Source organism: Curtobacterium sp. Csp2 (assembly GCF_013347165.1).
In genome coordinates, this window is the sequence record NZ_CP054593.1 from 1,253,063 (window position 1) to 1,307,995 (window position 54,933).

Below are 54,933 nucleotides of genomic sequence, written 5' to 3' on the forward strand. Positions count from 1 at the left end.
GTGGGGGAGTGCGCCCGCGACCATCGGGTGGTCGGTGCCGGGGTCCGCGAGCCGGGGGAGGACCGGACGGTGGTGTGGAGCCCGTCCGTCCGCCGCTGGGCGACCGGGGCGGCCGCCTGCTCGGGCGAAGCCGTCACGATGACGTGTCTCCCTGGACACCCCGTCCAGGAAGACTGGCAGAACGGTCCGTCCACCGTTGTGTAACGGTTCGGTAACGGCCCGCTCGGAGCCGGCTCAGCGGCCGGAGGTGTGCACTTCCTGGGAGCGGTCGCCCTGGGCCACGCGCTCGAGGGCGTCGAGTGCGCCGGCGATGGCCTGGACGTCAGCGGTGGGCAGGTCGGCGATGAGCTCGGCGACGATCCCGGTGCGATCGGAGCGGGCGCGTTCGACGGCGTCGACGCCCGCCGGGGTGATGCTCACCATGAAGGCGCGACCGTCGCTCGGGTCGGCCTCGCGCTCGATCAGGCCGCGCTGTTCGAGCTCGGTCAGGATGCGGGTCATCGTCGGCTTCGTGACGACCTCGATCCGCGACAGGTCGCCGGGGCGCAGGGGTCCCTCGCGTTGCACGGTGGCCAGGGCGGAGACGATCCCGTAGCCGAGCGAGGCGGCGTCCGAGCGGGCTCGGCGGTTGATCCGACCGACGGCGGCGGCCAAGCGCGCGGCGATCTCGGTGCGGTCCGGCGTGCGGTCGGTCATGCTGCGCTCTCGGTCGACGGGTCGGGCGGGGCTGCTCGGTCGGAGCGATGCTACCGGGGTCCGCAGGCGTGTGACCGCGAGCCACCCGTGCGCGTCCGTCGCGGCGCTCCGGACGCAGGACGCCCGCCCCGCGACGGCAGGACGGGCGTGTTCCTGTGCGGAAGTACAGGTTGACTCAGGACTTCTCGCCCGGCAGCAGGTGGATGGCCTCGGTCGCGAGCTCGGCGGCGATGTTGTCGCCGGACTCGGTGGCGGCCCGGAGGCGTCGGAAGTCCTCGGTCATCCGGTCCCAGTCGATCAGCTCGTCGAGGTTCGGCAGGCGGAGTCGGAAGGCCAGGCCGTCCATCGTGTCACGGCAGACGCGCTGCAGGTCGGGGTTGCCGCACGCGTCGACGTACAGGCCGAACACGTCGAGGGCGTCCCGGTTGACCGATGCGACGTCGTGGGACTCCAGCTCGGCGATCGTGCGGTCGAGCTGCGCCACGATCCGGCGCCGGGCCGCCGCCGTGAGCCGCGGGACCGCGAGCCGGACGACACCGCCGAACAGCACGCCGAGGGTCTGCATCGCCTCGACCACCTCGTCCGGCTTCGGCGTCGTGACCCGGGTGTACCGGTTCGGGGCCATCTCGATCAGGCCGGCGCGGGTGAGCTGGCTCAGGGCTTCGCGGATGGGGGTGCGGGAGACGCCGAGCCACGCGATGAGTTCGTCGTCGTTGAGCCGCTCACCGGGCTCGAGCGTGCCGTCCATGATCGCGGCGTGGATCTTGTGGCGGACGGTGTCGCGGAGGAGCTGGTGCTCCGTGGGGGCGGTGCGGGGGACCGGCATGCGGTGTCCTCGGTTCTCGGGAAGGACGGATCGGGCTCGTGCCGCACGGGCACGTCGTCCACGGTACCTGATGTACCACCGGACGACGGCCGGACGCGGCGGCTCCGGTCAGTCGTCCTCGAGCAACCGCACCGTGAGCGGGTCCTCGGTCCCGTGGAACCAGCGGTCGAGGACGGCGCGGAACGGGGTCGGGTCGTCGGCCGCGCGGGCGAACAGGGTCGCCGACGAACGGGCCTTCATCGCGTCGACTCCGCCGAACAGGGCGTCGGCGCTCTGGGCGGGTGCTGCTGCGGCCACCGCGGCGGCCTCGACGATCCGCGGGCCGAGCACCGGGTGCGCGAGGTACGCGCGGGCCTCGGCGAGTCCCGCGATCCCGTACCGCTGCGCGGTCGCACTCCGGCCGAGGCCGACGAGCTGCGGGAACACGAACCACATCCAGTGCGAGCGCTTCGCACCGGCCCGGAGCTCGGCGAGCGCCTGCTCGTGCACCCCCTCCTGCGCCCGCACGAAGCGCTCGAGGTCGAACCGGTCGTCGCTCACCGGACCACGTCCCCCCACGCGTAGCGGACCGTCGTGCCGTCCACGACGAGGAGCGAGTCCGGCGCACGGTCGAACAGCCCGGGGAGGCCGACCGCGGCCGGCAGGTCCCCGTCGAGCCGCTCGAGCCGGGCGGACCGGATCGCCAACGGCGGGTGCTGCCGCTGCCAGAAGAGCGTCTGCGCGAGGTGCCGGGCGTGGATGCCGGCGCGCGTGGTGAGCTCGGCGGCCAGCGGGTCCTGCACCGGCTCACCGGCCACGACGCGGACGGTGGCGTCGAGGCGGGGGCGGGGTGTGCCTCCCGGCCGTCCGCCACCCGCGGTTCGGAGCTGCCGCACCCACCGGACCGGGTGCCGGGCGCGCGAGGGGTGCCGGACCGAGTGGTGCGCGATCGTGTCGCCCCGCCGTCGGGCCCTGGCGTGCGCGAACGTGTACGGCACGCCGAGCAGGGCGTGGGCGGCGACGATCGCCGGGACGTTCGCGGTGTCGACCGTGCGGTAGGCGGCCCCGCGGCGGCCGTGGTCGTCGACGGTCAGGACCTCGATCGTGACCTCGGTCATCGAGCCGAGCCGACCGGAGGGCGGGAACGGCGGCACGCTCGTCTCGCGGAAGACGTACGCGGTCAGCCCCACCCAGGCGCTGCCGTCGACGACGTCCGGGCGGGTGCCCCGCGGGACGAGCCCGGCGAGCTCGTCGGGGTCGCGTCGCCAGTGGGCGAAGACGATGTCCTCCCAGGCGTGCACCGTCACCGGCCGGTGCAGCAGGGGCACCGCCGCGCGGGCACGCGGGGTGTCCGTCACCGGCGCGTGGCGTGCCGACCGACGCGGGCCGCCCACGCGACGAGGGGTGCCTGCAGGGGGAGCCGCAGGACCGAGACGAGCCGCACGGCGCGGGACGCCCGCGGGCTGTCGAGGGCGTCGCGCGCCATGGTGACGTTCGCGGGGAAGACCGCGAGGAACAGGGCTGCTGCTGCCCAGCCGGCCGAGCGGCGGGTGGCCGGGACGGCGAGTCCGACGGCCACGGCGAGTTCGGCGAGGCCGGAGCCCAGGGTCGTCAGGCGGGGCGGCAGGCCGTCCGGGACGATCCGGTCGTAGGTGCGCGGGCGGAGGAAGTGGGTCACGCCGGCGCCGGCCAGCAGGACGGCCAGGGCGCGGGCGGTCCGGTCGGCGCGCCGGGTGCGTTCACGTCGTCGCATGCGTCCATCGTGCTCGCCCGGGCCTGCGTGTGCACGGGACGTGCGTCGGTCAGGTGAGAGCGGTCGCCACGAGGTCGAGCACCGCCGCGGCCACCTCGGCCTTCGTCCCTGAGGTCTCCCGCACCACGTGGCCGCCCGGCACGAGCACCTCGATGGCGTTCTCCTCGCGCTCGAAGCCCGACGACCACCCGACGTGGTTCACGACGAGCAGGTCCGCGGGCTTCCTGGCGATCTTCGCGCGGCCCAGGGCGAGCCGGGCCTCGCGGTCGGGCTCGGTCTCGGCCGCGAACCCGACGATGATCTGGCCGGTCCGCCGCGCGGCCACCAGATCGGCCAACACGTCCGGGTTCCGCACCAGCTCGAGCGTCATCCGGTCGCCCTGGTCGTCCTTCTTGAGCTTCGCCTCGAGGACCTCGGCCGGCCGGTAGTCCGCCACAGCGGCCGTCATCACGACGACGTCCGCCTCGGCCGCCGCCGCGTGCACGGCGTCGGCGAGCTCCTGCGCGGAGCCGACCGGCACCACGGTCGCGTCCAGTCCGGCGGTGAGTCCGCCGTCCACGTTCGCGGCGACGAGGGTCACGACGGCGCCGCGGCGGGCCGCGTCCGCCGCGATCGCGACGCCCTGGCGGCCGCTCGACCGGTTCCCGACGAAGCGGACGGGGTCGAAGGGCTCGCGCGTGCCGCCGGCGCTCACGACCACGCGGACGCCGGCGAGGTCGCCCTGCTCGCCGCGGGCGCCGGGACCGGCCTGGAGGCTCGCCCCACGCCCGGCGGGACGGGGTGCGTCGGTCGTGTGGCCGGTCCCGGTGCTCGTTCCGGTCCTGCTCCCGCCCTCGTTGCTGGTTCCGGTGCTGGTTCCGGTCGTGCTCCCGGTTCCGGGCTCGGCGACGACCGCGAGGGCCGCGCGGACGATCTCCTCGGGCTCCGCCATCCGGCCGATGCCGGCGTCGTCGCCGGTGAGGGCCCCGACGACCGGTCCGACCAGGTGCACGCCGCGACCCTCGAGGGTCCGGACGTTCGCCACGGTCGCCGGGTGCTCCCACATCTGCGGGTGCATCGCGGGGGCGAGGACCACGGGGGCCTCGGTCGCGAGCAGGGTCGTGCCGAGCAGGTCCCCGGCGAGCCCGGCGGCCATCCGGGCGATCGAGTCCGCCGTGGCCGGTGCGACCACGACGAGGTCCGCGCGCCGGCCGAGGGCCACGTGCCGCACCTCGGACACGTCGTCCCACACGCTCGTGGTCACGGGGTTGCGGCTCAGGGCCTCGAGCGTGGGCAGGCCGACGAAGCGGAGCGCGCCCTCGGTCGGGACGACGTGCACGTCGTGCCCGCGCTTGACGAGGTCCCGCACGACCCCAACGGCCTTGTAGGCGGCGATCCCGCCCGTGATCCCGACGACGACGGTCAGACGGCGAGCTGCTGCAGCATCCACGCCGGTCACGCTACCCGGACGGTCGTGCGAGGATCGACCCCATGTGCACCGTCGTCGTCCGCGTCGACCCCGCGGGCGAGTGGCCCGTCACCGTGCTCGCCCTGCGGGACGAGTCCCCCGACCGGCCGTGGGACCCGCCGGCCGCGTGGTGGCCGGAGCGCGACCCCTCGGTGCGCGGCGTCCGCGACCGGTCCGCCGGAGGCGCGTGGCTCGCGGCGTCCGACACCGCCGGACTCGCGGTCGTGCTCAACCGCGCGGAGCCCGTGCCGAGCACCGACGGCACGTGGACGACCCGGGGCGTCGTCCCGCTCGACGCCGTCGACGGGGTGCTGCCCGGCGCCGACGGGCAGCTGCCGACCACCCGGGCGTTCAACCTCGTCCGTGCCACGGCCGACGGGGTGACGGTGTCGACCTGGGACGGCGAGGCGGTCCGGACGACCGACCTCGGCCCCGGCGTGCACATGGTCACCCACGGAGCACCGGACGACCCCGCCGCGCCCCGGATCGGCCGGTGGCTCGACGCCTTCCGCGCCGCACCCGCACCCACCGCGCCGCCGGTGCTCGGCCCGTTCGACGAACTCCGCACCGCGGACGCTGGGACGGACGCCGGCGACGGGTGGAGCGGGTGGTTCGGGCTCCTCGCCGAGTCGGCCGCGCTGCCGTCGGACGACCCGGACGCGATCCTCCGCGACGCCGTCGAGCCGGACGGGCACGTCGCGACGCTGTCCATCGTGGCCGCTGCCGTCGGGCGGGACCGGACCGTGCTGCAGCACGCGCGGCTCGAACGGCCGGGGCGGCTCGACGGCTCGGTGGAGCTGCACCGCGCCTGACCCGGGCCAGCCTGCCCCGCGCGTTCCTGCCCATCGCGCGTGCCATGGGAAGCCGATCCGCGCGTGGGGTGGCGGAAGGGACGGTCTCCCATGCGCGGAACGGCCTTCGACGCGCGGAACGGCATCCCACGCGCGGAACGGGCACCCGGCGAGGACGCGGACCCTGTGGAGACCGGCAGCGACCGGGGCGGTCCCGCCGCCCGGGGACGGCGTACGGTCACGGCTCGTGACCCGATCCGCACGCCCCGCTCCCGCACGACGCCGCACGGTGCTCGTCGCGCTGACCGCGGTGGTCGCCGCAGGCCTCCTCGCCGGGTGCACGGAGAGCACCTCGGCGGCAGCCCCGGCCACCCCGCACCCGAGTGCGACCACCCGGGCGTGGGACCACGCGCCGGGGGAGCGCATCGTCGTGATCGGCGACTCGATCACCGCCGGGCACGGCCTGACGCCGGAGCAGGCGTGGCCGTCGCTCCTCGCCCGGACCGAGCGGTGGCAGCTGACGAACTTCTCGTGCGACGGCGCCGGGGTCGTGGCCGAGGGCGACGCCGATGAGTGCGCGAGTGCCTACCCGACCCTCGTCCGACGTGCCGTGGACGAGCGGCCGCAGGTCGTGTTCATCCAGGCGAGCTCGAACGACCTCGGCGAGGACGACGCCGTCGTGAAGAGCCAGACCGACCAGCTCGTGGCCGAGGTGCACCGGCTGCTGCCCGAGGCCCGGGTCGTCGGGCTCAGCGCGATCTGGAACGAGCAGGCCCCGCCGGCGCAGCTCGGCAAGATCTCGCACGCGATGCACCGGGCCGCCCGGAAGGACGGCGGGACCTACGTCGACATCGGCGATCCCCTCCGCGGGCACGCCGACTGGATGCAGTCCGACGACGTGCACCCGACGGCGCGCGGGCAGCGGGCGATCGAGGCCTCGGTCATCGAGTCGTTCGCCCGCGACCGCCTGCGGTTCTGACGCCGGCGGGACGCAAGCGGCACCGCGCCTCCAGGCCGGCGACCCGACCACCCGCCGGACCGACGACCGGCCGCTCGACCAGCCGCCGGACCGGCGGCCCGGGGTCAGGCGGGCGCCTGCGTCCCGGTGAGGTCCTCGGCGACCGCCCACAGGGACCGCGCCAGGTCCGCGCTCCGCGCGCTCCGCGGCACGGTGACCGTCGTGGTCGGACCGGTCAGGCCCGCCGGTCCGTTCGGCCCGTAGTAGGCCCCGCCCACCGCTGCCGGTCCGACCGCGGCGTACAGCAGCGGCTCGGCGCCCTGCTCGACGGCCTGCGTGAACGGCAGCGCACGGTCGCTCGACCGCACCGGCCGGGAGCGCCCGAGCGACCGTCCCGCGGACTGCAGGTTCGTGCGCGTGTAGCCCGGGTGGGCGGCGGTGCTCACGAGCGACCAGTCGCGCTCGACCGTCAGACGGTGCAGGTGCAGTGCGAGGAGCAGGTCGGCGAGCTTCGATTGGGCGTAGGCGCGCCACGGGTTGTAGCCGCGGTGCCACTGCAGGTCGTCGAAGCGGATGCGTCCGGGGATCGCGGCGAGGCTCGACATCGTCGCGACGCGGGGGACACCGCCGCCGGCGTCGCCCGCACCGCCTGCGCCTGCGCCTGCACCTGCGCCGCCGCCCGCGCGCAGCAAGGTCGGCAGGAGCAGGTTCGTGAGCGCGAACGGGCCGAGGAAGTTCGTGCCGAACTGCAGCTCGAACCCGTCCGCCGTCTCGAAGCGCTCGGGCGGCGCCATCACCCCGGCGTTGTTGACGAGCACGTCGAGGGGCCGCTCGTCCGCGACGATCCCGTCCGCGAAACGGCGGACGCTGGACAGGTCCGCCAGGTCGAGCTCGCGCACCTCGAGGTCGGCCGCGGGGTGCTCGCGGCGGATGTCGGCTGCTGCGTCCTCGCCCTTCGCGGGGGTCCGCACTGCCAGGACGACACTGGCGCCGGCGGCGGCCAGGCGCTTCGCGGTCTCCTTGCCGGTGCCGCTGTTCGCACCGGTCACGACGATGCGGCGGCCGGTCTGGTCGGGGATGTTCGGCATGCGCGGGACGGTACCCGCGGGGTCTGGCCGACGACCGAGCGCTGTGCTATATTCATGCAAACGCATCGATCAGGAGGCGCGCCATGAGCAACGCATTCGGAACCGACCGTCCCTCGGACGTCCCGCCGCCCGCACCCGAGCGCATCGGCCCGGTGCAGCTCGGCCTCGACACCTTCGGCGACGTCACCGAGCGGCTCGACGGGACCGTCCGGAGCCAGGCGCAGAGCCTCCGCGAGGTCGTGGACGAGGCCGTCCTCGCCGACCAGGTCGGCATCGACTTCATCGGCGTCGGGGAGCACCACCGCGAGGACTACGCGGTCAGCGCCCCCGAGGTCGTCCTCGCCGCGATCGCCGCGCGCACCGAGCGCATCCGCATGGGCAGCGCCGTGACCGTGCTGTCGAGCGACGACCCGGTGCGCGTCTACGAGCGCTTCGCCACCGTCGACGCGATCTCGGACGGTCGCGCCGAGGTCATCCTGGGCCGCGGCTCGTTCACCGAGTCGTTCCCGCTGTTCGGCTACGAGCTGAGCGACTACGAGGTCCTCTTCGAGGAGAAGCTCCAGCTCTGGAACGCCCTGCGCGGCGGCGACAAGGTCACCTGGAGCGGCACGAAGCGTGCGCCCCTGACCGACCAGGACGTCTACCCGAAGCTCGAGCACGGTCCGATCCCGACGTGGATCGGCGTCGGTGGCTCCCCGCAGTCCGTCATCCGTGCGGCCTCGTACGGGCTGCCGCTGTTCCTCGCGATCATCGGCGGGCAGCCCGCGCAGTTCGCACCGTTCTCCCGCCTGTACCGCCAGGCGCTCACGCAGCTCGAACTCCCGCAGCAGCCGATCGCGATGCACTCGCCCGGGTTCGTCGCCGCGACCGACGAGGAGGCCGCCGAGCGCTACTGGCCGTACCACAAGGCCGTCACCGACCGCCTCGGTCGGGAGCGCGGCTGGCCGCCCCTCGACCTCGCGCAGTACCAGGCAGGGCTGTCCGCCGGCGGGTCGCTGTACGTCGGGTCGCCCGAGACGGTCGCGCGCAAGATCGCGCGGAACATGCGGATCCTCGGCGTCTCGCGTTTCGACATGCGGTACGCGACGGGTCGCCTGCCGCACGAGGACATGATGCGGTCCATCGAGCTCTACGGCACGCGGGTCGCCCCGCGGGTGCGCGAGCTCCTGGCGGAGCCCGTCCCGGTCCCGTAGGCACGCGGTCGCCGGCTGCGGAGCGCGGACCGCGGGCTGCGCCGGACTGGAGGCACGGGGCACGTCCGTCACGTCGGCTCACGGTCGGCGCGGGTACGGTCGGCGCCATGCTGCGACCGAACGGGACCACCGAACGACGCTTCCGCGGCCGGATCCTCGGCGCCGGGACGACCTCCGGCGTGCGGATCGTGGTCGGCATGTGGGACCGCTCGCCCTTCGGGTCGTTCACGGACGTGTTCCTCGAGCTCGCCGACGGGTCGAGCGTGCTGCTCGCGCCGGACGAGATCGTCGCCGCGTACGTGTCCGGCACCTACCGGTTCGACACCGTCTCGGTCGTCGACGTCTGTGCCCGGCGGACGGCGCGCGGCCTCGAGCTCGACGCCGGACCGCTGCAGGCGACCATCGACGTCGGCGGGATCTCACCACTCGGCCGGGTCCTGCGCATCGTGCCGAAGCCGATCGCCCGCGACCCCCGGTGGCTCGCCGCGATCGACCCCGTCGCACGGCTCGTCTCGCCGGGGTCCGGCACGGCCGGCTCGGCGGGCAACGGCCGTCGCGAGTACTACGGCGTGACCGGGGCCCACGACGTCACCGCGGTGTCGGGGACCTGGGCGGGGGAGCCGCTCGGGACGCTCGCACCGCTCGACCCGCCCGTGGCGTTCGGGTTCGCTTCGATGCCGCGCGTGCCGCAGGTCGTCGACGTCGAGACGACCATCCGCGAACCCGCCGTCTGAGCGTCGGCGCTGCCGCCGGTCGCGGTGGTGCGCGCCCGGGGACGCGAGTGTGCGGCGGATGCTGCCACGTGCCTCCAGGCCGAGCCGGACGCGTCCAGCGTCGAGGGGCAGACTGGTCGGAACGGAACGCGCCCGGGACTGCCCGGCCGGACGTCGAGCACAACGGGGCGCACGACGAACAGGAGCATCATGACCGACACGCAGGCAGACCAGCGCGCCGCCATCTCGGACATCGTCCACGGAGCACGCACCGCCCTGCTCACGACCGTCAGCGACGACGGTCAGCTGCACGCACGGCCCCTCGCGGTGCAGGACAAGGCGTTCAACGGGACGCTGCGGTTCCTCGTGCAGGACGGCAGCGAGAAGGTGACCGACATCGCCCGCAACCCGCACGTCAACGTGGCGATCGAGTCGCAGGGCGGGTACCTCTCGATCGCCGGACGCGCCACGGTGACCCGCGACGAGAGCGTCATCGACGAGCTGTGGTCGCCCTTCGCCGAGGCCTGGTTCCCGGAGGGGCGGCAGGACCCCACGATCCGGCTGCTCACCGTCGAGGGGGACTCGGTCGAGTACTGGACGCAGGACACCGGACCCGTGGGGAGCCTCGTGCAGACGCTGAAGGCCGCGCTCGGCAAGCAGAGCCAGCCGGACACGGGTGACCACGGGACGGTCGAGCTCTAGGCAGGCGGGCGGGCTCGCGGGCTGGTCGGCTCGCGGAACGCGGTCGGGGTGGGCCGGCCCGGCCCCGCCCGACCGGCCGGGTCAGGGAGGGCCGAGCAGCCACAGCACGGCGACGAGCACCGGCTGCCCGAGGAGCGCGCAGCTCACGAATGTCCACCGCATCCAGGGCCGCGCGACGAGCTCCGGCGAGCCGAACAACGGCGCGAGCGGCATGAGCAACCGGGGCGTCGAGGCCATCGGCAACGACACCGCGAAGATGTACAGCGCGTACGCCGCCGAGTACAGCACCGTCGTCTGCCCGAGCTTCCGGGTCGAGCGACGCAGGAGCCACACGGGGTACGCCACGAGCAGGAACACGACGATGAACACCCCGCCGACGCCGATCCAGCGCAGGGCGATGAGGAACCACGGCGTCATCGGCACGAAGTCGACCCGCCCGATGAAGTTCACCCACCAGGACATCTCGGTCTCGAGGTACGCGTCCGGCCGACCGGTCACGTGCGACGCGATCACGGGCCACGCGACCCCGGCTGCGGCAGTCACGGCCCCCGCTGCGACGACCCGGACCCGCTCCGCGACGGGGAACGCGTCGAGCGACCGTACCCCGGTGCCGGCGGCGGCCCGACGTGCGCGGATCCACCGCACCAGGGCGACGACCCCGAGCACGAGCGGGATCGCCAACGCCCCCGGCCGGGTGAACGCCGCGACGACCCCGAGCAGCGCGAGCAGCCCGTACCGCCGGCGCTCGAGCGCGAGCAGCGCCCCGAAGGTCAGTGCGAGGAACGTGCTCTCGGCGTAGCCGACCTGCAGCAGGAACGACAGCGGCCCGCACGTGAAGAAGAAGACGGCCCACATGCCGGCGGCGTGCCCGGCGTGGTCGGCGACGAGCCGGTGCAGCAGGAACGCGGCGACGAGCCCGGCGAGCAGGGCCACGAGCGGCGCCCCGACCTCGAACGGCAGCCCCGTCGAGGCGGTCAGCGCCCGGATCGCGAACGGGAACGCGGGCAGGAACGCCCACGAGTTCTGCGCGACGTGCCCACCGGCGTCGAGCGGCAGCGTCGTCGGGTACCCGTGCACCGAGATCTGCTCGTAGTACTGCCCGTCCCACGCGGTCAGGAACGCCAGGAACCCGTGCCCGTTGCCCCACACCGCGTTGTCCGGCATCGCCCGCCCCATCAACGGGTAGGCGAGCGCGAGCCAGAACGTGGAGACGACCCGGCCACCGGTCCACAGGAGCAGGACCGCGGCCCAGGCGGGCAGCGCGGTGGCGAGGTCGACGAGACGACGTCGACCGTTCGCGAGGGTGCCGGCGACGACGCCGTCGTACCGGCTCACCGGCCCGCTCCGCGATGTCCGGGCATCAGGGTGGGCACGTCCCGAGGGTAGCCGTCCGTTCCTGGACCCCTGCGTGCCACGCGCACGTCACGCGGGTGGTCGGTCGCCGGGCACGGCCGGGAAGCACGCCCCGCGTTGTGCGCACCGGAACGGCTCCGCCCCGTGGCCGGTCCCGGCGACGTCGGCACCCCTACCCTGGTGGCGACCCGCTGGACCGAACCGAGGAGGCCCCGTGCCGAAGACCGCCATCGTGACCGACCACGCCCCGAAGCCCGCCGGCCCGTACAGCCAGGGCATCGTCGCGAACGGCTTCCTGTACACCGCGGGCTTCGGCCCGCAGGACCCCGCCACCGGGGCGATGGCCGACGACGTCGCCGGGCAGACCGCGCAGGTGCTGGCGAACGTGGCCGCGGTCCTCGCCGAGCACGGCGCGACCCTGGACGACGTCGTGAAGTCCACCGTGCACCTCGAGCACTCGGACCGGGACTTCCCGGCCTTCAACGAGGAGTACGCGAAGCACTTCTCGGAGCCGTACCCGGTGCGGACCACCGTGCAGTCGCACCTCGCCGGGATCCTCGTCGAGATCGACGTCGTCGCCGTGCTGCCCGACCGCCAGGACTGAGCAGGTCCTCACCCACCACCCCCGGCGGCGGTCCGTTCCCTGCGCTCAGCGCGCGCGACGGAGCCCGACGCCGGGGGTCGCGTGCGTCGTGCGACCGGCGGCGAGCACCGGGACCCCGGCGACGAGGACGTCGTCGATGCCCTCGGCCCGCAGCGTCGGCGCGGCGTAGGTCGCCCGGGCCGTGACCCGCTCGGGGTCGACCACGACGAGGTCCGCGACCGCGCCGGCCCGGACCACGCCGCGGTCGCCGAGCCCGTGCAGCCCGACCGCCGTCGTCGCGAGGTGCCGCTGCGCCTCGTCCCACGTGAGCAGCCCGGGCCGGGCGAAGTCGCCGAGGTACCGCGCGAACGTGCCGGCCGCGCGCGGGTGCGGGTGGGTGCCGACGTGGATGCCGTCCGACCCGGCCGTGTGCCCCGGGTGGCGGAAGAGCGGCGCGAGCTGCTCGGGCGTGCGCGGCTCCGGGACCCGCATCACCACGGTCACCTGCAGCGCGGACGCGAGCAGCACGTCGAGCGCCAGGTCGACCGGTTCCGCCCCGGTGTCCGCTGCGGCCTGCGCGAGCGTCCGGCCCTGCAGTCCGTGGTGCGCGGCGGACGGCACGTGCGACAGCGTCACCTGCTCCGCCCACCCCGGGCCGAGGTCGGCGCGACCCGTCACCCGCTCGAGTGCGGCGGCCCGCACCCGCTCGCGGCCGGCGGGGTCGGCGAGGGCGTGGGCGAGGTCGTCGCTGCCGGGACGGGCGAGGGCCGACGGCAGGAGCAGCATCGACAGGATGGTGCAGCCGCGCGAGTACGGGTAGGCGTCGAACGACAACGGCACGCCCGCGGCCGCCAGGTCGTCGAGCGCCCCGAGGACCGTCTGCACCGGCCCGTGCAGGTGCGACACGTGCGCCCGGACGCCGGAGGCCCGGACGATCGCGGCGACCTCGTCGAGCCCGACCCGGACGTTCGCCTCGTACCCACCGCGCATGTGGGTCACGTAGAGCCCGTCCACCGCCGCGACCTCGGCGCACAGCGCGGCGAGCTCGTCGGCGTCGGCGGAGACCCCCGGCACGTAGTCGAGCCCGCTCGCGAGCCCGACCGCGCCCTCCGCGAGCCCGGCGCGCACGAGCGCCCGCATCCGTGCGGTCTCGTCGGGGGTCGCCGGGCGGTCCTCGTCGCCGATCACCTCGTGCCGGACCGTCCCGGCCGGCACGAGCGTCGCCACGTTCACGGGGGTGGTGCCGTCGTACGTCGACAGCAGCGCCGCCGTCCCGCCGCCCCGGTACCGCGGGTGCGGGCCGTCGATCGCCGCGAAGTACCGGTCTGCCCACGTCCCGTCGCCCGGTGCCGGGCCGACGCCGTCCTGGCCCGTGACGATCGTCGTGACGCCCTGGCGCAGCAGGGTCTCCTGGACGTCCTCGTCGAAGGCGCGTGAACCGGCGTGGGAGTGCACGTCGACGAAGCCGGGCAGGACGAGGCGCTCGCCGCAGTCCACCGTGACGGCGTCCGACGGTGGGCGCACCGCCGGCCCGACGGACGCGATCCGGCCGTCCCGGACGAGCACGTCCGCGCGGACCGGGCCGTCCGGACCGACCACGGCGCCACCGCGGAGGAGCACCGGGGAAGCGCCCTGGGGTGCCGCGGTCACCGTGTGATCTCCGCGACGAGCCGGGTCGCGCGCTCCCGCAGCGACGCCAGGTCGCCGGTGACGAGCGCGTCGCCGACGAGCGGGGACCCGAGCCCGACGGCGACCGCACCCGCCGCCAGGTAGTCGCGGACGTCGTCGATGCCGATGCCGCCCGTCGGGACGACGTCGACGAAGTCGAGCGGGGCGAGCACCTGGCGCAGGAACGCCGGGCCGCCGAGCTGCGCCGCGGGGAAGACCTTCACCGCACGGGCGCCGAGCTGCCACGCGCGGACGATCTCGCTCGGCGTCGCGGCGCCCGGGTACCAGCCGAGTCCGAGTGCATGGGCCCGCTCGCCGATCGCGGGGTCGGTGTGCGGGCTGACCGCGAAGGTCGCGCCGAGGGCGGCCGCCTCGTCGACCTGTCCGGGCTCCATCACGGTGCCGACGCCGACCGCGACGCCGCTGCCGTGGCGCTCGACGGTCCGGGCGATGCCCTCGCGCCAGCCCGGGGTGTTCGTCGTCAGCTCGACCGCGCGGACCCCGGCCTCGACGAGGGTCGTGACGACGGCCTCGACGTGCTCGCCCGTCCCGCCACGGAGGATCGCGACGGCGGGACCCGCGGCGTGCCGGTGGCGGGGGTGCGGGGCGGTGTCGGTCATGCGGGCTCCTGGTGGTCGCGGGCTCGTGGTCTGCGGTGCGGTGCGGTGCGGTGCGGTCGTGTGGTGGGGTCGTGCGGTGTCAGCGGTCGACGCGGTCGTGGACGTCGGCGGTGTCCGGCGTGCCCGGGCGGTGCAGTGCGGCGGGGTCGGGTCGGTGCCAGTCGCCCGCGACCGTGCACGCGAGCGCCCCGGCGTCGGCGGCACGGTCCAGCGCGGTCTCCGCCGGCGCCCCGGTCAGCGTCGCGGCGAGCCAGGCGGCGACGAACGCGTCCCCGGCGCCGACCGGGTCGACGACCCGCACGGGTGTGGCCGGGCGCCGCAGGGTCCGTCCGTCGACGACCGCGACGGCCCCGCGCGACCCGGCCTTCACGACCGCGGGGCCCCGCGACACGGCGGCGAGCGCGTGGGCGAGGTCCTCGTCGGTGCCCTCGTCGTCGCCGAGGCCCAGGAGCAGGCGGGCCTCGTCGTCACCGGCGAACAGGACGTCGGCGCGCTCGGCGACCGGACGGTAGACCCCCCGGGCGGTCGACGCGTCGACGAGCTTCGCCCGGTGGTTGACGTCGAACGACACCGGCACCCCGGCGGCGTCGGCGCGGTCGAGGACGGCATGGACGGTCGCCCGCGCGGTGTCGGACAGGGCGAGCGTGATGCCGGTCAGGTGCACCGCGGCCGCGCGTTCGACGAGTCCGGCGGGAACGTCCTCCGGCACGAGGGCCGACGCCGCGGAGTGCCGTCGGTGGTAGGTCACCCGCGTGCGGCCGTCGTGCAGGCGCTCCTTGACCATGAGGCCCGTCGAGCGGTCGGGGTCGACCACGGGGACGACGTCGACCCCGGCTGAGCGGACGTCGCGGAGCACGCGGTCGCCGGCCGGGTCCGCGCCGACCCGACCGACCCACGTCGCGGGGACGCCGGCACGGACGAGCCCGATCGCGACGTTGCTCTCGGCGCCGCCGGTGTCGACCCGGAGGTGCTCGAGTTCGGCGACCTCGCCGGGCTCGGTGCCGCTGAGCAGGAGCATCGTCTCGCCGACGGTCACCACGGCGCCGGTCGGCTCGGTCACCGGACGCCGCCGGAGCTCGCGGTGCGGGCGAGGGCCAGCCCGGCGGAGGACGACCCGAGCGCCACCGACACCTCGAGTGCGGTCCGGACGACGCCCTCGCCGAGCTCCCGGACGGCCGCGGCGGGGAAGCGGGAGGCCAGCCCGGAGATGCTCATCGCCCCGACGACCTGGTTCGCGTGGTCGAGCACGGGCGCGGCGACGCAGCGGATGCCCGGTTCGTTCTCGCGGTCGTCGATGCCGTAGCCGCGCGCGCGGGTCCGCTCGACCTCCTGCCGCCAGCGGTCGTCGTCCGTGATCGTCTGGTCGGTCATCGCGACGGCCGGTACGGCCAGGACCTGTGCCAGGAGCTCGGGCTCGCCGAACGCCACGATCGCCTTGCCCGAGGCCGTGTTGCGCATCGGCAGGCGGTTCCCGATCCGCGACCCCATCCGGACGGTGCCTCGGGTCTCGACCTTGTCGACGTAGACGATGTCGGTGCCGTCCGGAACGACCAGGTGGCAGGTGAGCCCGGTGGCCTCGGCCGTCCGGCGGAGGAACGGTGCCGCGGCGGCGCGCAGGTCGATGCCCTCCAGGTAGCTCTGCCCGAGCAGCAGCGCGCCGAGGCCGAGCGTGAAGCCGGCCTCGGGCGTCCGGCGGAGCAGGTCGGTCTCGAGCATCGGGGCCGTCAGTCGCAGCACGGTCGACTTCGCCGTGCCGAGCTCCGCCGCAAGCTCGGTCAGGGACACCGACGCGGCGCCGCCCCGGGTCCGGTCCGCGACGTGCTCGAGCAGCCGCAGCCCGCGGCGGAGCGACAGCGCGGCGTTCCGGGCCGGCACCTCCGCGGTCATCAGAACCACGTCCCGATCGTCTGCACGACGGTGTCGTCGTCGTCGAGGATCCGCACCTGACGCCACTTGTCGAACACCGTGCACGGGTGCGAGACCCCGAGCACGACGACGTCGCCCGGCGTGAGCCGGGGTGCGTCGTCCGTCAGCGCGAGGTAGCAGTGCTGGTCGTCCAGGCGCACCACGGTGACCGCCCCGGGTGGCGGGACGACCTGCGGGTCGTGCGCCGTGCCTCCAGGCCGGATCCCCCGCACGACGGGCAGGCCCTCGTCGAAGGAGACGTCGCGCTTGCCGATCGCGACGAAGGCGCGACCCGGTTCCGGGCACGAGGTGACGCGGCCCCAGACCTCGATCGCCGGGCGGAGGGAGCCCTCCTCGGGGCGGCGGCCGAAGGGCGTGCGCTCAGCGTAGAAGCCGTCGTCGTGGGTCAGGTACGCGCCGGAGCGGAGCAGCACGTCGACGTCAGCGGGCCGGTCCGCGAGCGCGTCGACCACGCCGTCGAACCAGGCGCTGCCGCCCATGCTGAGGAGCATCCGGTCGGTGTGGACGAGCGGGCGGAGGTCGGCGGCGACGGCGGCGACGCCGGCGACCCAGCGTCGGGCGGTGTCGACGTCGGGCAGGCCGCCCTCGTACCCGGTGACGCCCCGGAGGACCAGGCCCGCGTCGACGGCTGCCTGTGCGACGGTGCGGGCCTCGGCGGGGGAGCGCACGCCGGTGCGGCCACCGGGGAAGCCGACCTCGACCAGGACGTGGACCGTGCCGCCGGTGCGCGCCTGCGCGGCGGAGGCGGCGGCGACGCCGGCGAGCGAGTCGACGTTGCAGAGGACGTCGACGGGTGTCGGTGCGGTCGCCGCCGGTGCGTCGGTGCTCGCGTCCGTGCCGGTGCTCGCGTCGGTGGCCTCGCCGCGGGTGGCGAGCCAGTCGAGGCCCGCCGGGTCGAGCACCTCGTTCGCGACGAGGACCCGCCGCACCCCGTGTGCCCACGCCACCATCGCCTGCTGCACGGAGGCGACCGTGACGCCCCACGCGCCGGCGCGGAGCTGCCGCTCGACCAGGGCTGGCGCCATGTGGGTCTTCATGTGCGGGGCGAGCAGCAGGCCGTGGCGGTCGACGTAGGCCTGCATGACGGCGGTGTTGTGCGCCAGGGCGGAGTCGCGGAGGGTCATGACGGGCAGGTGCGCGTGGTCGAGCACGTGGGGGCGTGCCGGTGCCGCCGGATCGGGTGCGCCCTTGTCGGTCACGGTGGCGGGGCGGTCGGCGGCGTCCTCGCGCTCCGGTGCGGCCGGGCGGTCGGGGGTGGTGGCCATCGGTCCTCCTGCTGGTCGCGGTGGTCCCACCGTCCACGGGGGAGGCGCCGCCGGGCAACGTCGTCGTCCTCCCCATTGTGCGGTGCAGAACCATCCCGGGTGTGGCGGAAACCGAGCGGGCATAGCATTCGAGGCGACATGACGACGATGACGACGACCCGACGGCGGGGGAGCACGGCGGTGGCGGTGCTCGTCGCCGGCACCTACTTCATGGAGCTCCTGGACGGGACGATCCTCGCGACCGCTGCGCCGGCGATGGGACGGGACCTCGGGGTCGACTCCGCGGCCGTCGGCGTCGCGATCACGGCGTACCTCGTCACCCTCGCGGTGTTCATCCCGGTCAGCGGGTGGCTCACGGACCGGATCGGTTCCCGCACGGTCTTCGCGGGCGCGATCGTGCTCTTCACGGTCGCCTCCGGGCTGTGCGCGATGGCGACGGGACTCGTCGACCTGACGATCTGGCGCATCGTGCAGGGCCTCGGTGGGGCGCTCATGGTGCCGGTCGGCCGCCTGGTGGTCCTGCGGAGCGCCGGGCGGGACCAGCTCGTCCGCGCCATCGCGATCCTGACCTGGCCGGCACTCGCGGCACCGATCGTCGCGCCCTTCGTCGGCGGGGTGCTCGTCGACACCCTGAGCTGGCACTGGATCTTCCTCGTCAACATCCCCCTCGGCGTCGTCGCGTTCGTCGCGGCGCTCGTCCTGGTCCCGCAGGAGCGCGCGCCGGAACGCGTGCCGTTCGACTGGTTCGGGTCGCTGCTGGCGTGCTTCGGCCTCGGTGCCCTCGTCGTGATGGCCTCGCTGCTCGCGCTCGACGACATCCCCGTGGTCGCGGTCGTCGTGTCCGGGATCGTCGGCGCGGTGTGCTCCTGGCAGGCCGTCCGGCACTTCCGCCGCGCGCCGCACCCGATCATGGGGCTGGAGTCCTTCCGGCTCGAGACCTTCCGGGTCTCGCACGCCGGCGGCAGCCTGTTCCGCCTGGCCGTCTCGGCGGTGCCGTTCGTCCTGCCGCTGCTGTTCCAGGACGCGTGGGGGTGGAGCGCCGTCCTTGCGGGTTCGGCCGTGCTCTGGGTCTTCGTCGGCAACCTCGGGATCAAGCCCATGACGACGCCGTTCCTGCGGTGGTTCGGGTACCGGGCGGTCATCGTCGTGTCGAGTGCCGTCGCCGCGCTGACGGTCGTCGCGATGGTGTTCATGACCGAGGACACCCCGTTCTGGCTCCTCGCGCTCCTGCTCGTGGTGAGCGGCGCCGCACGGTCAGTGGGCTTCACCGCGTACAACACGATCGCGTTCGCGGACGTCGAGCAGGCGGACATGACGCCGGCGAACACCCTGTCGTCGACGCTGCAGCAGGTCGCCGCCGGGTTCGGCGTCGCGGTCGCCGCCGTCGCGATCCGGGCAGCGGCCGGCCTCGGCGGGTCCGGGCCGTACCACGTGGCGTTCTGGGTGGTCGCGGCGCTGCTCGCGGTGGCCTGCCTGGAGGGCGTGCTCATGAGCCGGACCGCCGGCGAGACCGTCCGGCCCGTGCGGCGCGCGCGTGCCTGAGCGCGGCGCGGCGCGGGGCCGGGCCGCGCCGTCATCCGTTTCCGACACGGTCACACGCGCGAAACCCGGGGTGCGCTACGGTCACAGCAACTGTCCGCGACAGCCGAGTACGGTGACCGCGGCAGGGTGACCGAGACACCCAGGACGGAAGGCAGCATGGCCGGGCCACAGCAGCAGGGATCGATCGCAGCCGACGCGGCTGTGGAGCCGACGGCCCTGCGCGTCGTGAGCTACAACCTGCGCGAGCACACCGCCAACGGCGAGCTCGCCGCCCTCGCAGAGGCGTCCGACGCCGACGTCATCTGCGTCCAGGAGTGCGACAGCAACGACCTCGCGCCTCAGGTCGGTGGGCTCTCGCTCGCGGCCTCCACCAAGGCGAACCGACTCGGTCTGGCGATCTACAAGCGGGACGACCGGTTCGAGGTCGAGGACTTCAGCATCCACTCACTGCAGAAGTCCCTGCACGACCGGGTCCTCGCGCCCGCGCACGAGCGCCTCATCGCGATGCGCCTCCGCGACACCGAGGCAGACACCGAGGTCATCGTCGCCTCCTTCCACGCCTCGCCGCTCACCGCCACGAACTCCCTGCGCCGCAAGCAGATCGAGGCCGCGCACCAGTTCGTCCGCGACCTGTCGGACGAGGCTCCGGCGATCATGGTCGGCGACTTCAACTACCCGTGGTTCCAGACGAACCTGCGCCGGAAGATCGAGGAGCACGGCTTCGCGCTGTCGCTGTCCGACCAGCCCACCTACCTGCGCTACCGCAAGTTCACGGGCCACTTCGACTTCGCCACGAGCGTCGGCCTGCACATCGCGGGCGTGGAGACCCTGCCCGCGGGCATCTCCGACCACCGGCCGATCCTGGTCCGGGCGCACTACGAGCACCCGGGTGCGACCGGCGCGGTCCGCGTACCGGAGGCTCCCGCCGCCTGACGGGCAGGCCGCTCGCACGGGACGCTCGCACGGCGGAGCGCCGGAGCGGGTGCCAGCGGGGCGCCGAGCGTGCAGGACTCGCCGCGTGCGGGGCGCCGAGCGTGCACGGAACGTCGGGAGGTCGCGCCGAGCGCGACAGATGTGGCCCGCTCGGCGCGCGGCCGCCCGGCTCGGGCATCGACGCGCGAGCGTGCAGGACACGCCGCGTGCGGGGCGCCGAGCGTGCACGGAACGTCGGGAGGACGCGCCGAGCGCGACAGATGTGGCCCGCTCGGCGCGCGGCCCGGCGGTCTGCCGCACCGACGACGGACGGGAGGCACGGTGCCAGCCGGCACCGTGCCTCCCGTCCGTGGGGTGGTCGCGTCGCGTCAGCGACGCAGCGTGGCGCGCGCCAACCGGTTGCCGACCAGCTGCCCGAGCTGGACGATGACCACGATCGCCGCGACGGACACGTACACGATCCACCAGTCGTACCGCTGCGACCCGTACACGATCGCGTACTCGCCGAGACCGCCGCCGCCGATGAGCGCTCCCTGCGCGGTCATGTCGACGATGCCCACGAAGATGAACGTGTACCCGAGGATGAGCGGCCCGATGCCCTCCGGGATGAGCACGGTCAGCAGGATCGACACCGGGTGTGCGCCCGAGGCCCGTGCGGCCTCGACGACACCCGGGTCGACAGCGAGCAGGTTCTGCTCGACGATCCGGGCGACCGCGAACGACGCCGCGAGGGAGATCGCGAAGGTCACCGCGGGGACCCCGATCGTGGTCTGCACGGCGACGCGGGACAGGGGCGCGATCGCCGCGAGGAAGATCACGAACGGGATCGGTCGGACGATGTTCACGACCACGTTGACGATCGTGTGGACCGTCCGGTTGCCGAGCAGGTTGCCCGGACGGGTGGCGTACAGGACGAGTCCGAGCGCCAGGCCGATGACCCCGGCGACGACGAGGGACACCAGCGTCATCACGAGGGTGTCGCGGATCGCGGTGAAGAACACGTCGGACGTGTCGATCACGCTCTGGAAGCCGTTGCCGTTCACGCTGCCACCTCCTCGTCGACGGTGATGCCCCCGGCGCGGAGCGCACCGACCGCCCGGTCGACGGCCGCCGGGTCCGGCGCCGTCAGTTCGTAGGTCAGGGACCCGATCCGGCGCTCGCGGATCTCACCGACGCCGCCGAACACGAGCTCGGCGCCGACCCCGGCGTCGCGCCAGGCGGCGTCGATCCGGTTCTGCAGGCCGACCTCGTCGGTGATGCGCACGGTGACGAGCCGCCCGCGATGGTGCTCGCGGAGCCGGGCGAGCTGCTCGCCGGAGGGCCGGTCGTGCAGCGCGGTCCGGACGAACCGTTGCGCGGCGCCGGTCTGCGGGTCCGCGAACACGTCGTAGACGTCGCCGACCTCGACCACGCGGCCCTGCTCCATGACGGCCACCCGGTCCGCGATCTGGCGGACGGCGTCCATCTCGTGGGTGATGACGATGATCGTCACGCCGAGTTCCCGGTTGACGCGGCGCAGGAGCGCGAGGACCTCGGCCGTGGTCTCGGGGTCGAGGGCACTCGTGGCCTCGTCCGCGAGCAGCAGCTCGGGGTTCGAGGCCAGCGCCCGGGCGATGCCGACGCGCTGCTTCTGCCCGCCGGAGAGCTGCTCCGGGTAGGCGTGGGCACGCTCGAGCAGCCCGACGAAGTCGAGCAGCTCGGCCACGCGGCGGTCCCGCTCGGCCTTCGCGACACCGGCGACCTTGAGCGGGTACGCGACGTTGCCGGCGATCGTGCGGGACCGGAAGAGGTTGAACTGCTGGAAGACCATGCCGATCTTCCGACGCGCCAGACGGCGGTCCCGCTCGGGGATCGCCGTCAGCTCCTGCCCGCCGACCGTGACGCTGCCCGACGAGGGCAGCTCGAGGGCGTTGACGAGCCGGACCAGGGTGGACTTGCCGGCGCCGGAGTACCCGATGACGCCGAGGACCTCTCCCCGGTGCACGTCCAGGGAGACGTCCTCGACGGCCACCACGGTCTCGCCGGTGTCGGCGCGACGGTAGTGCTTCGAGACGCCGCGGAGTTCGACGAGGACCGGCACTACTGCTTGGCCGCCTTCGCGTCCTGCTCGACCTTCGCGAGCTCGTCCTGCAGCTTCGTGGCGCTCTCGTCGCGGGAGACCGCCTCGGGCAGGTCCTGCTTGAAGGCCTTCTGCACCGCGGAGTCCTGGAAGAGCTTCGCGAGGTCCAGGTAGGTCTTGTTGTCCTTGTCGGCGTCGCGCACCGCGAAGACGTTGACGTACGGGGCAGCGCTCGCGCTCGCGGGGTCGTCCTGGAAGATGATGTCGCTCGTCGGCAGCTTGGCCGCGGTGGCGAAGTTGTTGTTCACGACGGCCGCGGCGACCGAGCCCTGCTGCAGGGCGTTCGCGGTCTGCGAGGCGTCGAGCGGCTGGACGTCGACCTTCGACGACGTGATGTCGGTCGTCGTCGAGAACGCGGAGCCGCCGTCCTTCAGCTCGAGGAGCTTCGCGGACTGCAGGATGAGGAGCGCCCGCGCCTGGTTGATCGAGTCGTTCGGGATCGCGACCTTGGCGTCCTTCGGCAGCTCGCTCGTCTTCGTGTAGTCCGTCGCGTAGAGCGGCAGCGGGTACACGGCGGTCGAACCGATCGGCTGCAGGTCGTCGTCCGACGTGACGTTGTAGTCCGCCAGGTACTGGATGTGCTGGAACTGGTTGATGTCCAGCTGGCCGTCCTTCAGCGCGGGGTTCGGCAGCGAGTAGTCCGAGAAGTTGGTGAGCTTCACCGTGACACCGAGCTCGTCCTTCGCCAGCTTCGTGTACGTGCTCCAGTAGCCGAGCGACTTGTCGGCGACGCCGATCGTCACGGTCTTCTGGGCGCCCCCGGCGGCGGTGCTTTCCGAACCGCCGGAACGGACGGCACCGACGATGACGGCGACGACGATCGCGACGACGACCACCGCGGCGGCGATGATCCAGCCGATCGGGCGCTTGCTCCTCGGCTTCTCGGGCAGGACGGGTGCTGCGGACATGGGTGCTCCTCGTGGGCCGTGCTGTGGGGTCGCGGTGGTCCGCGGTGTGCGATCGAGTGTGACGGGCGGTCGGGGCACCGGGCCAATCCCGTTCCGTCGTGTTACATCCCGTGGTTCTCCACAGGACGCCGTCCACGAGCCCGTCTGACGTGTCCGGTTGGTTGACTCGTCCCGTGCGCAGCATCGAACTCGTCCTCACCCCCGACGCCGACCGAGCCGTCCGAGCGGCGTGGGACGCCCTGGCCCTCGCCGACCTGCCGAGCCTCGGCCGGTCCGGCACGAACGACCCGCACGTCACGGTCGTCGCCGGCGAGGGCGTCACCGTCCCGGACGCGATCGCGACCCCGCCCGTGCAGCTGCGGCTCGGCGGCGTTCTGCTCTTCCCCGCGGGGCCCGGGCGGTCGGTGCTCGCCCGGGCGGTCGTGGTCGGTCCGGCGCTCGCGGCGTTCCACGCGGCCGTGCACCGAGCCACGCGGGAAACGGTCGACACCTCGGCACCCGGGGCGTGGTCGCCGCACGTCACCTTCGCGCGTCGGGTCCGGGACGTCGACCTCGGGGCGGCGGTCGCCGCGCTGCGCTCGGCACCACTGCCGGACACGCTGGGCGTGGCGGGCGTGCGTCACTGGGACGGCGAGACGAAGACGGTCACCCGGCTCACGTGATCGGGATCGACGGCCGGACTGGAGGCACGGTTCAGGTCCGCAGCACTCGCTCGCCGAAGGCGGACGCGAACGTCCGCTGCGGGTCCGCCGCGGCCGCCAGCCGGCGGAAGTCGGGCAGCCGCGGCCAGAGGCGCTCGACGGTCTCCGCGTCCAGGGAGCTCATCTTGCCCCAGTGCGGTCGGCCGTCGAACGGGGCGAGGAGCGCCTCGAGGTCGGGGAGCAGGGCCGCGACCGCCTCCGGGTGCTTCTGCCAGGTGAAGGCGATGCAGAGCACGTCCTCGCCCTGGGTCGGGCTGAGCCAGAACGGGTCGGCGGCCATCGTCCGGAGCTCGCACACGTGCAGGTGTGGCTGGATGCGGGCGGCCATCGTGCGGACGGCGTCCAGCGCGGGCGCCGCGAGCCGCAGCGGCACGAAGTGTTCGCTCTGCACCTCGGAGCCGTGGGACGGGACGGTGTCGATCGGGAAGTGCGGCAGCCGGTCCCACCACGGGCCGACGGATCCGTCCCGGGCGGTGTGGTGGCCGTCCGCGGGGCGACCGGGCAGCCGTGGGGCGCCGACGAGGTCGTCCGGGACCGGGACGTCGTCCGCACCGTCGGGGACGCGCGACTTCAGCAGGACCTCGCCGACCTCGTCACCGAAGACCGTGTAGGCGCACACCGAGTACGCACTCGCGTGGACCGCGGCGACGTTCGCGACGTAGACGTCCCATGGAAGCGGACCGTAGGAGTCCTGGCGCATCCGGTAGGTCCGTTCGACGTCGACCTCGACCCGGGTGACGACGCCGAGGAGACCGAGGTGCAGCACGGCGCCGTCGAAGTCGGGGTCACCACGGCGCAGGGTCCGCCGCGACCCGTCCGGACCGAGCAGCTCGAACGCCCGGACTGCGGTGCTCAGCGAGCCGAGGGCGGTGCCGGAGCCGTGCGTCCCGGTGGCGATGGCACCGCCGAGGGAGATGTGGGGGAGTGACCCGGTGTTGTGCAGGGCGACCCCGGTCCGGTCGAGCTCGGGCGCGACGACGCCGTACCGGGTGCCGGCGCCCATGGTCGCGGTGCCGGCGGCGGTGTCCACGACCAGGTCGGTGGGGACGTCCGACAGGTCGATCAGCACGCCGGGGGCGTCGGCGACGTCGTTGAAGGAGTGCCGGGTGCCGAGACCGTGGACGCGGGACTCCCGGGCGACGATCTCGGCGGCCTCGTCGATCGAGCGCGGCCGCTCCACCCGCCGGGCCGAGTAGGTGACCGTGCCGGACCAGTTCAGCTCGCGCGCCGTCGACCGCATGCCCTCACGATGCCACGCGGGTGCCCGGCGCGGTAGCGGTGTCCGCGGACCACGACGTCGACGAACCACGTTCCCGACGTCGAACCAGGGATCAGGGCTGGTTCGACGTCGGGAACGTGGTTCGACCCGGGGCGCGGTGCGCGCCGACGGGCCTCAGTGCACGACGGGCGTGGGTGCGCCCTCCGGGGTGTCCGGCCGGCGCACGAGCGCCGAGGTCGCGATCCCGGCGAGCGAGATCACCGCCCCGACGAGGAACGCCGTGGCGACACCGGACGCCGTCGCGGAGCGCACGCCCTCGGCGTCCGCCCCGGCACCGGCCGACGCGGCGCCGATCGTCAGGAGCGTCACGAACAGGGCCGTCCCGGCTGCGCCGGCCAGCTGCTGCGTGGTGCCGAGCACCGCGCTGCCGTGCGAGTACAGGCGCTGCGGCAGCCCGCCGAGCGCCGCGGTGAACAGCGGGGTGAACGTCAGGGCGAGGCCGAGGCTCAGCACGACGTGCGCACCGAGGACGAACCACACGCTCGTGTCCGCGCCGACCGTCGAGAGCGCCCAGAGCACGGCGCTGATGATGATCGAGCCGGGGATCAGCAGCACGCGCGGACCGCGACGGTCGTAGATGCGCCCGACGACGGGGGACAGGAGGCCCATGAGCAGCCCGCCGGGGAGCAGGAGCAGCCCGACCTGCAGGACCTCGAGCCCGAGCACGCGCTCGAGGTAGATCGGCAGCAGGATGAGCGTCCCGAACATCGCCATGAAGCTCAGCCCCATCGCGACGATCGGGATCGTGAAGCCGCGAGTCCGGAAGGTCCGCAGGTCGAGCAGGGCGCTGTCGGTGCGCTGCAGACGGGTCTGCCGCAGGACGAACACCACGAGGGCGACGACCCCGACGACCAGGGCCGCGACGGGGACGAGCGGACCGGTCGACCCCGCCTCGCCGAGGCTGGACAGGCCGAACACGATGCCGCCGAACGCGAAGGCCGACACCACGACGGAGAGCACGTCGAGCGGCGCCTTCCGCGGCGTCGAGACGTTCCGGACCTTCAGGGCGCCGAGGACGAGCGCGACGATCGCGATCGGCAGGACGAAGCCGAACAGCCAGCGCCACGAGAAGGCGTTGAGGATGAGCCCGGAGATCGTCGGTCCGACGGCGGGTGCCACCGAGATGACGATCGAGATGTTGCCCATGATGCGGCCGCGGTGCGCGGGCTCGACGAGGTTCAGGACCGTCGTCATGAGGAGCGGCATCATGATCGCCGTGCCGCTGGCCTGCACGATGCGGCCGACGAGCAGCATCGGGAAGCCCGTCGCGACGAGGGCGATCAGCGTCCCGCCGGCGAACAGGCTCATCGCCCAGGTGAAGACCGGCCGGGTGTGGAACCGCTGGAGCAGGAAGCCCGTGACCGGGATCACCACGGCCATGGTGAGCAGGAAGCCCGTGGTGAGCCACTGGCCGGTCGCCGCACTGATGCCGAGGTCGTCCATGAGCCGGGGGAGCGCGACGCCCATGATCGTCTCGTTGAGGATCACCACGAACGCGGAGACGAGCAGCAGCCCGATCACGAGTCGGGTCTCGCCGGGGGACGGCTGCGCGACGCTCCCGGTGCGGGGTGCGGAATCGACGGCCTGGGTCATGCTGGGCTCCTGACGGGCTCACGGCGTGGGCGGGGCGCCGAGGGCGCAGACGGGGCAACATCCTGAGCGGACGTCCACATTCCCGATCAGTGCAGGACCGATCCCGATCAGTGCAGGATCGCGAACCCGTCCCCGTCGCCGTGCGGCACCACCGTCCGCAACGACACGTCCGTCACCGTGGCCGACGGCGGCCCGGTCCGGATGAACGCCATGAGCGCGTCCACCGCGGCCGACGGCCCCTCTGCCTCGACCTCCACCGTCCCGTCGAACAGGTTCCTGGCGTACCCGACGAGCTCGAGCCCGTCGGCCTTCCGTGCGGTCCAGTACCGGAACCCGACCCCCTGGACCGTGCCCGACACCACGGCGTGCATCCTCGTCACCGTCGTCATGGACCCGAACGTAGGCCGCGATGCGTCCTCCGGCATTTCCGCCGTGTTCCGATCGCGTGAACGGTGATAGTGTCACTGCAACCCGAACACTTCGAGTCGACATGACACTATCTCCTGAACCCGCACCCACCGCCATCCGCGTCGCGGTCTCCACCGTGATCGTGGCGCTGCGCCCGCACCCGGACACCGGGGCGCCGGCGCTCTGGATGCCGCTCGTGCGCCGCGTCGCCGAGCCGTTCGAGGGGTCGTGGGCGTTGCCGGGCGGCTGGGTCGGTCCGGACGAGGGGCTCGAGGACTCCGCCGCCGCCCGCCTCCGCGAGACGACGAACGTGCAGCCGCGGTACCTCGAGCAGCTCTACGCCTTCGGTGACGTCGAGCGCTCCCCGAGCCGGGTCGTGTCGATCGTGTACTGGGCCCTCGTGCACCCGGACGAGGCGAGCTCGGTGCCGGACGACTGGAACGTGCGGTGGTTCCTCGCCGACGAGCACCCGCCGCTCGCGTTCGACCACGACCGCATCGTCGAGTACGCCCTCTGGCGCCTGCGCACCAAGATGTCGTACTCGCGGATCGCCCAGGCGTTCCTCGGCGACCGCTTCACCCTGACCGAGCTCCGCGGTGTGTACGAGGCCGTGCTCGGGCGGGCGCTCGACCCCGCGAACTTCCGTCGGCAGGTGGCGCAGGGCGACGCCGTGCTCCCCACCGACGAGACGACGAGCGGCGGGCGGCACCGTCCGGCCCGGCTCTACCGCTCCAACCCCGACCTCGCGTACGCCGACAACGGCCCCCTCACGCCGACGACGGCCGCGACGGCCGCGACGGCCGCGACGGCCGCCGCGACGACCGTCACCGCCGCGTCCCACTAGACACCCCGAACCGAAGGAAGCACCGTGTCCATCGCGACCACCATCGAGCTCATCTCCAATGGCCGGGCCGACGGCAGCACGTGCACGCCCGACCTCGCGGCGCCCACGTGGGACTTCGACGCGCGCCCCGGCTACGGCCCGGGCTCCTCGATGTCCGACGTCATCCCGACGGGTGCTCCGCGGCAGGGGCAGATCCCGGAGGAGTACAAGACCGCGAGCGACGATGAGCTGCACGCCCGCATCGAGCGCGCGAAGGCGACCCTGGGGGACCGCGTCGTGGTGCTCGGGCACTTCTACCAGCGCGACGAGGTCGTCCGGCACGCCGACTTCCTCGGCGACTCGTTCCAGCTCGCGAACGCCGCCCTGACCAAGCCCGACGCCGAGGCGATCGTCTTCTGCGGTGTGCACTTCATGGCGGAGACGGCGGACATCCTGGCGCGCGACGACCAGCGCGTGATCCTGCCGAACCTCGCCGCCGGGTGCTCGATGGCCGACATGGCCGACATCGACAGCGTCGAGCAGGCCTGGGCCGAGCTCGAGCAGGTCTACGGCACCGGACCGGACGCCGACGGCCGCGTCCCGGTCATCCCCGTCACGTACATGAACTCCGCCGCGGACCTCAAGGCGTTCTGCGGTCGGCACGGCGGCATCGTCTGCACGAGCTCGAACGCGGCGACGGTGCTCGAGTGGGCGTTCGAGCGCGGGCAGCGCGTGCTCTTCTTCCCCGACCAGCACCTCGGCCGCAACACCGCGAAGGCCATGGGCGTCAGTACCGACCGCATGCCGATGTGGAACCCGCGCAAGCCCCTCGGCGGCAACACCGCCCAGGAGCTGCAGGACGCGCAGGTGGTCCTCTGGCACGGGTTCTGCTCGGTGCACCGTCGCTTCACGGTCGGCCAGATCGAGCAGGCACGACGGGACCACCCGGGCGTGCAGGTCATCGTGCACCCGGAGTGTCCGATGGCCGTCGTCGACGCCGCCGACGCCGCCGGCAGCACCGACCTGATCCGCCGGACCGTCGCCGCGGCGACCGAACCGACGACGTTCGCGATCGGCACCGAGATCAACATGGTGAACCGGCTCGCCGCCGAGTTCCCGCAGCACACGATCTTCTGCCTGGACCCCGTCGTGTGCCCGTGCTCGACGATGTACCGCATCCACCCGGGCTACCTCGCGTGGGTCCTCGAGGCGCTCGTCCGCGGCGAGGTCCTCAACGAGATCGTCGTCCCCGCCGACGTCCAGGCCGACGCCCGGGTCGCCCTAGAGCGCATGCTCGCCGCGAAGCCGCGCGGCTGACGGACGGCACCGCACCGTGCACGTCGTCATCGTCGGCTCCGGGATCGCCGGACTCACCGCCGCCGTCCGCGCGAGCGCCCGCCACGACGTCACCCTCGTGACGAAGGGTGCGCTGCGCGACGGCGCCACCGCGTACGCCCAGGGCGGCATCGCCGTCGCGCTCGGCGCCGACGACCGTGTCGCCCTGCACGAGCAGGACACCCGTGCCGCGGCCGCCGGCAGCGCCGACGAGCGCGCCGTCGCGGTGCTCTGCGCCGACGGCCCCGCCCGCGTCCGCGACCTGCTCGCGCTCGGGGTGCCGTTCGACCGGACCACCGACCCCGCCAGCCTCGACCGGTACGGCGACGACCTCGCCCGCGGACGCGAGGCCGCCCACGGCCGCTGGCGCGTCCTGCACGCGGACGGCGACGCGACGGGAGCCGCCGTCGAGCGGACCCTCGTCGACGCGCTGCACCGGTGCCACGTCACGATCCTCGAGCGCACCTGCCTGACCGACCTCGTGCTGCGGGACGGCGCCGTGGTCGGGGTCGACGTCCTCGACCTGCTCGGCGAGCCCCGACGCATCGACGCCGACGCCGTCGTGCTCGCCGCCGGCGGGGCCGGGCACCTGTACCGGGAGACCACGAACCCGCTCGTCGCGACGGGCGACGGGGTCGCCGCGGCGTGGCGTGCCGGCGCGGTGGTCGCGGACCTGGAGTTCGTCCAGTTCCACCCGACCCGCCTCGCCGTGCCGGACGGTGGTCTGGTCTCCGAGGCCGTCCGCGGCGAGGGTGCCGTCCTGCGGGACGCGGCCGGTCGCCGCTTCATGACCGCCGTGCACCCGGACGCCGAGCTCGCCCCGCGGGACGTCGTCGCCCGCGGCATCGCGGCCGCGGTCCGCGAGCAGGGTGGTGCGCCCGTCCTCCTCGACGCGACGGGCCTCGACCCCGACCACCTCGTCCGCCGTTTCCCCGGCCTGACCCGCGCGACACGGGCCGCCGGGTTCGACTGGACCCGCGAGGGCGTCCCGGTCGCGCCCGCCGCGCACTACGCGATGGGCGGTGTGGTCACGGACGCCGAGGGGCGCACGAGCCTGCCCGGCCTCCTCGCCGTCGGCGAGACCGCCTGCACAGGGGTGCACGGTGCGAACCGGCTCGCGTCGAACTCCCTGCTCGAGGGACTCGTCTTCGGGGTCCGCGCCGCTGACGCGGTCGCCGTGCCGCGCCCCGCGCACCTCCGGCTCCGCGGCGACGCCGACCTGCCCGTCGTGACCGTCCCGCCCGTGGTGACCGATGGGCACGACGGGACCGACGTGGCGGGCGCACACCGCGCCTCCCGTCCGGTGCACGGTGACCGGCCTGGAGGCGCGACCCACCCCCGCGACGTCACCGACGTCCGCCGGGTGGTCCAGACCGAGATGACCGAGCGGGTCGGGCTGCTGCGCGACGCCGCCGGGCTCGCCGCGGCGCGGCGGACGCTCGACGCCCTGCCGGACCCGGCCCCGACCGGGGTGCGGGCCGCCGAGGACCGCGCGCTGCTCGACCTGGCGCGCATCACGGCCCGCGCCGCCGAGGCGCGGCGCGAGTCCCGCGGCGCGCACGCCCGGACCGACCACCCCGACACCGACCCGACCGCGCCGGTCAGCACCGCGTGGGTCCGGACCCCCGTCACCGTCACCACGCCCGTCCAGCAGGGAGTCCCCGCATGACCACCACCGTCCCCGTCGATCCCGGCACCATCCCGCCGCACGCGCTGCGACGCGTGATCGAGACGGCGCTCGAGGAGGACGCGCCCTGGGGCGACGTGACCAGCGAGGCGCTCATCCCCGCCGACGCGACCGCCACGGCGACCCTGGCGGCGCGCGAGTCCGGCGTGTTCGCCGGCGGGACCGTCTTCGCCGCCGTCATGGTCGCGGTCGACCCGTCCGTCGAGACCGTCCTGCACGTGCGGGACGGTGCTCGGTTCGCGGCCGGTGACGTGCTCGCGACCGTGCACGGGTCGGCACGCTCGGTGCTCCGTGCCGAGCGCGTCGCCCTCAACCTGGCGCAGCGGATGTCCGGCATCGCCACCGTCACCGCCCGGTACGTCGCCGCGGTCGAGGGTACGCGCGCCCGCATCGCCGACACCCGGAAGACCACCCCGGGCCTCCGGGCGCTCGAGCGCTACGCCGTGCGCTGCGGCGGCGGGTACAACCACCGGACCTCGCTGTCCGACGCGGTGCTCGCGAAGGACAACCACCTCGCCGTCCTCGCCGCACGCGGGGTGCCGATCGGCGACGCGATCACCGCGGCCCGGGAGCGGCTCGGGCACACCGTGCACGTCGAGGTCGAGGTGGACCGGCTCGACCAGGTGGAGCCCGTCGTCGCCGCCGGCGTGGACACGATCATGCTCGACAACTTCACCCCGGAGCAGCTCGTCGCCGGCGTCGCTGCCGTGGCCGGGCGCGCGGTGGTCGAGGCCTCCGGCGGGGTGTCGCTCGAGACCGTCGCGGCGATCGCGGCGACGGGGGTCGACGTCGTGTCGGTGGGGGCGCTGACGCACTCGGCGAGGGCGCTCGACCTGGGCCTCGACATCGCGGTGTCCGACGGCGCCGTCGGTGTTCCGTCGCCGTCCGCGTCGCTCGCCGCCCCGGGTCGCGGCTGACGTGTTCTACCTGGACCGCGCCGCGACGACCCCGGTTCGCCGCGAGGTGCTCGAGGCGATGTGGCCGTACCTGACCGGGGTGTTCGGCAACCCGTCCTCCACGCACGGCGTCGGGGACGCGGCCGCGCGCGGGCTCGCCGACGCCCGGGCGACGGTGGCGCGGGTGCTCGGCTGCCGTCCGGGCGAGGTCGTCTTCACCACGGGCGGCACCGAGGGCGCGAACACCGCTGTCAAGGGCATCGCCCTCGCCGCACCGCGCGGTCGGCACGTCGTCACGAGCGCGATCGAGCACGAGGCGGTGCTCGAGAGCTGCCGGTACCTCGAGCGGCACCACGGCTTCACGGTCACGCTCGTGCCGGTGGACGCGGACGGGGTCGTCACGGTCGAGGCGCTCACCGCGGCCCTCCGGGCGGACACCACGCTCGTCTCGATCGCGCACGCCGACAACGAGATCGGGACCGTGCAGGACGTGCCGGCGCTCGCGGCGGCCGCACACGCCGTCGGCGCGCGGTTCCACACCGACGCCGTGCAGAGCGCGCCGTGGCTGGCGGTCGGGCTCGACCTGCTCGGCGTGGACGCGCTCTCGCTCTCTGGTCACAAGCTCGGTGCGCCGAAGGGCACCGGCGTCCTCGTGCTCCGCGCCGGGGTGCCGCTCGAGCCGCTCCTGCACGGCGGTGGGCAGGAACGTGGTCGGCGATCCGGCACCGAGGACGTCGCCGGAGCGGTGGCCGTGGCGACCGCGCTCGCCCTCGCGGCGGGGGAGCGGGTGGACGCGGCGGCCATGGCGGCGGCGACCCGGGACGCCGTGCTCGACGGGGTCACCGCGGCGGTCCCCGGGGCGGTCGTCACGGGGTCCCGGCGCTCGCGCCTGCCGGGGCACGCGTCGTTCTGCTTCCCGGGGGAGCCCGTCAACGGGGAGACCGTGCTGCTCGAGCTCGAGCAGCACGACGTGGTGTCCTCGTCGGGCAGCGCCTGCGCGGCCGGCAGCACCGAGGCCTCGCACGTCCTCACCGCGACCGGACTGTCCGAGGACGTCGCGAGGACCGCGCTCCGCCTGACCTTCGACGCGTCCCTGACCGAGGACGACGCGGCCGCGGTGGTCCGGGCGGTGGCCGATGCGGTGTCGACCGTGCGGCGACTCGGAGTGAACTAGACGTTCTACTCCATGAATGGGGTGATGTCCCCCCTTCTGCGGACCGGCGTGGTCCGCCACGATGGGGGCATGGCCAACGCGATCACGACCCGTCTCCGGCAGGAGGACCGCTTCCGGGTGGTCCAGCTCCTCCCGGCTCCGGCCACCGTCGTCGCGCTCGCCATCGCCGCGCAGCACGACCTCGGGACCGCACCGCTCGGCGTGATCGCGTCCGTCGGTGCGCTCGCGACCCTCGGCAGCGCGCTGCTCCCGATGGTCCGCCCCGCGGCGGTCCGACGGTCGATGCCCGTCCCGCGAGAGGCCGACCGGTACGCCGCGGCCACGCTCACGGCGCTGACGCCGGCCGTCACCACCCCTGACCAGGGGGATGCCGAACAGCACTGAACCACCCGAACCCCGGACGCAGGACCCCTGACCGCGTCCGGAGCAGGGCACGACGTCCCCCCTGTCGTCGGACCCTGCAGCGCCGCCCCCGCCGTGGACGCGGCGCCGGACCCTGACCGGCGCCGCACCCCCTGTCAGTCCGCGGACGGGGGCGGCGTCGTCCCCGGCCAGACGTACTCCAGGTCGTCCGGCACGTGGGGGAACAGCGGGCGGTAGTGCTCCGGAGCCTTCTGCACGAGCTTCGACCGGTGCGACTCGTGCACCGCGGGGTCGTGGTTCCAGGCGGGCACCGGGAAGTCGCCGCGCTCGTACTCCGCGAGGTCCTCCGGAACACGGGCGAGGTCGACGAGCGTCTTGCCCAGGCACGTGTCGGCGTGCCCGCGCTCGAGCCACACCCGGCACGTCGCGTCCTGGTACGCCATCAGCGCCGGCCGGTACCCGCGCCACATCGCGACGACGGGGTGGTGCTGCCAGCCGTAGTCCGGCAGCGTCAGGGCGCGCATGACCTGCAGCGTCTCGACCCGCTGCTTCCCGAGTCGCTTGTCGTCGAGCACCTCGGCGGAGGCCCGGAAGTCGGCGTAGGGCAGGAACGTCTGCATCCCCGCGACGGTACGCGCGGGTGCTGGAGCGCGACACAAGTCGTCACACCCGGGCGGGCGCGGAGCGGGCGTGTGAGCATCGACCGCATGAGCGGAGAACTCGTCGTCGGCGTCAGTGGCAGCCCCTCCGACCCGTCCCGGACGTCCACCCTGGTGGCCGCCACGGTCGCACGGCTCGGGGAGGAGATCGAGGACGCCCGGACAGAGACGGTGGAGATCGGGCCCCTGCTCGCCGACCTCGGCGCAGCGTCCTCACGCGAGGCGATGTCGGACCGGACGCGTCGGGCGCTCGAGACGGTCGAGGCCGCGGACGTGCTCGTGGTCGGCAGCCCGGCGTTCCGCGCGGCGTACTCCGGGGCCTTCAAGCTCTTCTTCGACTGGGTCGGGCAGTACGACCTCGTCGACACCCCGGTGCTGCTCACGGCCACCGGCGGCAGCGACCGGCACGCGCTCCTCGTCGAGCACCAGATGCGGCCGCTGTTCGGCTTCTTCCAGTCCACGACCCTGCCGCTCGGCGTGTTCGGCAACGAGCGCGACTTCACCAAGCGCGAGGGCGGCTACGACATCAGCAGCGTCGACCTCGAGCTCCGCATCGACCAGGCCGTCCGGCGGGCGCTGCCGATCATCCGCGGCGGCTTCGCCACGGCGGGCCTGGCCGACGTCCGCCGCCCCGCCGACTTCTAGACACGCAGCGCGAGGCGCGACCGCGCCGACCTGCCCGGCTCGGCTTCGGCGAGGTGCCGCAACTCGCCGCTGACGCGGCGTCGAGGTGTCACAGAATCCCGGAACGTCCGTCGAGATGCCGAGATCTCGGCACCTCGGGGAAGCAGGCCGCGCGCGTCACGCGGCGCGCGGGCGGACGGGAGGCACGTGGCGGGCCCGCCACGAGCCTCCTGTCCGGTGCGGCTCAGCCGAGCAGGGACGCGACGTGCGCGACCGCGAGGCGGTAGCCGTCGGCGCCCGCGCCGGCGATCACGGCCGTCGCCGCGGTGGCCACGTGGTCGACGTGCCGGAAGGGTTCGCGCTTCCACGTGTTCGACAGGTGCACCTCGACGACGGGGACGTCGAGCGCCTCGACCGCGTCGTGCAGTGCGACGGAGGTGTGCGCGTAGGCGGCGGGGTTGATCACGACGCCGGCGAAGTCGTCGAGCGCCTCGTGCAGCCACTCGACCAGCTCGCCCTCGCGGTTGGTCTGACGGAAGTCCGCCTCGAGCTCGTGCACGGACGCCTCGGTGTGCACGATCGCCTCGATCTCGGCGAGTGTCACGGTGCCGTACTGCGTCGCGTCCCGTCGCCCGAGGATGTCCAGGTTCGGCCCGTTCAGGACGAGGATCCGCCGCGGGCGTGTCGTGGTGTCGGTGGCCGGCTCGCTCATGGGGGAGAGCCTACCGAGCGGGACGCACGGCGACACGGCCTTGCATGCCTTGGCTATGTGAACGGTCACATCGCGGTGTAACGTCTCCGTCCGGGTCGGCGCAGTTGCCGACTGCAACACATGGATGTGGAGATCGCATGGTCCTCGCTGCGGCGACCAACGGGATCCGGCTCGAACTGGGCTGGGTCGACTACTTGATGATCATCGTGTACTTCGCGGTGGTGATCGGCATCGGGTTCACCGCCAGGCGGCAGGTGCGCACGAGCATGGACTTCTTCCTGTCGGGACGGTCCATGCCCGCGTGGATCACCGGTCTGGCCTTCGTGTCCGCGAACCTCGGCGCGACCGAGATCCTGGGAATGGCCGCGAACGGTGCCCAGATCGGCATGGCGACGCTGCACTACTACCTCATCGGTGCGGTGCCCGCGATGGTGTTCCTCGGCCTCGTGATGATGCCCTTCTACTACGGCTCGAAGGTCCGCAGCGTCCCGGAGTTCATGCTCCGCCGCTTCGGCAAGGCCCCGCACCTCGTCAACGCCATCGCCTTCGCGGTGTCGAACGTCCTGATCGCCGGCATCAACCTCTACGCGATGGCCATCGTCATCGAGGCGATGCTCGGCTGGCCGGAGTGGCTCGCCATCCTGGTGTCCGCCGCGTTCGTGCTCGCCTACATCACCCTCGGTGGCCTGAGCAGCGCCATCTACAACGAGGTCATGCAGTTCTTCGTGATCATCGCCGGCCTCGTGCCGCTGACGATCGTCGGTCTGCACCGCGTCGGCGGGTGGAGCGGCCTGACCGAGGCCATCAAGCAGACCCAGGGCGTGCAGCACCTGCAGACCTGGGCCGGGACCGGCATCGGCGACGTCACCAACCCGATCGGCGCGAACTGGCTCGCGATCGTGCTCGGCCTGGGCTTCGTCCTGTCCTTCGGCTACTGGACGACGAACTTCACCGAGGTGCAGCGCGCGTTCTCGGCGAAGAACATGTCGGCCGCCCGTCGGACGCCGCTCATCGCCGCGATCCCGAAGCTCTTCATCCCGTTCATCGTCGTCGTCCCGGGCCTCATCGCCGCGGCGGTCGTCGGCAACCAGTTCGCCTCCGGGGAGCTGACGTACAACGACGCGATCCCGAAGCTCATCCAGATGTACCTGCCGACGGGCGTGCTCGGCATCGCGGTGACGGGCCTCCTCGCCTCGTTCATGGCGGGCATGGCGGCCAACGTGTCGTCCTTCAACACCGTCTTCACGTACGACATCTGGCAGCGCTACATCAAGCCGAACATGCCCGACCTGCACTACCTGCAGACCGGCCGCTGGGTCACGGTCGTCGGCGTGGTCGTCGGCATCGGCACGGCGTTCCTCGCGGCGCAGGCCGGCAACATCATGACGTACATGCAGACGCTGTTCTCGTTCTTCAACGCACCGCTGTTCGGCGTCTTCATCCTCGGCCTGCTGTGGAAGCGGATGACCACGCAGGGCGCACTGTGGGGCTACGTCCTCGGCATCGTCACGCCGACCATCACCTGGATCGCGTACCTGGTGAACCCGGAGCTGTTCTCCACCGCGACCGCGGAGACGATGTACGGCGCGATCATCTCGTTCGTCACGGTGCTCGTCGTCGGCGTGCTCGTCTCGCTCGCGACGAAGCCGAAGGACGTCTCGGAGCTCGGCGGCCTGGTCTACGGCGTCGGCAAGATCGACATGACCGCCGGGGCCGTCGCGACCGACACCGCCTGGTACCGCTCGCCCGCCCTGCTCGGCACCGTCGCCCTGGTGCTCTGCGTCGCCCTCTACCTGCCGTTCCTCTAGGCCCGGACCCGAAGGAGTACCACCATGCGTGACGACACCACCACGCTGACCGAGGAGCAGGTCGCCCTCGTCCGCTCCACCCGTCGACTCGACCTGCGCCGCATCCTCGGCGGCCTGTTCGTGCTCTACGGCGTGATCACCACGATCGTCGGGATCGTGCACTGGGACACCGACCCGCAGAAGACCGGCGGCATCCACATCAACCTGTGGGTGGGCCTGTCGCTGCTCGTCGGCGGCCTGCTGTTCTTCCTCTGGGACCGCCTCAACCCGGTCCCCGCGGAGGACATCATCGGCCAGGCCGAGTCCGAGGCGGACCAGCGCGCCGCCGGCGAGGGCCGCGACGCGGTCTGACCCAGGGGAGCGCCACGGCGCAACAGGCAGGAACGGGCGTGCCCGGTCGGATCACCCGACCGGGCACGCCCGTCCTCGCTCGGTCCAGCGGGTCGGACTGCGTCGCGTCGCGGAGATGGTTGCGGCGACGGCCTAGAGGCACGGTGCGGTTCCGGCGCGCGGGCCACGTCGTGCTTCGCGCGATTGACGCACGCTGCGCTCCGCGCCTAACATTGACATGTCGGTCGGGTGCTCTCGGCCGGAAGCGATCCCCGGATGTCCTGCAGCCAGCGCGGGCCCGGGGATCTGCGCTGTTCAGGGGCTGCGCTGTTCGGGTGCGGCGCTGTTCGGGTGCTGCGCTGTTCAGGATTCCCGCTGTTCAGGATCCCGCCATCGAGATCGGTCTTCACGGGATGACGACGGTCGCGCTCGGCCTCCCGTGATCGAGTCCCGCGCTGTGCGCACCACAGGCGAGGTCCGCCAGCGCCAGGAGCGTCTCGTCGGAGGCGTGCGCATGCTCGTACCGGACGGCCCGTCCGATGCCGCGGTCGCGCAGTGCCCGCAACATCGACCGGTCGTCGCGATCGCGTGCCGGTCCTCGTGTCTCGAACACGACTTCGCCGACGTGCCGCTGTTCGAGCTCCCACACCAGGCGTTCCAGGCAGTGTCGTCGCCTGCGTTCCACCCGGGTAACCGGGCCGTCGTACCGGATGACCAGGACCTCGACTGCGTGACGCAGGAGATCGAGCCACGAGACCCGCTGTGCCGGGAGGGCCTCGTACCAGTGCAGCTTGCGCATCCGACGTGGCGTCGCGGCGAGGATCGCTGTTCGTGCCGCCTGACGATCGCTGATCGCGACGATGACGGCGGCCATCAGGTACGTCGTGTGGTCGAGACCGCCGCCCGGCTCGGATTCGTCGACGAAGGCGGTGCGCATCTCGGTAGCATGTTGCGTTCCACGTTGGTACCGGTCGTGAAGGATGGTTGCGTGTGGTCCGGTACTGCGAGAGGTTCGACCTCGACGAAGGAGTCCCCATGCCCACGATGGTGTTCATCAACCTGCCCGTGACCGACCTCGCCCGGGCGACCGGGTTCTACGAGGCGCTCGGCTACTCGATCAACCCGGACTTCACGGACGAGACCGCCGCGTGCGTCGTGGTGAGCGACACCGTGTACGTGATGCTGCTCACGCACGCGAAGTTCCAGGAGTTCACCGACAAGACGATCGCGGACCCGGGGACGATCGAGGTGATCAACTCCCTGAGCGCCGCGTCGAAGGACGAGGTGCACCGCATCGTCGACGCGGCCGTGATGAGCGGCGGGAACGAGGACCGGCCGGAGATGGACCTCGGCTTCATGTACCAGCGGAGCTTCACGGACCCGGACGGGCACCGCTGGGAGTACGTCTGGATGGACGAGCAGGCGATGACGGACGGCCCGCCGGCCGAGTAGTCCCGACGTCGTCGGTGCCGGCCGCCAAGATGGCAGGGTGACCGACGAACCCGTGGCCCCGCCCGCCGACGAACGCACGACCGCGACGACCGACCTCGTCACGGGGGAGGACGGTCTCGCCCGCCCGGTGTGGGCCGCCACCGACGCGATGCTCCGCGACTACTACGACACCGAGTGGGGGATGCCCGTGCACGACGAGCGTGGGGTGTTCGAGCGGCTCTCGCTCGAGGCGTTCCAGTCCGGGCTCTCCTGGCGCACGATCCTGGCGAAGCGTCCGGCGTTCCGCGCAGCCTTCGCGGACTTCGACCCGGACACCGTGGCCCGCTTCGACGAGGACGACGTCGCACGCCTGATGGCCGACGCCGGCATCGTGCGGAACCAGGCGAAGATCCGGGCGACCATCACCAACGCGAACGCCACGGTCGCCCTCCGTGCGGACGGCGGTCTCGCGGACCTCGTGTGGTCCTTCCGCCCCGACACCACCCCGGCGCCCCGGACCGCCGCCGAGGTGCCGACCACGAGCCCGGAGTCAGTCGCCCTGTCGAAGGCCCTGCGGAAGCGCGGGTTCGCGTTCGTCGGACCGACCACGATGCACGCCCTGATGGAGGCGCTCGGCATCGTCGACACGCACCTGCTCGGCAGCCACCGCCGCGGGACCTCCGGCGTCTGGGCCTGAGCGGGACCGGCACAGAGCGGAACGACCCGACCCGACCCGCCGGGGCTAGGGTCGCGGCATGGACGCCGACACGACACCGGACGCCGAGCGCGGGCACGACCCGGCCGAGGTACGGATCGCGTTCCTGCTGTTCCCCGCGGTGACGCAGCTCGACCTGACCGGCCCGGCGCAGGTCCTCACCCGCGTGCCGGGTGCCCGGGTCGAGTACGTCGCCGGGACGCTCGACCCGGTCGCCACCGACTGCGGGTTCGCCGTCGTCCCGACCCGGACCCTCGAGACCGCCGCCGACGCCGACGTGCTCGTCGTCCCGGGCGGGGACGGCGCCTTCGACGCGATGCTCGACCCCGCGGTGGTGGCGTTCGTCCGACGGCAGGCCGAGCGTGCCACCTGGGTGGTCTCGGTGTGCACGGGAGCGTTCGTGCTCGGGGCCGCCGGGCTCCTCGCGGGGAAGCGGGCGACGACGCACTGGGCGTCGGCGCCCCTGCTCGAGGCGTTCGGCGCCGAGCCGGTGCCGGAGCGGGTCGTGACCGACGGCTCCGTCGTGACCGCGGCCGGGGTGAGCGCCGGGATCGACATGGCGCTGTGGCTCGCGGCGGAGCTCGCCGGGCAGCCCGTCGCCGAGCGGATCCAGCTGCAGCTCGAGTACGACCCGCAGCCGCCGTTCGACGCCGGGTCGGCCCTCCGCGCGGACGCCCTGGTGGTCACCGCGGCCCGCGCCCACACCGAGGCACGTCGGGGTGCCCGCGTCGCGCAGGCTGCCGCAGCGGTGCTGCCCTGACGGTTCAGTCCAGCGGGAGCTGCATCTGCGTCGCGGTGACGCGGTACCCGAGCTGCGCGTACAGGTCCTGCGCCCCGGTGTTGTAGCCGAAGACGTTCAGGCCGATCGACGTCGCGCCGTGCTCACGGGCGACCCGCTGCCCGGCCTCGAGCGCCCGTCGGGCGTGCCCGCGCCGCCGGTGCTCCTCGTCGACCTCGACGTCGAACACCCACCACTCCGCGCTGCCGACCGAGAACGGTCCGATCCAGAGGTACCCGACCACGTCCCCGGCGTCGTCGACCACGTCCCACACGAAGTGCTCCGGCAGGGGAGCGCCGCCCGGGAACCACTGGTCGAGCGACTTCTGCTTGTTCGCCTCGGCCTGCTCGCGGGTCTCGCCGGAGCGCATGCGGGACGCGACGTACTCGGCCATCGTGCGGTCCAGCCACCCCGGGATCCGGTCCGCCGGCATCGGGACGAGCTGCGTCCCGGTCACCGGTTCCCCTTGGAACCGCGCTTCGGCTTGCCGTTCCCGAGCCGCTGCGTGCCCGGTCGGCCGGTCCCGCGGGGCTTCCGCGCGCCCTTGCCCCCGGCCTTGCCGCCGGACGCCTGCTTCGCGGTGGCCTTGCCGCCGCCGCTCCCGGTGCCCGAGCCGCGCCCTCCGCCGCGCCCACCCGTGCCGGACCGACCCGTGCCGGAGCCACCCCGCGACCCACGCGAGCCGTCGTCGTCGGCGTCCGGAGTGCCTCCTGGCCGGTCCTGCGCAGCACGCGAACTGTTGGCGGTCCGCCCACGCACCACGCCGATGAACTCCTCCGTCGTCTCGGACGCGTCTGCGTCCCGCCAGACGAGCGCGATCCGGGTCCCCGCGGCGTCCGCCAGCGGGCGAGCGACCAGGTCCTTCCGGCTCGCGGCGCGGAAGAGCGACTGCGGGAGCACCGCGACGCCGACGTTCGCCTCGACCAGGTCGAGCACCGCGGCGACGTCGGCGGGGACCGGGCCGGCGTCGACGACGTGCACGTCGGCCAGGTCGGTGTCGGAGACGACGTCGGAGGCGGCGAGGGGCGCGTCCTTCGGCATCGCGACGACGGCCGTCTCGGTCCAGAGCGGGATGGCGTTCAGGTGTACGCCGACGGGCATGCGCGCGAAGGCCATGTCGGCCTCGCCGGCAAGGGCCTCGTCGACCCCGTCGTGGCCGATCGGGAGCAGGCCGAGGGTGGCGTTCGGGAAGCGTTCCCGCCAGACCCGGACCCACTTCGCGGGGGAGACCCCCGGGACGAAGGCGATGGTGAGGGCCGCGGTCATGCAACCGAGCATAGGGGCCGTACCCTGGACCCATGGCGCAGGAACAGACGATGAAGGCCGAGACGGCTGCGAAGAAGCTCGGCATCCTGCTGGCGGCCGCCCCGGAGTCCTTCCGCGAGGGTCCCGTCACGCGGACCGCCTTCGACGAGCTCCGCACGCAGCCGCCGGCGTGGCTCGAGGACCTCCGTCGCGACGGCCCGCACCCGCGCCCCGTCGTCGCCCAGAAGCTCGGCGTCTCGATCTCCGGCCTGAACCGTGCCGGCATCGACGAGCCGCTCACGACCGCCCAGGTCAAGGAGTTGCTGCAGGAGATGCCCGAGTGGCTCGTCCGTGAGCGCGCGACCCAGGCCGAGGTGCACGCCGAGAACGCCCGCGTGAAGCAGCAGCGCGCCGAGAAGGCCGCGGCCCGCGCCGCCCAGGACTGACCACCCGGCCCCACCCCGACCACCGCACGCCATGACCGCCGCGCACGAGACCGTCGCCGACGCGATGCTCGTCGTGCCGCAGTTCGCGTCGGTGTGCTGCATCGTCGGCGACCGCTACCGTCCCCGGCCCGGCGTGATCGTGCCCGCGACGGTCATGCTCGTCGCGATGGTGCTGCCCGTGGCGCAGGTCGGTTCCGTCTGGACGCTCCTGGCCGCCACGGCGCTGCTCCTCCTCGCCCCGCTGCCGGTGATGCGCCGTCGCCGCCCCGACGGGCGACGGGCGGAGCCCATGGACGTGCACCGGGCGCTGTCGTCGGTCGTGATGGCCGGCATGCTCCTGATGGGGCACGCGACCGGCCTGGCCGACGACCATGCAGGACACGGCGTGGCCCTGTCCGCCGTGCTCGGCGCCGGGGTGATCGGCTACTGCGCGTTCAGCGGCTGGCTGCTCCGGTACGAGTGGGGCCGGGCGGACCGTCGCGCGGTCCGCAGCGGCGAGGTCTTCGCGATGACGGTCGCCGTCATCGGCATGACGCTCGCCATGTGACCCACCGGCCTGGAGGCACGACCCGCCTCCGCCCGTCGGCCCGCCCCGTTCCGATCGCCGGGTCCGGCGGTCGGCCCGGTGCTCCGGTGCGCGGGCGGACCGGCTCGCGGTAGCGTCGGGGCGTGTCCGACCGACCAGCACGCCGCCCCGATCCCGCGCCGCGCCTCGACGAGGTCGACGAGCGCATCCTCTGGACCCTTGCCGCCGACGCCCGGATCCCGAACAACCGGCTCGCGGCCGCCGTGGGGGTGGCACCGTCGACGTGCCTCGCCCGGGTGCGGGCGCTCGAGGACGCCGGGCTGATCCGGGGCTACCGGGCGGACGTGGACGTCGCGGGGCTCGGGTTCGCGATCGAGGCGATGGTGTCCGTCCGCGTGCACGCCGCCGCCCGGCACGAGCTGCGCGAGTTCGCGAAGCGCCTGCTGCGGGTGCCGGTCGTGCAGGACGTGTCGTTCCTCGCCGGCGACAAGGACTTCCTCGTGCACATCGCGTGCACGTCCACCGAGCAGCTGCGGGACTTCGTCGCGGACGAGCTGAGCGGGGACCCCTCGGTCGCGACGACGCAGACGAACATCGTGTTCGAGCGGCTCGTGGCCGACCGGGCGCAGCAGGGCCGGTCGTTCGACGAGCTGCGGCGCTGGCGGGCCTGAGCGGGGAGCCCCTGCCGGTGAGCTCTGCCGGTCAGCCCCTGCCGGGTCAGCGCTGCCGCGTCATCGGGACGTGCGGGATGGCGTCCTCGAGGAAGTCCTCGCCGGAGCGCACGAAACCGAACCGTGCGTACCACTGCTCGAGGTGCGCCTGGGCGTTGATCGCGATCGAGCCGGAGCGCGACTCGGCGATCGCAGCCTCCATGAGCCGGGCACCGAGGCCCTGTCCGCGGGCGTGCCGGGCGGTGGCGACGCGCCCGATCCGCTCCGTGCCGTCGGCCTCGCGGAGCAGGCGCAGGGTGGCGTCGACCGAGCCCTGACCGGCCCAGAACTGCAGCGTTCCCCGCTCGAGGTCGCGGCCGTCGATGTCCGGGTAGGCGCACTCCTGCTCGACGACGAAGACATCCTGCCGCAGGCGCAGCAGCTCGTGCAGCGTGACGACGTCCAGGTTGCGCGTGGGGGCGTGGAAGATCGAGGTCACGACCGGCCTTTCTCGAAGAATGCTCCAGAAAGGGTTCCGATCCGGAGCGGGACGGCGTACCGTACCGGCCAACCACTCTACGTGCGCAGCCGAGATCAGGAGGTGAGCGCATGGACCAGCCGTTGCGCGACCCCTGGCGCGCGCTGCTCCGGATCGTCCTCGTGGGCGTCGGGGTCGCCGCTGCCCTCGTGCTGCTCTCGCTCGTGCTCGGAGCCCGGCCGGCAGCCGCCGCCGAGGGTGCGCCGCAGCAGCGGGGCATCGTCGGTGGACTCGTGCAGGACCTCGGCGGAACCGTCCAGGGCGTCACCGGCGAGGTCGGCTCCGTGGTCGACCAGGCCGTCGCGCCCGTCCGGAAGGCCGTGCCGGCTCCGGCGCCCGCTCCGGCCGCACCTGCCCCGGCTCCGGTCCCTGCCGCACCCGTTCCCGCTGCTCCCGCTCCCGTTCCTGCCGCGCCGGCGCCGGCCCCCGCCGCGCCGCCTGCTGCGGCCCCGGCTCCTGCCGCACCCGCTCCCGCCGCGCCCGTTCCAGCGGCACCCGCCGCTCCCGCGGCCGGCGCCCCCGCCCCCGCTCCCGCTCCCGCTGCTGCGGGAGTCGGGACGACGACGGGGACGCCGGACGCGACCGGGACGAGCACCGCCTCCCGGCCGCTCTCCGGCACGCTCGAGTCCGTCCTCGAGCCCGTCACCGGCACCGTGCAGTCGGTGACCGACGCCCGGCCGGTGACCGCGGTCGTCGAGGCCGTCGACACCGTCGTCGGCGCGCTCCCGCTGACGGGCACGCTGCTCGGGGACCACACCGTGGGGACGGTCGTCGGTCCGGTCACCGGTGTGGTCGACGACACCCTCGGCGTCGTCGGCGGAACGGTCGGCACGCTCCCCGAGACCGTCGGCGAGGTCGTCGGACCGGTCGAGGCCGTCCTGCCCCTGCCCGCGCGGTGCTGCCCGTGCCGTCCCTCCCGGTCCCGGCCCTGCCGACGCCCGGCGTCCCCGTGCCCGGCCAGACCGTGCCGACGTCCCCGGCACTCCCCGGCGGCAGCACCGTCGCGGTGCCGGCACCGGCGTCCGCAGGGGACGCGACCGGTCCGGTCGTCCTCGCGGCGGCCGCGCCGTCCGCGAGCGCCGGACCCGCGAGCGACGACCAGCCGGTCGCGAGCACGACGTCGATCGTCACCGTCCGCGGGGTCGCCGCCGAGCACGCCACGACGGGCGCCGCGGGATCGGTCACGGTCGACGGCACCGCACTCCGCGTGCCCGCCGACGGCGACCGTGTCGTCCCGCTGCCGGTCGGTGGCGGATCGACGGGCTCCGGCTCCGGCAGTGGTTCCGGTTCCGCCGGGGCTGCACCGGTCGGTGTCGACGGCACCGTCGGCACCCAGGTCCCCCTCGCCGCGGGGTCACGCGGCACGCTCGACGACGACGTGGTCCCCGCGTCGGTCGTCGGCGACCACGACGTCGCTCCTGACTGAGGTCGGTGCGCCTGTCCAGCCCGGCAGGCACGCACCTCCCGACCGCACCTGCGGTCGGTGACGATCTCGATCAGGAAGTGACACGACCATGAACAAGCACGTCTCCAGGGGGCTGTGGTTCGCCCTCTGCCTCGGAGGCCTGACGCTCGGAGGGGCAGCGGCCGCGAACGCCGCGACGACCTCCGGCGCGGACGGCATCCTGTCCGGCACCCAGGTCGCGCCGTCCGTGAGCGCCCCGGTGTCCGTCGCCGGGAACGCCCTCGGGGTGCTCGGCGACGCCGTCTCCGCTCCCGCTCCGGCAGCGCCCGCTCCGGCCCCGGCGGCGCCCGCTCCCGCGGCTCCGGCCCCCGCTCCTGCGGCTTCGGTCCCCGCTCCTGCGCCCGTCACGTCGGGCGCGGACGGCGTGGCCTCGGGGACCCAGGTGGCCCCGGTGGTCACCGCCCCGGTCGCCGTCTCCGGCACCGCGGTCGCAGTCGGCGGCGACGCCACCACGAGCACCCCGGCCCCGGCCGCCGCTCCCGCCCCGGCTGCTCCGGCTCCGGCTGCCGCTCCGGTAGCTCCGGCACCCGTGACGTCCGGCGAGGACGGCATCGGCTCCGGCACCCAGGTCGTCGGTGACGTCACCGCTCCGGTCACGGTCGGCGGCAACGCGGTCGGTGTCCTCGGGGACGCCACCGCTACGGCGCCGACCCCGGCACCCGCAGCACCGGCGGCGCCCGCAGCACCCGCGGCGCCCGCTGCCGAGCCGACGACGTCGGGTCAGGACGGCGTCGCCTCGGGCACGCAGGTCGCCCCGGTCGTCTCGGTCCCGGTGACCGTGACCGGCAACGGGATCGGACTCCTCGGTGACGGCACGTCGACCGCCACGGGCCCGGCGGCGCCGGCTGCTCCGGCGGCGCCGTCGGCGGGTGGTACGACCTCGGGTGAGGACGGCATCGGTTCGGGCACGCAGGTGTCGCCGGTGGTGAGCCTGCCGGTGACGATCGGTGGCAACGGGATCGGTGTCGTCGGTGACGGCACGTCGACCTCGACCGGTGGGACCGGCTCGGGCACGGGCTCCGCGACCCCGTCGGCGGGTGGTACGACCTCGGGTGAGGACGGCATCGGTTCGGGCACGCAGGTGTCGCCGGTGGTGAGCCTGCCGGTGACGATCGGTGGCAACGGGATCGGTGTCGTCGGTGACGGCACGTCGACCTCGACCGGTGGGACCGGCTCGGGCACGGGCTCCGCGACCCCGACGGCCGGTGGTACGACCTCGGGTCAGGACGGCATCGGTTCGGGCACGCAGGTGTCGCCGGTGGTGAGCCTGCCGGTGACGATCGGTGGCAACGGGATCGGGCTCCTCGGTGACGGCACGTCGACCTCGACCGGTGGGACCGGCTCGGGCACGGGTTCCACGAGCCCGTCGGCGGGTGGCACGACCTCCGGCGCCGGAGGCCTGCTCTCCGGGACGCAGATCGTCCCCGTGATCAGCATCCCGGTCACCATCGGCGGGAACGGCATCGGCATCGTCGGCGACGGCACGAGCACGACCCCCGGTACCGGGACCGACCCGGGTACCCCCGGCACGCCCGGCACCCCGGGCACCCCTGGTGAGCCCGGCACACCGGGTACGCCTGGCACCCCCGGTACGCCTGGCACCCCGGGTACGCCTGGCACCCCGGGTACGCCTGGCACCCCGGGTACGCCTGGCACCCCGGGAACGCCTGGCACCCCGGGAACGCCCGGTGAGCCCGGCACCCCGGGAACGCCCGGTGAGCCCGGCACCCCGGGCGCGCCCGGCAACGGGACCGACGGCACGACGCCCGACGTGACCACCCTGCCGGTCGCGACCACGACCACCACGGTCGCCGCCGCGACCGAGGTGACCACCGCCTCCCGTCCGACCGTCGCGACCACGGCGACGACGCAGACCGGACAGCCGCAGCTCGCCTACACCGGAGCCGCGTCGCAGACGCTGCCCGCGGCGATCGCGCTGCTGCTCCTGATGGCGGGAGCCGGGGCGCTGGTCCTGCGCAAGCGGCTCGGCTGACACCACCACGGCGAGGAGGGGCACCGTCCGCGGTGCCCCTCCGATCCATGCGCCTTCGAAGGGCCTGCTTGGACGACACCGAACGTTCCCTGGGAGCACTCGGTACCGAACCTGTGCGCAGTGGAAGCGCTTGCGCGGCCCCACGGCAGCAGGGGAGCGCCACGATGAGAGCGTGCTCCACGAACTCCTGCGCATCCCGATCACCGGCCGGGCGGTCCTCGTCCCGGTCTACGTCATCACGGCCGTCCTGGCGGCCTGGGTCCTCGTCGGACCGGCGCGGGAACGGCACCGCGGACGGCGGCTCGCGTTCCGCGTCGGTGCCGGCGTGCTCGGCGCCGTGGTCGGCCTCGTCGCGGTGTGGTGGACGGGCGACGTGCAGGACCTGTTCGGCGTCGCCTTCACGCCGATCACCCGGATGTGGATCGCGTTCGCCTTCGCCGGGGTCGCCCTGCTCCTGGTCGTCCTCGTCCAGGGCGGGTGGCGCCGACGAGGCCTGGCGGTGGCCGCCGCGGCCGCGGTCGTCCTGTCCGCCGGGCTCGGCGTGAACGTCGACTTCGGCTTCTACAAGAATGTCCAGCAGGCCATCGCGACGAGCCCGTACAAGACCGTGAAGCTTCCGGAGCGCTCCGGCAACGCGACGCCGGCGACGGACCTCTCCGGGTGGCAGGCCCCGGCGGGCATGCCGAAGACCGGCGAGACGATCAGCGTGGCGATCCCCGGCACGGTGTCGCACTTCCGCGCCCGCAAGGCCGTGGTGTGGCTGCCGCCGGCGGCCCGTGTCGCGAACCCGCCGAAGCTCCCCGTCATCATCGCCTTCTCGGGGCAGCCCGGACAGCCCGCCGACCTGTTCCAGACCGGCAACATGGGGCAGTACCTCGACCGCTACGCCGCGGCGCACCAGGGCCTCGGGCCGATCGTCGTGTCGCCGGACCAGCTCGGGGCGCCGAACCGCAACCCGATGTGCCTCGACTCGCGCCGACTCGGCCGGAGCGAGACCTACGTCATGACCGACACCGTGGACTGGATCCAGTCACACCTGCCGGTCGAGAGCGGCCCGTCGCACTGGGCCGTCGCCGGCTTCTCCGAGGGCGCGACCTGTGCGATGCAGCTCTCCGCCGCGCACCCGGACGTGTTCGGTACCGCCCTGGCGATCTCGAGCGAGATCGGCCCGAAGAACGGCAGCGTGCAGCAGACCATCGCGCTCGGGTTCGGCGGGGACGCCGCCGCCTACCGCGCCGCGATGCCCGTCGCCCTGATGGCGGCACACGCGCCGTACCGCGACCACCTCACGGTCTTCGGCTACGGTCAGGACGACGCCCCGTACACGGCGTCGACCGAGACGCTCCGGGCCGCCGCGGAGCGGGCCGGGATGCAGACGCAGACCTTCGTCTCGCCCGGGTCCGCCCACGACTGGAACACCGTGCGGTACGTGCTCGCGCACGGACTGCCCCCGGTGCTGGCGCACCTCGGTCTCCCGGCAGCGGAAGGCACCCTGTGAACGACCAGACGGCGACGGCGCCGCCGGAGTCCGGTACCGGACCGGGCGCTTCCCCCGAGAGCGCCCCCGGACCACGAGAGCCGCGCACGCCCGGCAAGGTCCAGGCGGCCGTCGTCGCGGCCGCCCGGACCGTCGGCCGGACGGCCCGGCGGTACCCCGTCACCACCGTCGTCGTGCTGCTCGTGCTCGTGACCTCGGTGGTCGGCGTGGTCCTCCGCGTCTCCCACGGCACCACGCCGTCGCACTTCGGCCCGCTCCGGGTCTTCGCCGCGTCGACCGGCCTGCTCGCCCTCGTCGCCACGATCGTCGGCGTCGTCGTGCTGCTCGGCGCGTCCGAACGCCTGATGGGGCCGTGGCGCACGGTCACCGCCTTCGTCGTCACGACGGTCGTCGGCACCGGGCTCGGCGCGCTCACCGCGTTCCTCGACCCGGACGGCCGTCCGATCGGGGCGCTCCTGCTCGGCCGGGCGACGAGCTTCGACCCGTGGACCGCGATGGTCGGGACGATCGTCACCGCGAGCGCGTTCGCCGGGCCGCTCTGGCGTCGCCGCATACGGGTCAACGCCTTCGCGGTCGTCGCCGCGCTCCTGCTCTACGCGGGGCACGTCTCGGACCTGTACGCAGCGTTCGCCGCCCTCGTCGGCTGGGGCCTCGGGACGATGCTCCGGAGCGGTCCGGCCCGCATCGGCTGGGTGCGCAGCTCGCACCGCGAGACCCGTGTGCTCCTCGGGACCGTCGTGCTCGTGTCCGCGGTCGGCCCGGTCATCGCGCTCGTGTCGCGCGCCCGCGTCGGACTCCTCGCGCCGCTCGCCGCGGTCGTCGGGGCCGGCCCGGTGACCCCGGTCCGCGGCTGCCACGCCGACGGCGCCGTGGACACGTGCCTCCGCGGGCTCCTCGACTACCGGGCGACCGACCCCTGGACCCTCCTGCTCGCCGTCGCACCGCTGCTCGTCCTGGTCGTGGGCGGTCTCGGGCTGTTCCGGGGGAGCCGCTTCGCGGTCTGGCTCGTCGTCGCCGTCGACCTGGTCACCGCGATCGCCGCAGCGGTCACCTACAGTGCCGTCCCCGGTCGGGTCCAGCACCTGCACGCATCGGAGAACCTGGTCGTGGTGGACCTGTCGATCGCCGCGTCCATCGTCGTGCCGCTCGCGACCGCGCTCGTGCTCGTCGTCCTGCGCCGGTCGTTCACGGTGCTGCCGTCCCGCCGTCGCATCGCCACCTTCGCGGTCGTCGTGCTCGCGGCCGCCGCGGTCATCGTCGTGGTCGTGCTCGTCACCGCGGCCTCGTCGCCCCAGCGGGTCCCCGACCCCTTCCGCCTGGTGATCGCCGTGCTCGGCCCGCTGTCCCCGGTGACGTTCTGGGACCGGCTGCCCGCGATGGACCCCGCGCTCCGGTTCGTGCTCGGCGTCTCCGGCCCCCTGCTGTGGACCGTCATCGCGCTCGCCGCGATCCGGCCGACCGGCGCCGCGCCGCACGCGCTCGACACCGACGAGGTCGGCATGGACCGCGCCCGCGCCCGCGCACTCCTGGAGGCCGCGGGCGGCGACACCTTCGGGTGGATGACGACGTGGCAGGGCAACGCCTACTGGTTCGCCGCCGACGGCCGCGCCGGGGTCGCGTTCCGGCGCAACGGCCGGGTCGCGGTGACGGTCGGCGGGCCGTTCGGGTGGCCGGACGCCCGCGACCGGGCGATGACCGAGTTCGCCCGGTACTGCGACGACAACGGGTGGACCGCAGTGTTCTACGGCATCGAAGCCACCGCGGCCGAGCACCTCACGGGGCAGGGCTGGGCGACGCTCCCCGTTGCCGAGGACGCCGACTTCGACCCCCGCACGTGGACGACCACCGGCAAGAAGAAGCAGGACGTCCGCACCTCGGTGAACAAGGCGAAGCGCGAGGGCATCACCGCGCTGTGGTCGTCGTGGCAGGACCTGCCCGTGGCCACCACCCGGCAGATCGAGGCGATCTCCGAGGAGTGGGTCTCCGAGCGGGAGCTGCCGGAGATGGGCTTCACGCTCGGCGGGATCGACGAGATGCGCGACCCGGCCGTCCGCACCCTCGTCGCGCTCGACGTCGCGGGCACGGTCCTCGCGGTGACGAGCTGGCTGCCCACGTTCCGCGAGGGACGCGTCGTCGGCTGGACCCTCGACGTGATGCGCCGCACCGCCGCGGCCCCGAACGGCGTGATGGAGTTCTTGGTCGCCAGCGCCGCGGACCGGATGCGCGAGGACGGCGTCGAGCGGCTCAGCCTGTCCGCGGCGCCACTCGCATCGTCGGGGGACGCACCGCCGTCGAGCGACGGCGTGCAGAACCTGCTCGACCTGGTCGGCGGGGTGCTCGAGCCGGTCTACGGGTTCCGGTCGCTCCTGCGGTTCAAGGCGAAGTTCGGTCCGGACCTGCACCCGCTCGTGCTCGCCTACCCGGACCCGGTCGCGCTGCCGTCGATCGGCATCGCGGTCGTGCGGGCCTACCTGCCCGACCTGTCGCTCCGGCAGGCGGTCGCCCTGGTGCGCGGCCGCGGCTGACGGGCGGTCCGGGACGACGGACTGGAGGATCGTGGCGGGTCCCGCCTCGATCCTCCCGTCCGCCCCCGGGCGGAACGGTCCCGCCCTGTCGAGGCGCCGCCGTGTGCGCGAGGCGCCCCCGTGCGCGCGGGACGCCGCCTTGAGCGCGAGACGCCGCCGTGTGCGCGAGACGCCGCCGGATCCGGGGGCGTCTCGGTGACTCCGAGCCGTCTGGCGCCCGCGCTCCCCGGCCCACCCCGCCCCCGACGCGTCACACCGCGCAACCGGCCGGACGTCGTGCCGGTGGGGTGGGGTATGGTTCGGGGTACGCAAGCGCTCCGGGGTCGGTGCAATTCCGAACCGGTGGTGACAGTCCACGAGCTGACGTCGGGTACGCCCGACCGAGGTTGACCCGGTGGGACTCCGGGACCGACGGTGAGAGTCCGGATGGGAGGAAGCGCTGGCGGGCAGGGCGATCCGTCGTCCCCGTCCGCCGATGCCGACATCCGTCGAGCACACCCGGAGTCCCGTTGAGAGGACACCAGTGTTCACCGGCATCATCGAGGAACTCGGCACCGTCACCGCCGTCGAGCAGCACGGCGACTCCGTCGCGCTCACCGTCCGCGGACCGATCGTGGTCGCGGACGCCCGGCACGGCGACTCCATCGCCACGAGCGGCGTCTGCCTGACCGTGGTCGAGCGGACCGACGACACCTTCACGGCCTTCGTCATGGCGCAGACGCTCGACATGAGCGCGCACGGCTCGCTCGCCATCGGGGACCGCCTGAACCTGGAGCGCGCGGCCTCGGTCGGCGACCGGCTCGGCGGCCACATCGTGCAGGGACACGTCGACGGCACTGCGACCGTCCTGTCGACGAGCGACGGCGACGGGTGGCGGCGCGTGCGGTTCTCGCTCGCACCGGACCTCAGCCCGCTCGTCGTCGACAAGGGCTCGGTCGCGATCGACGGCGTCTCGCTCACCGTCAGCGCCGTCTCCGACGAGACCACCGACCCGGAGTCCGCCTGGTTCGAGGTCAGCCTGATCCCCGAGACGCTCACCGCGACGACCCTCGGGGAGCGCGTCCCCGGCGACCGCGTGAACATCGAGACCGACGTCCTCGCCCGCCACGTCCGGCGCATGCTCCGGCTCGACGCGGCGGTCGCCGCGGAACCCGCCCTGGAGGCACGGTGAGCGCCCTCGACGCCGCCCACGTCGTGCCCGCGGTCAGCTCCGGCGACTCCGCGGCCGGCTCCGACGCGGCCGCGGCCGGCTCCGGCCGGTCCTCGACCCGGGGTCTCTCCTCGGTCGAGGACGCCGTCGCGGCCATCGCGTCGGGTCGGCCCGTGATCGTGGCGGACGACGAGCACCGTGAGAACGAGGGCGACGTCGTCCTCGCCGCGGAGCTCGCGACGCCGGAGTGGATCGCCTGGACCGTGGCGCACTCGTCCGGGTTCATCTGCGCCCCGATCAGCGCCGACATCGCGGACGCGCTCGACCTGCCGCCGATGGTCGCGCACAACGAGGACGTCCGGGGCACCGCCTACACGGTCACCGTAGACGCCGCGGTCGGGGTCACGACCGGCATCAGCGCGCACGACCGCGCCAGGACGCTCCGGGTGCTCGCGGACCCGACGTCCGTGCGCGACGACCTACACCGTCCGGGGCACGTCGTCCCGCTGCGCGCGCGACCAGGCGGGGTCCGGGAGCGCGCCGGGCACACCGAGGCCTCGATCGAGCTCGTCACCGCGGCAGGGCTCCGGCCCGCCGCGGCGATCTGCGAGATCGTCGGAGACGACGGCGAGATGATGCGGTTGCCGCAGCTCGTCGAACTCGGGGCACGCGAGGGCGTGCCCGTCATCACCATCGCCGCACTCGTCGACTGGCTCGACGCGGCCGACCGGGCGGCGACGGACGTCGCGCCCACCGAAGGGACCACACGATGAGCGGAGCAGGAGCCGCGGAGCGCGACCACGTCGACGGGACGGGCGTCCGGGTGGCGATCGTCGCCGGGCAGTGGCACGAGACCATCGCTGGCGGGTTGCTCGCCGGTGCCCAGCGCGAGGTGCAGCGGCTCGGCGCGACGGCGCAGGTCGTCCCGGTGCCGGGCAGCTTCGAGCTGCCGGTCGTCGCGAAGGCGGCGCTCGAGTCCGGCTTCGACGCGGTCGTCGCCCTCGGGGTGATCATCCGCGGCGGGACCCCGCACTTCGAGTTCGTCTCGGACGCGGCGACGAGCGGCCTGACCCGGGTGGCGATCGACACCGGCAAGCCTGTCGGCTTCGGTGTGCTGACGCTCGAGGACGAACAGCAGGGCCTCGACCGCGCCGGCCTGCCCGGGTCGAAGGAGGACAAGGGAGCCGAGGCCGCGCACGCCGCGATCGCCACGGCCGTGTCCCTCCGGAGCCTGCGCCAGATGGCCGGCTGACCACCCGACCCACCCGACGAGCACTCCGCACACCTCGTGCGGGGTGCTCGTCGTCGTTGTGCCCGGGAGCGGTCCGGGGTGTAGCTTTTGAACATGTTCGAAAACGACGCCGCGCCGATGACGAAGCGCGACCGCACCCGCGCCAGGATCCGAGAGGTGGCGATCCGGTCCCTCCGCGAGCACGGGTACGACGGCACGACCATGCGGGGGATCGCGGACGAGGCGGGGCTGTCGGTCGGCAACGCCTACTACCACTTCCCGACGAAGGACCACCTGGTCCAGGAGCTCTACGTCGAGGTGCAGCACGAGCACGTCGCCCGAGCCACCCCGGAGCTCGAGGGCGTCGACGAGCTCGCCGACCGGGTGGGGGTCGTCGTGCGGACGGGCCTGGCGAACCTCCGGTCCTGGCACGGGATCGCGCCGCAGTTCCTGACGACCGCGATCGCGCCCGGATCCCCGAACAACCCGATGTCGCCGGAGTCCGCGCCGGCGCGCGACGTCGTGCTCGGGCTCTTCCGTCAGGCCGTCGACGGGTCGCGCACGAAGCTCCCGGCGCCGCTCGGCGACGACCTGCCGCGGGCGCTCTGGATCGCCTACCTGCTCGTCACGCTGTTCTGGGTGTACGACACCTCGCCCGACCAACGTCGGACGGACCGGCTCGTCGACACGGCCCTCGGGGTGCTCCGCTTCGCCCTGCCGATGCTCCGCGTCCGGCCCTTCCGCCGCACGGTCACCGAGATCGTCGGCATCGTCGCCGGGCGGGACGCGTGACCGTCGGCCCGGGACGCGGTTGGACCGTCGCCGAGTCCGTCGAGCTCGAGGCCCGCGCGTACGGCTGGCTGGTCCTCGTGACGCTGCCGGCCGTCACCTTCGCTGCGATGCAGGTCGTCGTGCTCGGGCCCGGGAACGGAGGCCTCGACTGGTCGGTCCTGTGGTGGGCGGTCGCCGTCCCGCTCACCTCGGCGCTGCCGGCGCTCGGGGCGGCGATCGTCGTCCTGCCGGTGACGTACGGGGTCGGCCGGTGCCTGCGGCGGGTGGACTCGGACGCGGCACACGTCGGATGGACGGCCGTGACGGCCGGGCTCACCGCCGCGGTGATGATCGAGGTGATCGCGGGGGCGACCTCGTACACGGCCCCGTTCCGTGCCGACGCGCTCCTGTTCGGGCTGGTCTACGCGGTGCCGTTCGGCGTCGCGGCCGCGGTCGCGGGTGCCCTCGCCCGGATCGGTCAGCTGCGCCGCGCCGCCGCCGTGGTCCCGGTCCCGG

The 54,933-nt window shown here is 73.9% G+C and carries 58 protein-coding genes and 1 riboswitch (1 of these 59 running past the window's edge); of the genes, 33 read left to right on the top strand and 25 right to left on the bottom strand.

The window, feature by feature from the left end; translation table 11 throughout:
• Positions 1 to 234: 234 nt before the first annotated feature.
• The 6 genes from HUN59_RS06250 to HUN59_RS06275 form a co-directional block, all read right to left on the bottom strand.
• The gene (locus tag HUN59_RS06250; RefSeq protein ID WP_114849779.1) at positions 235 to 696 is read right to left on the bottom strand and encodes a MarR family winged helix-turn-helix transcriptional regulator; all 462 of its coding nucleotides are present in this window, start codon (positions 694 to 696) and stop codon (positions 235 to 237) included.
• Positions 697 to 871: 175 nt separating this feature from the next.
• On the bottom strand, positions 872 to 1,522 hold the full coding sequence (locus tag HUN59_RS06255; RefSeq protein ID WP_144804456.1) for a GntR family transcriptional regulator: 651 nt from the start codon (positions 1,520 to 1,522) through the stop codon (positions 872 to 874).
• A gap of 108 nt (positions 1,523 to 1,630) precedes the next feature.
• A complete protein-coding gene (locus tag HUN59_RS06260) occupies positions 1,631 to 2,062 on the bottom strand; it encodes a DUF1810 domain-containing protein (RefSeq protein ID WP_174777870.1) in 432 nt (143 codons plus the stop codon).
• The gene (locus tag HUN59_RS06265; RefSeq protein WP_174777871.1) at positions 2,059 to 2,859 is read right to left on the bottom strand and encodes a YqjF family protein; all 801 of its coding nucleotides are present in this window, start codon (positions 2,857 to 2,859) and stop codon (positions 2,059 to 2,061) included. The genes HUN59_RS06260 and HUN59_RS06265 overlap by 4 nt, the downstream gene beginning before the upstream one ends.
• On the bottom strand, positions 2,856 to 3,254 hold the full coding sequence (locus HUN59_RS06270) for a DoxX family protein (protein ID WP_174777872.1): 399 nt from the start codon (positions 3,252 to 3,254) through the stop codon (positions 2,856 to 2,858). The genes HUN59_RS06265 and HUN59_RS06270 overlap by 4 nt, the downstream gene beginning before the upstream one ends.
• Positions 3,255 to 3,303: 49 nt before the next feature.
• Entirely contained in the window at positions 3,304 to 4,659 is a 1,356-nt protein-coding gene (locus HUN59_RS06275) for a bifunctional phosphopantothenoylcysteine decarboxylase/phosphopantothenate synthase (RefSeq protein WP_174779399.1), read from the bottom strand.
• A gap of 65 nt (positions 4,660 to 4,724) precedes the next feature.
• Here HUN59_RS06275 and HUN59_RS06280 point away from each other — a divergent pair, with 65 nt between their 5' ends.
• The gene (locus tag HUN59_RS06280) at positions 4,725 to 5,513 is read left to right on the top strand and encodes an NRDE family protein (protein ID WP_058741409.1); all 789 of its coding nucleotides are present in this window, start codon (positions 4,725 to 4,727) and stop codon (positions 5,511 to 5,513) included.
• Between the two features lie 226 nt (positions 5,514 to 5,739).
• Entirely contained in the window at positions 5,740 to 6,471 is a 732-nt protein-coding gene (locus HUN59_RS06285) for an SGNH/GDSL hydrolase family protein (RefSeq protein WP_174777873.1), read from the top strand.
• A 104-nt stretch (positions 6,472 to 6,575) separates the two neighbouring features.
• On the opposite strand, the gene HUN59_RS06290 is transcribed toward HUN59_RS06285, so the two are convergent.
• Positions 6,576 to 7,538 carry an SDR family oxidoreductase gene (locus tag HUN59_RS06290; RefSeq protein ID WP_174777874.1) on the bottom strand — a complete coding sequence of 321 codons (963 nt, stop codon included), beginning with the start codon at positions 7,536 to 7,538 and terminating at the stop codon, positions 6,576 to 6,578.
• Positions 7,539 to 7,621: 83 nt separating this feature from the next.
• Here HUN59_RS06290 and HUN59_RS06295 point away from each other — a divergent pair, with 83 nt between their 5' ends.
• The 3 genes from HUN59_RS06295 (at position 7,622) to HUN59_RS06305 (ending at position 10,146) form a co-directional block, all read left to right on the top strand.
• Complete coding sequence (locus HUN59_RS06295) at positions 7,622 to 8,731, top strand: LLM class flavin-dependent oxidoreductase (RefSeq protein ID WP_174777875.1); 1,110 nt, start codon at positions 7,622 to 7,624, stop codon at positions 8,729 to 8,731.
• Positions 8,732 to 8,838: 107 nt separating this feature from the next.
• Entirely contained in the window at positions 8,839 to 9,465 is a 627-nt protein-coding gene (locus tag HUN59_RS06300) for a hypothetical protein (RefSeq protein WP_174777876.1), read from the top strand.
• Between the two features lie 189 nt (positions 9,466 to 9,654).
• Positions 9,655 to 10,146: a pyridoxamine 5'-phosphate oxidase family protein gene (locus tag HUN59_RS06305; RefSeq protein WP_058741405.1), complete on the top strand. Its 492-nt coding sequence runs from the start codon at positions 9,655 to 9,657 to the stop codon at positions 10,144 to 10,146.
• Positions 10,147 to 10,227: 81 nt separating this feature from the next.
• Here the strand turns inward: HUN59_RS06305 and HUN59_RS06310 are convergent, their stop codons facing one another.
• Positions 10,228 to 11,481, bottom strand: a complete 1,254-nt coding sequence (locus HUN59_RS06310) for a hypothetical protein (protein WP_058741404.1) — start codon at positions 11,479 to 11,481, stop codon at positions 10,228 to 10,230.
• Between the two features lie 232 nt (positions 11,482 to 11,713).
• On the opposite strand from HUN59_RS06310, the gene HUN59_RS06315 reads away from it, so the two are divergent.
• Entirely contained in the window at positions 11,714 to 12,103 is a 390-nt protein-coding gene (locus HUN59_RS06315; protein WP_174777877.1) for a RidA family protein, read from the top strand.
• A gap of 45 nt (positions 12,104 to 12,148) precedes the next feature.
• On the opposite strand, the gene HUN59_RS06320 is transcribed toward HUN59_RS06315, so the two are convergent.
• The 5 genes from HUN59_RS06320 to HUN59_RS06340 all read right to left on the bottom strand — a co-directional run bounded on the left by HUN59_RS06320 (position 12,149) and on the right by HUN59_RS06340 (position 17,561).
• Positions 12,149 to 13,732, bottom strand: a complete 1,584-nt coding sequence (locus HUN59_RS06320; protein ID WP_174777878.1) for an N-acyl-D-amino-acid deacylase family protein — start codon at positions 13,730 to 13,732, stop codon at positions 12,149 to 12,151.
• Positions 13,729 to 14,370: a bifunctional 4-hydroxy-2-oxoglutarate aldolase/2-dehydro-3-deoxy-phosphogluconate aldolase gene (locus HUN59_RS06325; protein WP_174777879.1), complete on the bottom strand. Its 642-nt coding sequence runs from the start codon at positions 14,368 to 14,370 to the stop codon at positions 13,729 to 13,731. Before HUN59_RS06325 ends, HUN59_RS06320 begins: the two co-directional genes overlap by 4 nt.
• Positions 14,371 to 14,449: 79 nt before the next feature.
• On the bottom strand, positions 14,450 to 15,430 hold the full coding sequence (locus HUN59_RS06330) for a sugar kinase (protein WP_058741401.1): 981 nt from the start codon (positions 15,428 to 15,430) through the stop codon (positions 14,450 to 14,452).
• Complete coding sequence (locus HUN59_RS06335; RefSeq protein ID WP_174779400.1) at positions 15,427 to 16,257, bottom strand: IclR family transcriptional regulator; 831 nt, start codon at positions 16,255 to 16,257, stop codon at positions 15,427 to 15,429. Before HUN59_RS06335 ends, HUN59_RS06330 begins: the two co-directional genes overlap by 4 nt.
• Positions 16,257 to 17,561 carry an alanine racemase gene (locus HUN59_RS06340; protein ID WP_174777880.1) on the bottom strand — a complete coding sequence of 435 codons (1,305 nt, stop codon included), beginning with the start codon at positions 17,559 to 17,561 and terminating at the stop codon, positions 16,257 to 16,259. The genes HUN59_RS06335 and HUN59_RS06340 overlap by 1 nt, the downstream gene beginning before the upstream one ends.
• Before the next feature lie 138 nt (positions 17,562 to 17,699).
• Here HUN59_RS06340 and HUN59_RS06345 point away from each other — a divergent pair, with 138 nt between their 5' ends.
• A complete protein-coding gene (locus HUN59_RS06345) occupies positions 17,700 to 19,103 on the top strand; it encodes an MFS transporter (RefSeq protein WP_217483626.1) in 1,404 nt (467 codons plus the stop codon).
• Between the two features lie 156 nt (positions 19,104 to 19,259).
• Positions 19,260 to 20,036: an endonuclease/exonuclease/phosphatase family protein gene (locus tag HUN59_RS06350; protein WP_083519868.1), complete on the top strand. Its 777-nt coding sequence runs from the start codon at positions 19,260 to 19,262 to the stop codon at positions 20,034 to 20,036.
• A gap of 368 nt (positions 20,037 to 20,404) precedes the next feature.
• Here the strand turns inward: HUN59_RS06350 and HUN59_RS06355 are convergent, their stop codons facing one another.
• The 3 genes from HUN59_RS06355 to HUN59_RS06365 are packed head-to-tail and all read right to left on the bottom strand — an operon-like array spanning position 20,405 to position 23,063.
• The gene (locus HUN59_RS06355; protein ID WP_217483627.1) at positions 20,405 to 21,079 is read right to left on the bottom strand and encodes a methionine ABC transporter permease; all 675 of its coding nucleotides are present in this window, start codon (positions 21,077 to 21,079) and stop codon (positions 20,405 to 20,407) included.
• On the bottom strand, positions 21,076 to 22,116 hold the full coding sequence (locus HUN59_RS06360; protein ID WP_174777881.1) for a methionine ABC transporter ATP-binding protein: 1,041 nt from the start codon (positions 22,114 to 22,116) through the stop codon (positions 21,076 to 21,078). Before HUN59_RS06360 ends, HUN59_RS06355 begins: the two co-directional genes overlap by 4 nt.
• The gene (locus tag HUN59_RS06365) at positions 22,116 to 23,063 is read right to left on the bottom strand and encodes a MetQ/NlpA family ABC transporter substrate-binding protein (protein WP_174777882.1); all 948 of its coding nucleotides are present in this window, start codon (positions 23,061 to 23,063) and stop codon (positions 22,116 to 22,118) included. The genes HUN59_RS06360 and HUN59_RS06365 overlap by 1 nt, the downstream gene beginning before the upstream one ends.
• A 173-nt stretch (positions 23,064 to 23,236) precedes the next feature.
• Here HUN59_RS06365 and HUN59_RS06370 point away from each other — a divergent pair, with 173 nt between their 5' ends.
• A complete protein-coding gene (locus tag HUN59_RS06370; RefSeq protein ID WP_174777883.1) occupies positions 23,237 to 23,725 on the top strand; it encodes a 2'-5' RNA ligase family protein in 489 nt (162 codons plus the stop codon).
• 31 nt (positions 23,726 to 23,756) lie between these two features.
• On the opposite strand, the gene HUN59_RS06375 is transcribed toward HUN59_RS06370, so the two are convergent.
• The 3 genes from HUN59_RS06375 to HUN59_RS06385 form a co-directional block, all read right to left on the bottom strand.
• Positions 23,757 to 25,004: a D-arabinono-1,4-lactone oxidase gene (locus HUN59_RS06375; RefSeq protein ID WP_174777884.1), complete on the bottom strand. Its 1,248-nt coding sequence runs from the start codon at positions 25,002 to 25,004 to the stop codon at positions 23,757 to 23,759.
• Positions 25,005 to 25,157: 153 nt separating this feature from the next.
• Positions 25,158 to 26,636: an MDR family MFS transporter gene (locus tag HUN59_RS06380; RefSeq protein WP_174777885.1), complete on the bottom strand. Its 1,479-nt coding sequence runs from the start codon at positions 26,634 to 26,636 to the stop codon at positions 25,158 to 25,160.
• A 107-nt stretch (positions 26,637 to 26,743) separates the two neighbouring features.
• Positions 26,744 to 27,025: an acylphosphatase gene (locus HUN59_RS06385; RefSeq protein ID WP_058741392.1), complete on the bottom strand. Its 282-nt coding sequence runs from the start codon at positions 27,023 to 27,025 to the stop codon at positions 26,744 to 26,746.
• Positions 27,026 to 27,126: 101 nt separating this feature from the next.
• Between HUN59_RS06385 and HUN59_RS06390 the strand changes: the two genes are divergently transcribed.
• The 6 genes from HUN59_RS06390 to HUN59_RS06415 all read left to right on the top strand — a co-directional run bounded on the left by HUN59_RS06390 (position 27,127) and on the right by HUN59_RS06415 (position 33,343).
• Positions 27,127 to 27,888 (top strand): NUDIX hydrolase, encoded by a 762-nt coding sequence (locus HUN59_RS06390; RefSeq protein WP_174777886.1) that lies wholly within the window; start codon positions 27,127 to 27,129, stop codon positions 27,886 to 27,888.
• A gap of 24 nt (positions 27,889 to 27,912) precedes the next feature.
• Positions 27,913 to 29,184: a quinolinate synthase NadA gene (nadA, locus tag HUN59_RS06395; protein ID WP_174777887.1), complete on the top strand. Its 1,272-nt coding sequence runs from the start codon at positions 27,913 to 27,915 to the stop codon at positions 29,182 to 29,184.
• Positions 29,185 to 29,200: 16 nt separating this feature from the next.
• Entirely contained in the window at positions 29,201 to 30,871 is a 1,671-nt protein-coding gene (locus HUN59_RS06400; protein ID WP_174777888.1) for an L-aspartate oxidase, read from the top strand.
• Complete coding sequence (gene nadC, locus HUN59_RS06405) at positions 30,868 to 31,806, top strand: carboxylating nicotinate-nucleotide diphosphorylase (RefSeq protein WP_144804422.1); 939 nt, start codon at positions 30,868 to 30,870, stop codon at positions 31,804 to 31,806. Before HUN59_RS06400 ends, nadC begins: the two co-directional genes overlap by 4 nt.
• Position 31,807: 1 nt before the next feature.
• Positions 31,808 to 32,959 carry a cysteine desulfurase family protein gene (locus HUN59_RS06410; protein ID WP_058741416.1) on the top strand — a complete coding sequence of 384 codons (1,152 nt, stop codon included), beginning with the start codon at positions 31,808 to 31,810 and terminating at the stop codon, positions 32,957 to 32,959.
• 69 nt (positions 32,960 to 33,028) lie between these two features.
• Positions 33,029 to 33,343: a hypothetical protein gene (locus HUN59_RS06415; protein ID WP_114849754.1), complete on the top strand. Its 315-nt coding sequence runs from the start codon at positions 33,029 to 33,031 to the stop codon at positions 33,341 to 33,343.
• A gap of 134 nt (positions 33,344 to 33,477) precedes the next feature.
• On the opposite strand, the gene HUN59_RS06420 is transcribed toward HUN59_RS06415, so the two are convergent.
• A complete protein-coding gene (locus tag HUN59_RS06420; protein WP_174777889.1) occupies positions 33,478 to 33,942 on the bottom strand; it encodes an MSMEG_6728 family protein in 465 nt (154 codons plus the stop codon).
• Between the two features lie 87 nt (positions 33,943 to 34,029).
• Between HUN59_RS06420 and HUN59_RS06425 the strand changes: the two genes are divergently transcribed.
• Positions 34,030 to 34,626 (top strand): NAD(P)H-dependent oxidoreductase, encoded by a 597-nt coding sequence (locus HUN59_RS06425; protein WP_114849880.1) that lies wholly within the window; start codon positions 34,030 to 34,032, stop codon positions 34,624 to 34,626.
• A 223-nt stretch (positions 34,627 to 34,849) separates the two neighbouring features.
• Here HUN59_RS06425 and aroQ read toward each other — a convergent pair whose 3' ends face one another.
• A complete protein-coding gene (gene aroQ, locus HUN59_RS06430) occupies positions 34,850 to 35,317 on the bottom strand; it encodes a type II 3-dehydroquinate dehydratase (RefSeq protein ID WP_174777890.1) in 468 nt (155 codons plus the stop codon).
• 137 nt (positions 35,318 to 35,454) lie between these two features.
• Between aroQ and HUN59_RS06435 the strand changes: the two genes are divergently transcribed.
• Together HUN59_RS06435 and HUN59_RS06440 are read left to right on the top strand one after the other, a co-directional pair.
• Complete coding sequence (locus HUN59_RS06435; protein WP_174777891.1) at positions 35,455 to 37,125, top strand: sodium:solute symporter family protein; 1,671 nt, start codon at positions 35,455 to 35,457, stop codon at positions 37,123 to 37,125.
• A gap of 24 nt (positions 37,126 to 37,149) precedes the next feature.
• Positions 37,150 to 37,476, top strand: a complete 327-nt coding sequence (locus tag HUN59_RS06440; RefSeq protein WP_114849753.1) for a hypothetical protein — start codon at positions 37,150 to 37,152, stop codon at positions 37,474 to 37,476.
• 385 nt (positions 37,477 to 37,861) lie between these two features.
• Here HUN59_RS06440 and HUN59_RS06445 read toward each other — a convergent pair whose 3' ends face one another.
• Positions 37,862 to 38,392, bottom strand: a complete 531-nt coding sequence (locus HUN59_RS06445; RefSeq protein WP_174777892.1) for a DUF3800 domain-containing protein — start codon at positions 38,390 to 38,392, stop codon at positions 37,862 to 37,864.
• 98 nt (positions 38,393 to 38,490) lie between these two features.
• On the opposite strand from HUN59_RS06445, the gene HUN59_RS06450 reads away from it, so the two are divergent.
• The 3 genes from HUN59_RS06450 to HUN59_RS06460 are packed head-to-tail and all read left to right on the top strand — an operon-like array spanning position 38,491 to position 40,361.
• Positions 38,491 to 38,907 carry a VOC family protein gene (locus HUN59_RS06450; RefSeq protein ID WP_058741383.1) on the top strand — a complete coding sequence of 139 codons (417 nt, stop codon included), beginning with the start codon at positions 38,491 to 38,493 and terminating at the stop codon, positions 38,905 to 38,907.
• Positions 38,908 to 38,944: 37 nt separating this feature from the next.
• Complete coding sequence (locus tag HUN59_RS06455) at positions 38,945 to 39,583, top strand: DNA-3-methyladenine glycosylase I (protein ID WP_174777893.1); 639 nt, start codon at positions 38,945 to 38,947, stop codon at positions 39,581 to 39,583.
• A gap of 58 nt (positions 39,584 to 39,641) precedes the next feature.
• Positions 39,642 to 40,361, top strand: a complete 720-nt coding sequence (locus tag HUN59_RS06460; protein WP_174777894.1) for a DJ-1/PfpI family protein — start codon at positions 39,642 to 39,644, stop codon at positions 40,359 to 40,361.
• A 4-nt stretch (positions 40,362 to 40,365) separates the two neighbouring features.
• On the opposite strand, the gene HUN59_RS06465 is transcribed toward HUN59_RS06460, so the two are convergent.
• Positions 40,366 to 40,836 (bottom strand): GNAT family N-acetyltransferase, encoded by a 471-nt coding sequence (locus HUN59_RS06465; protein WP_058741380.1) that lies wholly within the window; start codon positions 40,834 to 40,836, stop codon positions 40,366 to 40,368.
• On the bottom strand, positions 40,833 to 41,645 hold the full coding sequence (locus tag HUN59_RS06470; RefSeq protein ID WP_174777895.1) for a LysR family transcriptional regulator substrate-binding protein: 813 nt from the start codon (positions 41,643 to 41,645) through the stop codon (positions 40,833 to 40,835). The genes HUN59_RS06465 and HUN59_RS06470 overlap by 4 nt, the downstream gene beginning before the upstream one ends.
• Before the next feature lie 32 nt (positions 41,646 to 41,677).
• Here HUN59_RS06470 and HUN59_RS06475 point away from each other — a divergent pair, with 32 nt between their 5' ends.
• The 3 genes from HUN59_RS06475 to HUN59_RS06485 all read left to right on the top strand — a co-directional run bounded on the left by HUN59_RS06475 (position 41,678) and on the right by HUN59_RS06485 (position 43,267).
• Positions 41,678 to 42,070: a DUF5997 family protein gene (locus HUN59_RS06475; RefSeq protein ID WP_114849749.1), complete on the top strand. Its 393-nt coding sequence runs from the start codon at positions 41,678 to 41,680 to the stop codon at positions 42,068 to 42,070.
• Between the two features lie 31 nt (positions 42,071 to 42,101).
• On the top strand, positions 42,102 to 42,617 hold the full coding sequence (locus HUN59_RS06480; protein WP_174777896.1) for a hypothetical protein: 516 nt from the start codon (positions 42,102 to 42,104) through the stop codon (positions 42,615 to 42,617).
• 122 nt (positions 42,618 to 42,739) lie between these two features.
• A complete protein-coding gene (locus HUN59_RS06485; RefSeq protein ID WP_058741376.1) occupies positions 42,740 to 43,267 on the top strand; it encodes an Lrp/AsnC family transcriptional regulator in 528 nt (175 codons plus the stop codon).
• 46 nt (positions 43,268 to 43,313) lie between these two features.
• On the opposite strand, the gene HUN59_RS06490 is transcribed toward HUN59_RS06485, so the two are convergent.
• Positions 43,314 to 43,745: a GNAT family N-acetyltransferase gene (locus HUN59_RS06490; protein ID WP_174777897.1), complete on the bottom strand. Its 432-nt coding sequence runs from the start codon at positions 43,743 to 43,745 to the stop codon at positions 43,314 to 43,316.
• Between the two features lie 943 nt (positions 43,746 to 44,688).
• On the opposite strand from HUN59_RS06490, the gene HUN59_RS06495 reads away from it, so the two are divergent.
• The 9 genes from HUN59_RS06495 to HUN59_RS06535 all read left to right on the top strand — a co-directional run.
• Entirely contained in the window at positions 44,689 to 45,210 is a 522-nt protein-coding gene (locus HUN59_RS06495) for a hypothetical protein (RefSeq protein ID WP_174777898.1), read from the top strand.
• Between the two features lie 88 nt (positions 45,211 to 45,298).
• The gene (locus tag HUN59_RS19360; RefSeq protein ID WP_217483628.1) at positions 45,299 to 47,242 is read left to right on the top strand and encodes an LPXTG cell wall anchor domain-containing protein; all 1,944 of its coding nucleotides are present in this window, start codon (positions 45,299 to 45,301) and stop codon (positions 47,240 to 47,242) included.
• A gap of 172 nt (positions 47,243 to 47,414) precedes the next feature.
• Positions 47,415 to 48,740: an alpha/beta hydrolase gene (locus tag HUN59_RS06505; protein ID WP_254630015.1), complete on the top strand. Its 1,326-nt coding sequence runs from the start codon at positions 47,415 to 47,417 to the stop codon at positions 48,738 to 48,740.
• The gene (locus HUN59_RS06510; protein WP_174777899.1) at positions 48,737 to 51,265 is read left to right on the top strand and encodes a bifunctional lysylphosphatidylglycerol flippase/synthetase MprF; all 2,529 of its coding nucleotides are present in this window, start codon (positions 48,737 to 48,739) and stop codon (positions 51,263 to 51,265) included. Before HUN59_RS06505 ends, HUN59_RS06510 begins: the two co-directional genes overlap by 4 nt.
• Before the next feature lie 310 nt (positions 51,266 to 51,575).
• Positions 51,576 to 51,707, top strand: a riboswitch (FMN riboswitch).
• Between the two features lie 81 nt (positions 51,708 to 51,788).
• On the top strand, positions 51,789 to 52,436 hold the full coding sequence (locus tag HUN59_RS06515; protein ID WP_174777900.1) for a riboflavin synthase: 648 nt from the start codon (positions 51,789 to 51,791) through the stop codon (positions 52,434 to 52,436).
• The gene (gene ribB / locus HUN59_RS06520) at positions 52,433 to 53,188 is read left to right on the top strand and encodes a 3,4-dihydroxy-2-butanone-4-phosphate synthase (protein ID WP_441307029.1); all 756 of its coding nucleotides are present in this window, start codon (positions 52,433 to 52,435) and stop codon (positions 53,186 to 53,188) included. The genes HUN59_RS06515 and ribB overlap by 4 nt, the downstream gene beginning before the upstream one ends.
• A complete protein-coding gene (gene ribH, locus HUN59_RS06525) occupies positions 53,185 to 53,667 on the top strand; it encodes a 6,7-dimethyl-8-ribityllumazine synthase (RefSeq protein ID WP_114849743.1) in 483 nt (160 codons plus the stop codon). Before ribB ends, ribH begins: the two co-directional genes overlap by 4 nt.
• Before the next feature lie 93 nt (positions 53,668 to 53,760).
• Positions 53,761 to 54,438 (top strand): TetR/AcrR family transcriptional regulator, encoded by a 678-nt coding sequence (locus tag HUN59_RS06530; RefSeq protein ID WP_174777901.1) that lies wholly within the window; start codon positions 53,761 to 53,763, stop codon positions 54,436 to 54,438.
• Positions 54,435 to 54,933, top strand: partial view of a hypothetical protein gene (locus HUN59_RS06535; protein WP_174777902.1) — the 5' portion only. The gene runs 32 nt beyond the window's last position; the window shows 499 of its 531 coding nt (coding positions 1-499); its start codon is at positions 54,435 to 54,437; its stop codon lies beyond the right edge, outside the window. Before HUN59_RS06530 ends, HUN59_RS06535 begins: the two co-directional genes overlap by 4 nt.

What these genes read in the sequence shown, in the direction of transcription:
- HUN59_RS06250 (WP_114849779.1), bottom strand. Translation starts at nt 696, where the DNA reads ATGACCGACCGCACGCCGGACCGCACCGAGATCGCCGCGCGCTTGGCC.
- HUN59_RS06255 (WP_144804456.1), bottom strand. Translation starts at nt 1,522, where the DNA reads ATGCCGGTCCCCCGCACCGCCCCCACGGAGCACCAGCTCCTCCGCGAC.
- HUN59_RS06270 (WP_174777872.1), bottom strand. Translation starts at nt 3,254, where the DNA reads ATGCGACGACGTGAACGCACCCGGCGCGCCGACCGGACCGCCCGCGCC.
- HUN59_RS06280 (WP_058741409.1), top strand. Translation starts at nt 4,725, where the DNA reads ATGTGCACCGTCGTCGTCCGCGTCGACCCCGCGGGCGAGTGGCCCGTC.
- HUN59_RS06290 (WP_174777874.1), bottom strand. Translation starts at nt 7,538, where the DNA reads ATGCCGAACATCCCCGACCAGACCGGCCGCCGCATCGTCGTGACCGGT.
- HUN59_RS06295 (WP_174777875.1), top strand. Translation starts at nt 7,622, where the DNA reads ATGAGCAACGCATTCGGAACCGACCGTCCCTCGGACGTCCCGCCGCCC.
- HUN59_RS06300 (WP_174777876.1), top strand. Translation starts at nt 8,839, where the DNA reads ATGCTGCGACCGAACGGGACCACCGAACGACGCTTCCGCGGCCGGATC.
- HUN59_RS06305 (WP_058741405.1), top strand. Translation starts at nt 9,655, where the DNA reads ATGACCGACACGCAGGCAGACCAGCGCGCCGCCATCTCGGACATCGTC.
- HUN59_RS06325 (WP_174777879.1), bottom strand. Translation starts at nt 14,370, where the DNA reads ATGACCGACACCGCCCCGCACCCCCGCCACCGGCACGCCGCGGGTCCC.
- HUN59_RS06335 (WP_174779400.1), bottom strand. Translation starts at nt 16,257, where the DNA reads ATGACCGCGGAGGTGCCGGCCCGGAACGCCGCGCTGTCGCTCCGCCGC.
- HUN59_RS06340 (WP_174777880.1), bottom strand. Translation starts at nt 17,561, where the DNA reads ATGGCCACCACCCCCGACCGCCCGGCCGCACCGGAGCGCGAGGACGCC.
- HUN59_RS06345 (WP_217483626.1), top strand. Translation starts at nt 17,700, where the DNA reads ATGACGACGATGACGACGACCCGACGGCGGGGGAGCACGGCGGTGGCG.
- HUN59_RS06350 (WP_083519868.1), top strand. Translation starts at nt 19,260, where the DNA reads ATGGCCGGGCCACAGCAGCAGGGATCGATCGCAGCCGACGCGGCTGTG.
- HUN59_RS06365 (WP_174777882.1), bottom strand. Translation starts at nt 23,063, where the DNA reads ATGTCCGCAGCACCCGTCCTGCCCGAGAAGCCGAGGAGCAAGCGCCCG.
- HUN59_RS06375 (WP_174777884.1), bottom strand. Translation starts at nt 25,004, where the DNA reads ATGCGGTCGACGGCGCGCGAGCTGAACTGGTCCGGCACGGTCACCTAC.
- HUN59_RS06380 (WP_174777885.1), bottom strand. Translation starts at nt 26,636, where the DNA reads ATGACCCAGGCCGTCGATTCCGCACCCCGCACCGGGAGCGTCGCGCAG.
- HUN59_RS06385 (WP_058741392.1), bottom strand. Translation starts at nt 27,025, where the DNA reads ATGACGACGGTGACGAGGATGCACGCCGTGGTGTCGGGCACGGTCCAG.
- HUN59_RS06390 (WP_174777886.1), top strand. Translation starts at nt 27,127, where the DNA reads ATGACACTATCTCCTGAACCCGCACCCACCGCCATCCGCGTCGCGGTC.
- nadC (WP_144804422.1), top strand. Translation starts at nt 30,868, where the DNA reads ATGACCACCACCGTCCCCGTCGATCCCGGCACCATCCCGCCGCACGCG.
- HUN59_RS06415 (WP_114849754.1), top strand. Translation starts at nt 33,029, where the DNA reads ATGGCCAACGCGATCACGACCCGTCTCCGGCAGGAGGACCGCTTCCGG.
- HUN59_RS06420 (WP_174777889.1), bottom strand. Translation starts at nt 33,942, where the DNA reads ATGCAGACGTTCCTGCCCTACGCCGACTTCCGGGCCTCCGCCGAGGTG.
- HUN59_RS06425 (WP_114849880.1), top strand. Translation starts at nt 34,030, where the DNA reads ATGAGCGGAGAACTCGTCGTCGGCGTCAGTGGCAGCCCCTCCGACCCG.
- aroQ (WP_174777890.1), bottom strand. Translation starts at nt 35,317, where the DNA reads ATGAGCGAGCCGGCCACCGACACCACGACACGCCCGCGGCGGATCCTC.
- HUN59_RS06435 (WP_174777891.1), top strand. Translation starts at nt 35,455, where the DNA reads ATGGTCCTCGCTGCGGCGACCAACGGGATCCGGCTCGAACTGGGCTGG.
- HUN59_RS06440 (WP_114849753.1), top strand. Translation starts at nt 37,150, where the DNA reads ATGCGTGACGACACCACCACGCTGACCGAGGAGCAGGTCGCCCTCGTC.
- HUN59_RS06445 (WP_174777892.1), bottom strand. Translation starts at nt 38,392, where the DNA reads ATGCGCACCGCCTTCGTCGACGAATCCGAGCCGGGCGGCGGTCTCGAC.
- HUN59_RS06450 (WP_058741383.1), top strand. Translation starts at nt 38,491, where the DNA reads ATGCCCACGATGGTGTTCATCAACCTGCCCGTGACCGACCTCGCCCGG.
- HUN59_RS06460 (WP_174777894.1), top strand. Translation starts at nt 39,642, where the DNA reads ATGGACGCCGACACGACACCGGACGCCGAGCGCGGGCACGACCCGGCC.
- HUN59_RS06470 (WP_174777895.1), bottom strand. Translation starts at nt 41,645, where the DNA reads ATGACCGCGGCCCTCACCATCGCCTTCGTCCCGGGGGTCTCCCCCGCG.
- HUN59_RS06475 (WP_114849749.1), top strand. Translation starts at nt 41,678, where the DNA reads ATGGCGCAGGAACAGACGATGAAGGCCGAGACGGCTGCGAAGAAGCTC.
- HUN59_RS06480 (WP_174777896.1), top strand. Translation starts at nt 42,102, where the DNA reads ATGACCGCCGCGCACGAGACCGTCGCCGACGCGATGCTCGTCGTGCCG.
- HUN59_RS19360 (WP_217483628.1), top strand. Translation starts at nt 45,299, where the DNA reads ATGAACAAGCACGTCTCCAGGGGGCTGTGGTTCGCCCTCTGCCTCGGA.
- ribH (WP_114849743.1), top strand. Translation starts at nt 53,185, where the DNA reads ATGAGCGGAGCAGGAGCCGCGGAGCGCGACCACGTCGACGGGACGGGC.
- HUN59_RS06530 (WP_174777901.1), top strand. Translation starts at nt 53,761, where the DNA reads ATGTTCGAAAACGACGCCGCGCCGATGACGAAGCGCGACCGCACCCGC.